At 66.2% G+C, this 57,671-nt stretch carries 47 protein-coding genes, 2 tRNA genes and 1 pseudogene (2 of these 50 running past the window's edge); 34 read left to right on the top strand and 16 right to left on the bottom strand.

Annotated features, from left to right (window positions below; translation table 11 throughout):
* Positions 1–1,189 carry the 3' portion of an alanine/glycine:cation symporter family protein gene (locus BM353_RS11580; RefSeq protein ID WP_092081017.1) on the top strand. It extends 353 nt beyond the left edge of the window, so 1,189 of the gene's 1,542 nt are visible here — the last part of the coding sequence; its start codon lies beyond the left edge, outside the window; it ends in the stop codon at positions 1,187–1,189.
* 265 nt (positions 1,190–1,454) lie between these two features.
* Positions 1,455–3,290, top strand: coding sequence for an ABC transporter ATP-binding protein (locus BM353_RS11575; RefSeq protein ID WP_092081015.1), 1,836 nt, complete (start codon positions 1,455–1,457; stop codon positions 3,288–3,290).
* A gap of 117 nt (positions 3,291–3,407) precedes the next feature.
* On the opposite strand, the gene BM353_RS11570 is transcribed toward BM353_RS11575, so the two are convergent.
* Positions 3,408–3,833, bottom strand: coding sequence for a tellurite resistance TerB family protein (locus BM353_RS11570; protein ID WP_092081014.1), 426 nt, complete (start codon positions 3,831–3,833; stop codon positions 3,408–3,410).
* Between the two features lie 116 nt (positions 3,834–3,949).
* On the opposite strand from BM353_RS11570, the gene BM353_RS11565 reads away from it, so the two are divergent.
* The 3 genes and pseudogenes from BM353_RS11565 (at position 3,950) to BM353_RS11555 (ending at position 8,201) form a co-directional block, all read left to right on the top strand.
* Complete coding sequence (locus BM353_RS11565) at positions 3,950–5,527, top strand: lysine--tRNA ligase (RefSeq protein ID WP_092081012.1); 1,578 nt, start codon at positions 3,950–3,952, stop codon at positions 5,525–5,527.
* Between the two features lie 24 nt (positions 5,528–5,551).
* Positions 5,552–5,698: pseudogene (locus BM353_RS17235) on the top strand (DUF4864 domain-containing protein); the annotation flags it as partial.
* A gap of 211 nt (positions 5,699–5,909) precedes the next feature.
* Complete coding sequence (locus tag BM353_RS11555; RefSeq protein WP_092081008.1) at positions 5,910–8,201, top strand: glycosyl hydrolase family 28-related protein; 2,292 nt, start codon at positions 5,910–5,912, stop codon at positions 8,199–8,201.
* 80 nt (positions 8,202–8,281) lie between these two features.
* Here BM353_RS11555 and BM353_RS11550 read toward each other — a convergent pair whose 3' ends face one another.
* Positions 8,282–9,160, bottom strand: a complete 879-nt coding sequence (locus BM353_RS11550) for a helix-turn-helix domain-containing protein (protein WP_092081006.1) — start codon at positions 9,158–9,160, stop codon at positions 8,282–8,284.
* Positions 9,161–9,258: 98 nt separating this feature from the next.
* On the opposite strand from BM353_RS11550, the gene pobA reads away from it, so the two are divergent.
* The 4 genes from pobA to BM353_RS16655 all read left to right on the top strand — a co-directional run bounded on the left by pobA (position 9,259) and on the right by BM353_RS16655 (position 12,134).
* Positions 9,259–10,443 (top strand): 4-hydroxybenzoate 3-monooxygenase, encoded by a 1,185-nt coding sequence (pobA, locus tag BM353_RS11545; RefSeq protein ID WP_092081004.1) that lies wholly within the window; start codon positions 9,259–9,261, stop codon positions 10,441–10,443.
* Positions 10,444–10,514: 71 nt separating this feature from the next.
* Positions 10,515–10,588: transfer RNA gene (locus BM353_RS11540), tRNA-Gly, on the top strand.
* A 464-nt stretch (positions 10,589–11,052) separates the two neighbouring features.
* Positions 11,053–11,700 (top strand): hypothetical protein, encoded by a 648-nt coding sequence (locus tag BM353_RS11535; protein ID WP_092081002.1) that lies wholly within the window; start codon positions 11,053–11,055, stop codon positions 11,698–11,700.
* Positions 11,697–12,134, top strand: a complete 438-nt coding sequence (locus BM353_RS16655; protein WP_143104154.1) for a hypothetical protein — start codon at positions 11,697–11,699, stop codon at positions 12,132–12,134. The genes BM353_RS11535 and BM353_RS16655 overlap by 4 nt, the downstream gene beginning before the upstream one ends.
* Positions 12,135–12,635: 501 nt before the next feature.
* Here BM353_RS16655 and BM353_RS11530 read toward each other — a convergent pair.
* The 5 genes from BM353_RS11530 to BM353_RS11510 all read right to left on the bottom strand — a co-directional run bounded on the left by BM353_RS11530 (position 12,636) and on the right by BM353_RS11510 (position 17,403).
* Positions 12,636–12,710, bottom strand: a tRNA-Glu gene (locus BM353_RS11530).
* Positions 12,711–12,808: 98 nt separating this feature from the next.
* On the bottom strand, positions 12,809–14,554 hold the full coding sequence (recJ, locus tag BM353_RS11525; RefSeq protein ID WP_092081000.1) for a single-stranded-DNA-specific exonuclease RecJ: 1,746 nt from the start codon (positions 14,552–14,554) through the stop codon (positions 12,809–12,811).
* Positions 14,555–14,604: 50 nt separating this feature from the next.
* Positions 14,605–15,579, bottom strand: a complete 975-nt coding sequence (gene glpX, locus BM353_RS11520) for a class II fructose-bisphosphatase (RefSeq protein ID WP_092080998.1) — start codon at positions 15,577–15,579, stop codon at positions 14,605–14,607.
* A 112-nt stretch (positions 15,580–15,691) separates the two neighbouring features.
* Complete coding sequence (locus tag BM353_RS11515; RefSeq protein WP_092080996.1) at positions 15,692–16,993, bottom strand: homoserine dehydrogenase; 1,302 nt, start codon at positions 16,991–16,993, stop codon at positions 15,692–15,694.
* Positions 16,994–17,091: 98 nt separating this feature from the next.
* Positions 17,092–17,403: a hypothetical protein gene (locus tag BM353_RS11510; protein WP_092080994.1), complete on the bottom strand. Its 312-nt coding sequence runs from the start codon at positions 17,401–17,403 to the stop codon at positions 17,092–17,094.
* Positions 17,404–17,619: 216 nt separating this feature from the next.
* Here BM353_RS11510 and BM353_RS11505 point away from each other — a divergent pair, with 216 nt between their 5' ends.
* From BM353_RS11505 to BM353_RS11495, 3 genes are all read left to right on the top strand, one after another.
* Positions 17,620–18,123 (top strand): hypothetical protein, encoded by a 504-nt coding sequence (locus tag BM353_RS11505; RefSeq protein ID WP_092080992.1) that lies wholly within the window; start codon positions 17,620–17,622, stop codon positions 18,121–18,123.
* A 146-nt stretch (positions 18,124–18,269) separates the two neighbouring features.
* Positions 18,270–19,700, top strand: a complete 1,431-nt coding sequence (locus tag BM353_RS11500; protein WP_092080990.1) for a Glu/Leu/Phe/Val family dehydrogenase — start codon at positions 18,270–18,272, stop codon at positions 19,698–19,700.
* A 240-nt stretch (positions 19,701–19,940) separates the two neighbouring features.
* Entirely contained in the window at positions 19,941–22,286 is a 2,346-nt protein-coding gene (locus BM353_RS11495; protein ID WP_092080988.1) for an ATP-dependent helicase, read from the top strand.
* A gap of 435 nt (positions 22,287–22,721) precedes the next feature.
* On the opposite strand, the gene BM353_RS11490 is transcribed toward BM353_RS11495, so the two are convergent.
* The gene (locus BM353_RS11490; protein WP_092080986.1) at positions 22,722–22,937 is read right to left on the bottom strand and encodes a YjiS-like domain-containing protein; all 216 of its coding nucleotides are present in this window, start codon (positions 22,935–22,937) and stop codon (positions 22,722–22,724) included.
* 831 nt (positions 22,938–23,768) lie between these two features.
* Here BM353_RS11490 and mraZ point away from each other — a divergent pair.
* Genes mraZ through mraY form a run of 7 tightly spaced genes read left to right on the top strand, consistent with a single transcriptional unit; the run spans position 23,769 to position 31,453 of the window.
* Positions 23,769–24,272, top strand: coding sequence for a division/cell wall cluster transcriptional repressor MraZ (mraZ, locus tag BM353_RS11485; RefSeq protein WP_092080984.1), 504 nt, complete (start codon positions 23,769–23,771; stop codon positions 24,270–24,272).
* A 3-nt stretch (positions 24,273–24,275) separates the two neighbouring features.
* On the top strand, positions 24,276–25,268 hold the full coding sequence (gene rsmH, locus BM353_RS11480; RefSeq protein WP_092080982.1) for a 16S rRNA (cytosine(1402)-N(4))-methyltransferase RsmH: 993 nt from the start codon (positions 24,276–24,278) through the stop codon (positions 25,266–25,268).
* Positions 25,269–25,270: 2 nt separating this feature from the next.
* Positions 25,271–25,621, top strand: coding sequence for a cell division protein FtsL (gene ftsL, locus BM353_RS11475; RefSeq protein WP_092080980.1), 351 nt, complete (start codon positions 25,271–25,273; stop codon positions 25,619–25,621).
* Complete coding sequence (locus BM353_RS11470; protein ID WP_092080978.1) at positions 25,618–27,405, top strand: peptidoglycan D,D-transpeptidase FtsI family protein; 1,788 nt, start codon at positions 25,618–25,620, stop codon at positions 27,403–27,405. The genes ftsL and BM353_RS11470 overlap by 4 nt, the downstream gene beginning before the upstream one ends.
* Positions 27,406–27,422: 17 nt before the next feature.
* A complete protein-coding gene (locus tag BM353_RS11465) occupies positions 27,423–28,916 on the top strand; it encodes a UDP-N-acetylmuramoyl-L-alanyl-D-glutamate--2,6-diaminopimelate ligase (RefSeq protein WP_092080976.1) in 1,494 nt (497 codons plus the stop codon).
* Complete coding sequence (locus tag BM353_RS11460) at positions 28,913–30,370, top strand: UDP-N-acetylmuramoyl-tripeptide--D-alanyl-D-alanine ligase (protein ID WP_092080974.1); 1,458 nt, start codon at positions 28,913–28,915, stop codon at positions 30,368–30,370. Before BM353_RS11465 ends, BM353_RS11460 begins: the two co-directional genes overlap by 4 nt.
* Positions 30,371–31,453: a phospho-N-acetylmuramoyl-pentapeptide-transferase gene (gene mraY, locus BM353_RS11455; RefSeq protein ID WP_092080972.1), complete on the top strand. Its 1,083-nt coding sequence runs from the start codon at positions 30,371–30,373 to the stop codon at positions 31,451–31,453.
* Between the two features lie 79 nt (positions 31,454–31,532).
* Here the strand turns inward: mraY and BM353_RS11450 are convergent, their stop codons facing one another.
* Entirely contained in the window at positions 31,533–31,745 is a 213-nt protein-coding gene (locus BM353_RS11450) for a hypothetical protein (protein ID WP_143104153.1), read from the bottom strand.
* A gap of 128 nt (positions 31,746–31,873) precedes the next feature.
* Positions 31,874–34,108: an SdrD B-like domain-containing protein gene (locus BM353_RS11445; RefSeq protein WP_177220542.1), complete on the bottom strand. Its 2,235-nt coding sequence runs from the start codon at positions 34,106–34,108 to the stop codon at positions 31,874–31,876.
* 306 nt (positions 34,109–34,414) lie between these two features.
* Between BM353_RS11445 and murD the strand changes: the two genes are divergently transcribed.
* The gene (gene murD, locus BM353_RS11440) at positions 34,415–35,818 is read left to right on the top strand and encodes a UDP-N-acetylmuramoyl-L-alanine--D-glutamate ligase (protein WP_092080966.1); all 1,404 of its coding nucleotides are present in this window, start codon (positions 34,415–34,417) and stop codon (positions 35,816–35,818) included.
* Here the strand turns inward: murD and BM353_RS11435 are convergent.
* Both BM353_RS11435 and BM353_RS11430 read right to left on the bottom strand, forming a co-directional pair.
* A complete protein-coding gene (locus BM353_RS11435) occupies positions 35,815–36,459 on the bottom strand; it encodes a hypothetical protein (protein WP_092080964.1) in 645 nt (214 codons plus the stop codon). The genes murD and BM353_RS11435 overlap by 4 nt on opposite strands.
* A gap of 109 nt (positions 36,460–36,568) precedes the next feature.
* Positions 36,569–37,957 (bottom strand): diguanylate cyclase, encoded by a 1,389-nt coding sequence (locus tag BM353_RS11430; RefSeq protein WP_092080962.1) that lies wholly within the window; start codon positions 37,955–37,957, stop codon positions 36,569–36,571.
* 82 nt (positions 37,958–38,039) lie between these two features.
* Here BM353_RS11430 and BM353_RS11425 point away from each other — a divergent pair, with 82 nt between their 5' ends.
* The 4 genes from BM353_RS11425 (at position 38,040) to BM353_RS11410 (ending at position 42,807) form a co-directional block, all read left to right on the top strand.
* Entirely contained in the window at positions 38,040–38,324 is a 285-nt protein-coding gene (locus tag BM353_RS11425; RefSeq protein WP_092080960.1) for a DUF3572 domain-containing protein, read from the top strand.
* A 268-nt stretch (positions 38,325–38,592) separates the two neighbouring features.
* Positions 38,593–39,657 (top strand): recombinase RecA, encoded by a 1,065-nt coding sequence (gene recA / locus BM353_RS11420; RefSeq protein WP_092080958.1) that lies wholly within the window; start codon positions 38,593–38,595, stop codon positions 39,655–39,657.
* 181 nt (positions 39,658–39,838) lie between these two features.
* The gene (gene alaS / locus BM353_RS11415) at positions 39,839–42,517 is read left to right on the top strand and encodes an alanine--tRNA ligase (RefSeq protein ID WP_092081136.1); all 2,679 of its coding nucleotides are present in this window, start codon (positions 39,839–39,841) and stop codon (positions 42,515–42,517) included.
* A complete protein-coding gene (locus tag BM353_RS11410) occupies positions 42,514–42,807 on the top strand; it encodes a DUF1330 domain-containing protein (RefSeq protein WP_092080956.1) in 294 nt (97 codons plus the stop codon). The genes alaS and BM353_RS11410 overlap by 4 nt, the downstream gene beginning before the upstream one ends.
* 47 nt (positions 42,808–42,854) lie before the next feature.
* Here the strand turns inward: BM353_RS11410 and BM353_RS11405 are convergent, their stop codons facing one another.
* Positions 42,855–43,718: a MurR/RpiR family transcriptional regulator gene (locus BM353_RS11405; protein ID WP_092080954.1), complete on the bottom strand. Its 864-nt coding sequence runs from the start codon at positions 43,716–43,718 to the stop codon at positions 42,855–42,857.
* A 158-nt stretch (positions 43,719–43,876) separates the two neighbouring features.
* Between BM353_RS11405 and BM353_RS11400 the strand changes: the two genes are divergently transcribed.
* From BM353_RS11400 to BM353_RS11365, 8 genes are all read left to right on the top strand, one after another.
* Entirely contained in the window at positions 43,877–44,641 is a 765-nt protein-coding gene (locus BM353_RS11400) for an N-formylglutamate amidohydrolase (RefSeq protein ID WP_245759635.1), read from the top strand.
* Positions 44,638–45,159, top strand: a complete 522-nt coding sequence (locus tag BM353_RS11395) for a TRAP transporter small permease subunit (protein WP_092080952.1) — start codon at positions 44,638–44,640, stop codon at positions 45,157–45,159. The genes BM353_RS11400 and BM353_RS11395 overlap by 4 nt, the downstream gene beginning before the upstream one ends.
* The gene (locus BM353_RS11390; protein WP_092080950.1) at positions 45,159–46,484 is read left to right on the top strand and encodes a TRAP transporter large permease; all 1,326 of its coding nucleotides are present in this window, start codon (positions 45,159–45,161) and stop codon (positions 46,482–46,484) included. The genes BM353_RS11395 and BM353_RS11390 overlap by 1 nt, the downstream gene beginning before the upstream one ends.
* Positions 46,485–46,539: 55 nt before the next feature.
* Positions 46,540–47,577: a TRAP transporter substrate-binding protein gene (locus BM353_RS11385; protein ID WP_092080948.1), complete on the top strand. Its 1,038-nt coding sequence runs from the start codon at positions 46,540–46,542 to the stop codon at positions 47,575–47,577.
* 125 nt (positions 47,578–47,702) lie between these two features.
* Positions 47,703–49,067, top strand: a complete 1,365-nt coding sequence (locus tag BM353_RS11380) for a glutamine synthetase family protein (protein ID WP_092080946.1) — start codon at positions 47,703–47,705, stop codon at positions 49,065–49,067.
* 2 nt (positions 49,068–49,069) lie between these two features.
* Complete coding sequence (locus tag BM353_RS11375) at positions 49,070–50,446, top strand: aldehyde dehydrogenase family protein (protein ID WP_092080944.1); 1,377 nt, start codon at positions 49,070–49,072, stop codon at positions 50,444–50,446.
* Positions 50,447–50,448: 2 nt separating this feature from the next.
* On the top strand, positions 50,449–51,594 hold the full coding sequence (locus tag BM353_RS11370) for an iron-containing alcohol dehydrogenase (RefSeq protein ID WP_092080942.1): 1,146 nt from the start codon (positions 50,449–50,451) through the stop codon (positions 51,592–51,594).
* Between the two features lie 173 nt (positions 51,595–51,767).
* Positions 51,768–53,777, top strand: a complete 2,010-nt coding sequence (locus tag BM353_RS11365) for a TonB-dependent hemoglobin/transferrin/lactoferrin family receptor (RefSeq protein ID WP_092080940.1) — start codon at positions 51,768–51,770, stop codon at positions 53,775–53,777.
* A gap of 17 nt (positions 53,778–53,794) precedes the next feature.
* On the opposite strand, the gene BM353_RS11360 is transcribed toward BM353_RS11365, so the two are convergent.
* The 3 genes from BM353_RS11360 to BM353_RS11350 are packed head-to-tail and all read right to left on the bottom strand — an operon-like array spanning position 53,795 to position 56,564.
* Complete coding sequence (locus BM353_RS11360) at positions 53,795–54,586, bottom strand: heme ABC transporter ATP-binding protein (protein ID WP_092080938.1); 792 nt, start codon at positions 54,584–54,586, stop codon at positions 53,795–53,797.
* Positions 54,586–55,656 carry a FecCD family ABC transporter permease gene (locus BM353_RS11355; RefSeq protein WP_092080936.1) on the bottom strand — a complete coding sequence of 357 codons (1,071 nt, stop codon included), beginning with the start codon at positions 55,654–55,656 and terminating at the stop codon, positions 54,586–54,588. The genes BM353_RS11360 and BM353_RS11355 overlap by 1 nt, the downstream gene beginning before the upstream one ends.
* A gap of 23 nt (positions 55,657–55,679) precedes the next feature.
* Positions 55,680–56,564, bottom strand: coding sequence for a heme/hemin ABC transporter substrate-binding protein (locus BM353_RS11350; RefSeq protein WP_245759634.1), 885 nt, complete (start codon positions 56,562–56,564; stop codon positions 55,680–55,682).
* 354 nt (positions 56,565–56,918) lie between these two features.
* On the opposite strand from BM353_RS11350, the gene BM353_RS11345 reads away from it, so the two are divergent.
* Together BM353_RS11345 and BM353_RS11340 are read left to right on the top strand one after the other, a co-directional pair.
* The gene (locus BM353_RS11345; RefSeq protein ID WP_092080934.1) at positions 56,919–57,368 is read left to right on the top strand and encodes a hypothetical protein; all 450 of its coding nucleotides are present in this window, start codon (positions 56,919–56,921) and stop codon (positions 57,366–57,368) included.
* On the top strand, positions 57,365–57,671 hold the 5' portion of the coding sequence (locus tag BM353_RS11340; RefSeq protein WP_092080932.1) for a MotA/TolQ/ExbB proton channel family protein. 362 nt of this gene lie beyond the right edge of the window; 307 of the gene's 669 nt are visible here — the first part of the coding sequence; the start codon lies at positions 57,365–57,367; its stop codon lies beyond the right edge, outside the window. Before BM353_RS11345 ends, BM353_RS11340 begins: the two co-directional genes overlap by 4 nt.

Raw genomic sequence — 57,671 nt, 5'->3', positions numbered from 1 at the left:
CATCGCCGGCGTGGCCGTGGCCGTGGGCATCGGCGGGCCGGGGGCGACCTTCTGGATGATCCTCGCAGGCCTCATGGGGATGGCCTCGAAATTCACCGAATGTACCCTCGGGGTCAAATACCGCAACGAATACGCGGACGGGACGGTCTCTGGCGGCCCGATGTATTACATGACCAAGGCCTTCGCCGAACGGGGCATTCCCGGCGGCAAGATCCTCGCGGTCCTGTTTTCGATCTTCTGTATCCTCGGCGCGCTCGGCGGCGGCAACATGTTCCAGGCCAACCAGGCCCACGCCCAGATCGCCAACGTGGTCGGCGATTTTCCCGGCTGGATCACCGGGATCATCTTCGCGGTCATCGTCTTTGCCGTGATCGTCGGCGGGCTCAAGTCCATCGCCCGGGTGACGGAAAAGGTCGTGCCCTTCATGGGGGTCATGTATGTGCTTGTCGCGCTCGTCATCCTGATCATGAACGCCGATCAGATCGGCTGGGCCTTCGGCCAGATCTTCTCGGGCGCCTTCACCGGGCTCGGTGTTGCGGGCGGTCTTGTCGGCGCGCTGATCCAGGGCTTCAAGCGGGCGGCGTTTTCCAACGAGGCTGGCGTCGGCTCGGCGGCCATCGCCCACTCGGCGGTGCGCACCAAGGAGCCCATCACCGAAGGCTTCGTCTCGCTGCTCGAGCCCTTCATCGACACCGTCGTGATCTGCACCATGACCGCGCTCGTGATCATCATCACCGGCCAGCTCGTGAGCGATCCCAACACCGGGCTCTACCTGCTCGACGAGGGCGCAAGCACGATCCAGACCGTGGACGGCAACAAGGGCGTGGCGCTGACGTCGGCGGCCTTCTCCTCCTCCTTCGGGTGGTTCCAGTACGTGCTGGCGCTTGCCGTGATCCTCTTCGCCTTCTCGACGATGATCAGCTGGTCCTACTACGGGCTCAAGGCCTGGACCTTCCTCTTCGGCGAGGGCCGGACCAAGGAGCTGGTCTTCAAGGTGATCTTCTGCATCTTCATCGTGATCGGTGCGGCCGCCAGCCTCGGCCCGGTGATCGACTTTTCGGATGCGGCGATCTTCGCCATGGCGGTGGTCAACATCATCGCGCTCTACGTGCTGATGCCGGTGGTCAAGGCCGAGCTCGAAAGCTACCTGAGCCGTCTGAAAACCGGAGAAATCAAGAAGTTCCACTGACGCCCCCGGGCGCCGGTTTTCAAAGCCAACACCCGTCGCGGTCTCCGCGGCGGGTTTTTTTCGGCCGGCGCCGGGTGACGTGGGGTGACATTCGCGCGCGGTTCGGGTAGGAACGCCCCGACTCAAGACGCCAGACCATGACGGAGGGCAAGCATGTTTCACGGGATTGATCGACGCCCATCCTGAGGCGGCCATTCCTGTGAGGTGGCCGCAAGGGCCGCTCCGCTTGCCAAATTTTTCCTGAGTCACCTTCCGGATTTCCGTCATGTATCGCTTTTTTGAAAACCTCGTGGATCCCTTTGCCGATCGCGATGTCGAAACGCCCCCCGCCGCGCTCTGGCCCTACGTCAAGTCGCAGCTGCGCCCCTTCCGCCCTCTGCTTGCGCTCATGGCGCTCTCGGGGGTCGCGGTCGCGCTGATCGAGACCGGGCTCATCTTCTATTCGGGCCGCGTGATCGACCTGATGGAAAGCAGCGCGCCGGGCACCTTCTTTGACGAACACGGGCTGGAGCTTCTGCTGGTCGTGGTCTTCGTGCTGCTCATCCGCCCGCTCTTCATCGGCCTCAACCACCTGCTGCTCGAACAGACCCTCGCCGGCAACATGCAAGAACAGGTCCGCTGGCGCGCCCACCGCCATCTCCTTGGTCAATCGGTCGGCTTCTTTCAGAACGATTTCGCCGGGCGGCTCACCAACCGCGTGATGAAACAGGGCGAAGCGGTCGAGGACAGCACCTACATGGCCTTCGAGGGGATCTGGTACTCGATCTCCTACGTGCTCGGCGCGGCGCTCATTCTGACCGGGATCGCCCCGGTGCTTGCCTTGCCGCTGCTCGGCTGGGTGGTGGTCTACGGGCTCTACACCCGCAGCATCGCCCTGCGCGTGAGCGCAGCCTCGGAGAGCTGGTCGGACGCGCGCTCGATGGTCACCGCCCGCGTGGTCGACGCCTATTCCAACATCGAGACGATCAAGCTTTTCGCCACCACCGGCGGCGAGGAGCGCTACGTGCTCTCGGCGATGCGGCGCCTGCGCCTGCGGTTCCAGCGCTTCCTGCGGCTGATGACCGAGCTCTCCTTCGGGCTCAACGTGATCAACGGCGTGCTCATCGTCGCCATGCTCGGCCCCGCTATCTGGATGTGGTCAATCGGCCGCGTCTCGGTGGGCGAGGTGGCGGCGGTTTCGGCACTGACGCTCCGGCTCAACGGGATGAGCGGCTGGATCATGTGGGTCACCGTGCGGCTTTTCGAGCACGCCGGCACGATCCGCGAGGGGCTGCGTTCCATCGCCACGCCACTTTCAGTGACGGATCGCCCCGGCGCGCCCGCGCTCATGGTGCGCGAGGCCTCGATCCGCTTCGACGAGGTCTCGCATCACTACGGCAAGGGCCAGGGCGGGCTCGATCGGGTCTCGCTCCACATCCCCGCGGGCCAGAAGGTCGGCCTCGTCGGCCGCTCGGGCGCGGGAAAGTCGAGCCTCGTCAACCTGTTGCTGCGCTTTCGCGACGCCGAAGAGGGCCGGATCGAGATCGACGGGCAGGACGTGGCCCAGGTCACACAATCGAGCCTGCGCGCCGCCATCGGCATGGTCAGCCAGGACAGCTCGCTGCTGCACCGCTCGATCCGCGCCAACATCCTCTACGGCAAGCCCGACGCCAGCGACGCCGAGATGATCGCCGCCGCCCGCCGCGCCGAGGCGCATGAGTTCATCCAGTCGCTTTCGGATCCGAACAATCGCAGCGGCTACAACGCCCAAGTGGGCGAGCGCGGGGTGAAGCTCTCGGGCGGCCAGCGCCAGCGGATCTCGCTCGCCCGCGTGATCCTCAAGGACGCGCCGATCCTCGTGCTGGACGAGGCCACAAGCGCGCTCGATTCGGAGGTAGAGGCCGCGATTCAGGAGACACTCTTCGGCCTGATGGAGGGCAAGACGGTGATCGCCATCGCCCACCGCCTCTCCACGATCTCCCAACTCGATCGCATCCTGGTGATGGATCAGGGCCGGATCGTCGAAGACGGCTCGCACGACGGCCTGCTCGCCCACGGCGGTATCTATGCCGGGCTCTGGGCGCGCCAGTCCGGCGGCTTTTTGGGCACGGACGTGGCCTGACGAATGCCATCCGGGCGCCAGCGCGCGCCCGGATGGGCGCGCAAAACGCATCGCGTGCGCCCGAAGGGCGCTCCGCTTGATCACGTGGCAGGGCCAAGGGTGCCCCGCGCGCCGCTCTCAGGCGCTCAGGTGCCGTGCCCGGGCGCCCCGTTCGATCGCGGCGGCGTGCAGCCGGTCGATATCGAGCTCGTAGCGGATCTCTTCGAGAAGCCGCAGCTCGGTCTCGTAGAGATGTCCGTCCGCTGCCGCCACATCACAGGCCAGCGCATAGGCGGTCTCGAACAGCCGCTCCGGCAAGTTGTCGCGGATCAGCCCGAAGAGCGCGTCGAGTCCGTCTTCCTCGGCGAAGAGATCGAAGACGATCTGCGCCAGCGGTTTGAGCCGGTCCTCGTCGAAATCGGCGAAGACGGGCAGGTGCCCTACGGCGGACTGGATCTTGACCAGTTCCGAGGTCCGCATCGACTGATCGGACGCCGACATGGCGATCATCAGCGCGACGAGGCAATCCTGCGGCGAGAGCGGATGCGGGGTCTGATCGTTCATGTGGAAGCCTTTTCTCTTGGGCATTGTTGCGTTGCAGAATATTGACGTGGCGACCGCTGCACAATAGGAAGCGCCACTTGCGGCGAGGGGCGCCGCCAATCAACCGGAGTAAAGAGATGTCCGACCTGCGCGAAACCGCGATGACGTCAAAAGCCTGGCCTTTTGAAGAAGCGCGCCGGATTCTCAAACGCTACCAGAAAGCGCCGCCGGAGAAGGGCTACGTGCTCTTCGAGACGGGCTATGGCCCGAGCGGCTTGCCCCATATCGGCACCTTTGGCGAAGTGCTGCGCACCACGATGATCCGCCGCGCCTTCGAGGCGCTCTCGGACATCCCCACCAAGCTGATCTGTTTCTCCGATGATCTGGATGGCATGCGCAAGGTGCCGGGCAATGTCCCCCAGCCCGAAATGCTGGCCGAACACCTGCACCGTCCGCTGACCTCGGTGCCCGATCCCTTCGGCACCCATGAGAGTTTCGGCGCGCACAACAACGCCATGCTGCGGCGTTTCCTCGACACGTTCGGCTTCGAGTACGAGTTCTATTCCGCGCGCGAATTCTACCGCTCCGGCCAGTTCGACGAGGTGCTCAAACGCGCTGTCGACAACTACGACAAGATCATGGAAATCATGCTCAAATCGCTCCGCGAAGAACGCGCCGCGACCTATTCGATCTTCCTGCCGATCCACCCCGAGACGGGCCGGGTGCTCTATGTCCCGATGAAAAAGGTCTGCGCCGAGAGCTACACCGTGACCTTCGATGACGAGACGGGCCGCGAGTGGACCTTACCGGTCACGGGGGGCAATGTGAAGCTGCAGTGGAAGCCCGACTTCGGCGCCCGCTGGGCCGCGCTTGGCGTCGATTTCGAGATGTACGGCAAGGAGCACGCGACCAACGAAAAGATCTATGACGCGATCTGCCGGGCCCTCGGCGAGCGGCCGCCGGAGCATTTTTCCTATGAGCTTTTCCTTGATGAAAACGGCCAGAAGATCTCCAAATCCTCGGGCAACGGGGTCTCGATCGACCAGTGGCTGACCTACGCCTCGACCGAGAGCCTGAGCTATTTCATGTATCTCAAGCCCAAGACCGCCAAGCGGATGCATTTCGACATCATCCCCAAGATGGTGGACGAGTATCACCAGCAGCTGCGCGCCTATCATGGGCAGGATCTGAAGGCGCAGCTCAACAACCCGGTCTGGCATATTCACAGCGGCGATGTGCCCGAAAGCCGGATGGTCGTGCCGTTCTCGATGCTGCTCAACCTCGCCTCGGTGGCCAATGCCGAGGAGAAGTCGCAGCTCTGGGGCTTCATCCAGCGCTATGCGCCCGAGGCCTCGCCCGAGACCAATCCGGACATGGATGCCGCCGCCGGGTTCGCGCTGAAGTACTATCAAGACTTCGTGAAACCCGCGAAGCAATACCGCCTGCCGACCGATCTGGAACGCGAAGCCTTGAGCGATCTGCGCGGCCGGCTCGCCGCCTGGGATGGCGGGCTCGATGCAGAGGCGTTGCAATCGGAGGTCTTTGCCTGCGGGCGCGAGCGGTTTGATCCCCTGCGCGACTGGTTCAAGGCGCTCTACGAGGTGTTGCTCGGCGCAAGCCAGGGGCCGCGTTTCGGCGGGTTCATTGCGCTCTACGGCGTCGAGGAAACCATCGCGCTGATCGACAAGGCGCTCGCCGGAGAGCTCGCCGCCTGAGGGCAGCGCCGGCTCGCCAGCCGCGGCATCCAGCGTCGCTGCGGCTCGCCCGAACGGTTCGGCGTGATGGCCCGGTTGGGCTATCCCATGATCTGGGATCCCGGCTCCCGCCGCTATGGCGCCCTGCGCCAAGAGGGCGAGATCTTCGCTCAACGTGTTGATATAAAATAAATATCCTGCGCCAGCTACAGCCTCGATCACATTCTGGTCGAGACACCCGATGGCTGGCGCATTGACGGCGTCAATCTGTTGGCGCCGCTCTATCGGGCGGTCTGACGTGGGCGACCGTCACGGTGGTCTCAGAGCCAGTTAACCTTTCGTAGATACTTTCTCAAACCGATCCGGGGCCAAGGGTGCCCGATTGTTTGGAAAAGGACTGGCGATGAATATTGCAATCACCGACGGCGCACTCTTGATGCCCCCCGCGTTCTCCGAAGGCCTCGACGTCTGGGCCCGAGGAGACGGCACGCCGGGCTCCGACAGCTACGAGGGCCGCGCCGAAGCGGCGCTGGTCAGCAACGATGGCGATTTCGGCACCTGTCTCGAACTCACCAAGACACAAAGCACGCAAAAGCTCCGCTACATGGGCCAGACGCCGATCTATCCCGGGGTCTACCTGCGCGTTCGCGCCCGTGTGAAGGCCTTCGCCGGCAATCTGCCCTCGGTGCGCATCGCCGGTTGGGCGGGGGATGCCAATGGCGCGGCGGTGAACGGGATCACCACCTTCGGCGACGAGGTTTCTCTGGATACCCATGGCGAGGTGGTCGAGGTCAGCGCGGTGGTCGGTGTCGGCAGCCGCAGCGGGGTCTCGATGGCCTGGGGCGCGGTGCCGGTCTACGGCCATTTCGGGCTCGATCTGGTCGGCGCGAGCGGCGGTACCGTCCGGATCGATGACATCGTGATCGAAGATGTGACATCGGCCTTCCTCGGCGATACGGTGGCGCTTGTCGATGTGCGCGATCACGGTGCGGTTGGCGATGGTGTGACCGACGACAGCGCGGCCTTCGAAGCGGCCGATGCAGCTGCGGACGGGCGCACGGTCGTCGTGGGCGAGGGGACCTATCACCTTGCCGGCAGCGTGACCTTCGAAAGCGAGGTGGAGTTTCGCGGCACGGTGACCATGCCGCGCGACGCGATCCTGACGCTCAAGCAGAACTTCGATCTGCCGAGCTATATCGATGCGTTCGGTGACGACGTGGAAGCGTTCAAGCGCGCGTTCCAATCCCTGCTGAACAACTCGGGCCACGAATCGCTCGACCTTTGCGGCCGGCGCGTCGCGCTCGATGCGCCGCTCGACATGCAGGCCGCGGTCCCGAACCGCACGACCTACGCCACCCGCCGCGTCATCCGCAACGGCCAGTTCGATGCCAGCGAAAGCGCCGGCTGGGACACCGAGGTCACGACCAGCGCGGGCACCTACAATCCGAGCAATCCCTACACGCTGACCAACGTGGCCAATGCCGCCAATATCGCCGTCGGCGCGCTTGTCGAGGGCGCGGGCGTGGGCCGCGAGGTCTATGTGCAGGCGGTGAACGTGGGCACCCAATCGGTGACCCTTTCGGTCCCGCTTTATGATGCTGAAGGGACCCAGAGCTTTACCTTCCGCCGCTTCAAGTACCTGCTCGATTTCTCGGGGTTCAACAGCCTCTCGAAGATGGTGCTCGAAGACATCGAGTTCCGCTGCTCCGGCCATGCCAGCGCGGTCATGATCGCGCCCGCCGGGCTCATCTTCCATGTCAAGGACAGCTTCTTCACCTTCCCCAAGGATCGCGGCATCACCAGCATCGGCAACGGCTGTCAGGGCATGCTGGTCGACCGCTGCCAGTTCCTGTCGAACGAGAGCCCCGAGCTGGTCCAGAACCGCACGTCGATCGCACTCAATTCCAATGCCAACGACATCAAGCTGCGCAACAACCGGATCATGCATTTCCGCCACGCCGCGATCATCGCGGGCCGCGGCAGCATCATTTCCGGCAACCACTGGTTCGGCGGCGACGAGGCCAATGACGGGGTCCGCCTCGGCGGGCTGATCTTCACCCAGACCAACCCCAAGACCACCGTGACAGGCAACTACATCGACAACTATTCGATCGAATGGGGCAATGAGCATGACCCGGCGCCGGAGCACAGCAACGAGTACTCCTTTGGCGGGCTGTCGATCATCGGGAATATCTTCACCTCGATGGATGCCGCGCCCTGGTTCCGGTTCATCGTCATCCGGCCGCATGGCGCGGGGCATTTCCTCAACTCGCTCTCGGTGACGGGCAATGTCTTCCGCACCGTTTCGGGTAATATCGACCGGGTCGAGATGGTCGACACCAGCTTCGCCGAGCTCGATTTCAGCCGCAGTTTCAACGTGGTCTTCGACAACAACACCTTCAACGGCGTGGACGTCCAGACCCGCAATCCGCTGATCGTCGAACATGAGGAAGCGACGGCGGCTTCCACCTGGTCCATCGACGGCGCGCCCTACCTCCCCTTCGGCGGGCGCGCGCGGACGGTGGTCAGCGCCATGCCGGAGGGCCCGCTGACCAACGACAGCGGAGGCGTGCGCTTCGTGGCGCCCTATGCCGATGTGGAGCAGGGGCCGAACGGCGATCAGGTGCATCTCGTTTGGCCCGAGCCCGTGCGCGGAACCGTGCAGCTAACGATGCGAATGGACCGCCCGATCTAGGCGTCCTGTGGGGCCGGTCCCGAATCGGCCCCACGCGCTCACCGCTCAAAAGAGCCCGCCCGGAGACGTGCACTACCGCGTCACTGGGCGGGCTCTTTGCCATCCTGGACCCGGCCGCGAAACGCGCGCGGCGAAAGCCCGCTTTCCTGCCGGAAGACCCGCGCGAAATAGGCCGGATCGCGAAACCCCAGCCCGTAGGCGACCTGCGCGACGCCGATGTTGGTGTAGGCCAGCTCGCGCCGCGCCTCCAGCATCACCCGGTCGCGAAGCAGCCCGCTCGCCGAGCGCTGGAGCGTGGTGGTGCAGAGCCGGTTCAGGTGGCTCTTCGAGCGGCCCAGCCGTTCGGCGTAGTACCCCAGATCACGCGCTTCGCGAAAATGGGCCTCGATGAGGTCGAGAAACCGGGGGACGACCGCGTCGGTTTCCTGTCGGGTGGCGGGCTGGGCCGTGCCCGCCCGGGCCACCGATACCGCCAGAAGGCGGACCTGCGCCGCGATCATCTCCGTGCGGAAGGGCGCGCGGCGGTTATGCTCGCGGGCGAGCGCGCCGAAGACCGCCTCATGCATTGGCTCGGCCTCGGTGATGATGGGCGCGGAAAGACGCGCCAGCCCCCCTTCGCCACCCTTCATCGCATCGCTCAGGCTCGCGACCGGCAGGGTCACGACCGTGCCTTGGGTGTGGGCGTCGAAGTCGAACCCGTGAACACAGTAGCGCGGCACGAAGATCATGACGCCCGCGTCAAAGCGCCGGGTTTCGCCGTCGAACCGCGCCGTCCCGCCGCCGCGCGCGATATGCAGGAATTGTACCAGCGCGCTGTGCCGGTGCGGGGCGATGATCCAGTCCAGGGGGCGCGAGCGTTCGGCGATGCTTTCGACGTGGCACAGGTCCGGCAGCGCGTCGCGCTCGCCGTAAAGCGCGTAGGTCGGGAGGTCGATGGAGCGGGGCGTGGATCGGGGCATGCGCGATTCCTACCAGTATTGTGCGGCCGGCTCCATTCCCCAATCCGCGCGAGGCGGGCTAGATGGCCGCCACACGCGAACACCTGGGGAGGAGCGCCATGCGCACGCAAGTCTGCATCATCGGGGGAGGGCCCTCGGGCCTGCTGCTGAGCCAGATCCTGCACCGCGCCGGGATCGACACGGTCGTGCTGGAGCGCCGCTCGCGCGCGTATGTGCTTGGCCGGATCCGCGCCGGTGTGCTGGAAAGCGGCCTGACGGATATGCTGCGCGCCGCGGGTGTGGGCGACCGGCTCGACCGCGAGGGCTTTCCCCATGGCGGGACGCAGCTCGCCGCCGCCGGGCGCCGCTTCCGCATCGATTTCGAAAAACACACCGGCCGCAAGGTGACCGTCTACGGCCAGACCGAAGTTACCCGTGATCTCTATGCCGCCCGCGATGCCATGGGCGGGGTCGTGATCCACGGCGCCGAGGGCGTCGCGATCCACGGGGCCGACAGCGAAGCGCCCTTCGTCACCTGGGTCGAGAACGGCACGGAAACGCGTCTCGACTGCGACTATATCGCGGGCTGCGACGGGTTCCACGGCGTGAGCCGCCCGACCATCCCCGAAAGCGTCCGCCAGACATTCGAGCGCGTCTATCCCTTCGGCTGGCTCGGCGTGCTCTCCGAAACGCCGCCCGTCGATCACGAGTTGATCTACGCCAACCACCCGCGCGGATTCGCGCTCGCCTCGATGCGCAACGAAGGGCTCAGCCGCTACTACGTGCAGGTCCCGCTCGAGGACCGGGTGGAGGCCTGGAGCGACGACGCCTTCTGGGATGAGTTCCGCCGCCGCATGCCCCAGGACGTGGCCGAGGCGCTGGTCACCGGCCCGTCGGTCGAGAAATCCATCGCACCGCTGCGCAGCTTCATCGCCGAGCCGATGCGGTGGGGGCGGCTCTTTCTCGTCGGGGATGCCGCGCATATCGTGCCGCCCACCGGCGCCAAGGGCCTCAACCTCGCCGCCTCCGACGTGAATTACCTCTCAAACGCGCTGATCGCGCACTACGCGGGCGAGGGGCCCGAGCGGCTCGACGGCTACTCGGCCGATGCGCTCGCGCGCGTGTGGAAAGCGTCGCGGTTCTCGTGGCAGCTCACCACCCTGCTGCACCGTTTCCCCGATCAGGAGGCCTTCGGTCAGCGGATGCAGGAGGCCGAAATCGCCTATCTTGAAAGCTCCGACGCGGCGCAGGCGAGTTTTTCTGAGAACTACGTTGGCCTGCCCTACGACCGGGTGAGCGGCTGACGCTTTCCGCGCGGCCCGGATCAAAGCCCCCCTTGCGCCCGCCGCGACCCTTGGCTAAGGAGAGCGGCGCGGCGGGTATGATGTAATGGTAGCCTGTCAGCTTCCCAAGCTGAACGCGCGGGTTCGATTCCCGCTACCCGCTCCAATCCATCCAAAATCTCGACTGATCCTGCCCCCTCCGGTGGCCGGTAAATTGCGCGCTGAAGTCGCGCCACGACAGCCGCGGGCCGTTCAACTTCCGGCGCGTGCGCGGATGATAAGTCTGTCAGTGGGGACACCAGAAAGGTTCTGTCCCAGCGGATCTAGAACGCTCTGGAAGCTGATTTCTGCGTCGAAGCGCTGAACGAGGCCATCCACAAGTTCGGCCCGCCCGAGATCATAAACACGGATCAGGCAGCCCGTTCACATCCTTCGCCTTGACGGGCCGGCTCCGCCGATCAGGCGTGCGGTTGTCGATAGATAGGGAAGGCCGCTTCCTCGACAACATCTTCATCGAGAGGCTGTGGCGCGCACGGATCAAAAGCGGAACATCCTCTCACCCGCGCCAAAACTCTCTTCTTTGGGGCAGCTCACGAATTCTACGCAAAGAAGGTCGGTCTGGTTTCCGCTATGAAAGGTGATCTCGCAAAGCAAGACCTGGTCCGGAGCGGCTCCCCGGACTTCTTCAAGCCGTTGGAAAGAGAGGCATTTGAACGCGGATTTGCCGCGGGTCAGCTGGCGGCAGAAACTCCGTCCGGCGAAGCCTTTGAGGCTGCCTTCGAAACCGCGGCCTGGCCCGACAAGGTCGATCTGGTTGCGGATGCTGCCTGGGCCCTGGTTCAGGAGGGTAAACTTGAGAACGCGATCGCCGGCCTCCACCAGACCGGCCTGCTGGAATCCTCCGAAGTGTTGGCGTCAGACAAGGCATACCTCGCGGCACTCGTGGGAGATCTGCAGTGGCTCGAAAATGGTATTCGTTCGGGCGCAATCGAGGGTTATGAAATCCAGGACATGATCGATCCTTTCAAGTGGTTCATGACTGCGGCCCGCGAACACGGGTTCGACTTGTCCGCCCAACCCGAGCAGGTCGCGGATCTCATCACCAGCACCGAAGACGAATATGCGCTCTCGACCATAACCGACGAAATCGCCCTGTCTGACAGAGATGGCTATGCCGGCGGAGGTGAGATTCTGTTCAAGGCCGCGGAACACCTCGATGGAGAGCCAAAGTCCTGGGCGATCTGGGTGGCCCACAAAGCAGCTATTGACGGACAATGATACGCCTTCTTCCGGCGGCCTTGCTGGCTCTGATTTGCAGCCCGCTATCCGTCACGGCTCAAGAGTGCACGGGCGCGTTCGGAGCGCCCATCCCTTGCCCGGACGTAGATGAGGGAAAGCTCGCGTATTTCCCACCAAGGCATCTGGAGCTTGCGGATCCAGTTCCAATCCCTGCGACGAAGCCCGGCACGACGGTCCTTCCTCGGCGCAAGCCATCGCAGGACGGTGTGCCAATCCCGACATTGAAGCCGCAACTGCCGGTGCCGATGGTGGTGACAGCGCAGGATGCGGCGGCGCTGAAGGATGACAATTTCTGGGTACTTTTCCGAAAGCACTACGCCCAACTTTTTTCGGAGGAGTTTCTGGACGGGGAAGAATTTGGTGGTCCAACACGCGTGCAGGTTTACATCAGGCTCATGCAAAGCAAAGCGTGATATCTTCTGGGGAAAGCGGTACCAACCCGTGCGGGTTGCCCCTCGGCGAAAGGAAACCTCACGGCGCTTTCATGGGAAAACCCACGCGCATGGGACGGAAGAATCCCCCACACGAGCCTCGACGGGCTCACACCGTGGGAGTATTACCAAAGGTCAGTAAAGGACCAAACCCTGAACAGAGCGAACTGAAAAACGCGGACTCCAAGGGGAGCAGGTCAAAGGTTAAACGTGCGGCCAGATCGCAGCGTGGCATCCGGAAGGCGACCGCGCATGACCTCGCCCAGTCCGGTGCAAACGTCTACGAAATTGCAGCACGCCTCTCTCATTCAGACTTCAAGTCTTCTGCGCCCTAGGTTTGGAACGTGGATCGGGGCACGGCTTGCCGAGTCTGGATTTGATCCTGCGGATACGGCTCGCAAGGAGCACGGTGTCCCACGCGCCGATAACCGTGGGACACTTGATGACTCAAGTGTCAGTAAAACAAAGATTTTCGGAGGTGAATGGCAGCCCGTAGGGGAATCGAACCCCTCTTTCCAGGTTGAAAACCTGGCGTCCTAACCGATAGACGAACGGGCCAGCAAGCTGCGTGAGGCGCGTTCTAGGCAATGGCTGGCGCGCGTGCAAGCGGAATTTTCATCCCGAGGACAGAAAAAACGAGCGGTGGAAAAGACCGCTCAACTCTCGGCGCGGGCGGCGTCTTCGAGGCGCAACTGTGGCGTGCGGCGCCCGTTCCACACATTGACTTCGAGCCGGCCTGCGAGGTGGAAGCGCGCGCCGCCATGTTCGAGCAATGCGGCGCCCAGCGGGGTGTCGAAGGCGGAGAAGGCGATGGCGTCGAGCGTGGCGCCGAGCCCGTCGCCGAAGCGCAGTTTGAGGTGGCTGTCGCCGACCCGGCGGGTGCTGAGGATGCGGCAGTCGGGGAAGGCGAAACGCGGGGCGGGGGCGCCGGAGCCGAAGGGGCCCGCGCTCTCGATCCGGGCGATCATCTCGACATCCGCCGCGCCGGGCATGAGCGTGCCGTCAAGGCGCAGATCCGCCGCGCCGAGCCGGTCGGCGCCCTGTTTCGCGAGAAGTTCGGCGAGCCGGTCCATGGCCGGCTCCAGCTTGTCGCGTGCCACGGTGAGCCCCGCGGCCATGCGGTGGCCGCCGCCCTTGAGGAGCAGCCCTTCGGCCGCGAGTTTCTGGATCTGGGCGCCGAGGTCGATCCCGGAGACGGAGCGGCCCGAGCCCTTGCCCTCATCGCCGTCGAGCCCGATGACGATGGCGGGGCGGTTGGTGGCTTCCTTCAGGCGGCTCGCGACGATGCCGACGACGCCCGGGTGCCAGCCGTCGCCCGCGGCCCAGACGAGCGGTGCGTCGAGCCCGCGCGCCTCGGCCTGTTCCATCGCGGCGGCGCGCACTGCCGCTTCGATCTCGCGGCGGTCCTTGTTTAGCCCGTCGAGCCGTTCGGCCAGGGCCGCAGCTTCGGCCTCGTTCGCGGTGGCGAGCAGCCGCGCGCCGAGATCGGCCGCGCCGATCCGCCCGCCCGCGTTGATCCGCGGGCCGAAGACGAAGCCGAGGTGATAGGCGGCGGGGGGCTCATCGAGCCGGGCGATGTCGGCCAGCGCCACGAGGCCGGGGCGCGCGCGCCGGGCCATCACGGCGAGCCCCTGGCGGACAAAGGCGCGGTTCACCCCGGTGAGGGGGGCGACATCGGCCACGGTGGCGAGCGCAACGAGATCGAGGAGCGCCATCAGGTCCGGGCCCTGCGCGCCGCCCGCCTTGAGCTGGCGATTGGCCTCGACCAGCATGAGGAAGACCACGCCCGCGGCGCAGAGATGGCCCAACTCGCCGTCCTCGTCCTGCCGGTTTGGGTTCACCACCGCGAGCGCCGGCGGGAGCGTCTCGCCGCCGAGGTGGTGGTCGAGCACGATCACGTCCGTAGGCGCGGCGGCGGCGATGGGCTCATGGCTCAGCGTGCCGCAATCGACGCAGACGATCAGGTCATGCGCGCGCGCGAGCGCCTCCATCGCGGGGACGTTCGGCCCGTAGCCTTCGTCGATCCGGTCGGGGACGTAGAGCGTCGCGTCGCTGCCCATGTCGCGCAGCCAGCAGATCAGCAGGGCGGCCGAGGCGCCGCCGTCCACGTCATAATCGGCGAAGATCGCGATCCGCTCGCGGGCGTGGACGGCGCGGAGGAACCGCGCGGTGGCGGGCTCCATGTCGCGCAGCCGGTGCGGATCGGGGAGGAGGGTGCGCAGCTGGGGCGCAAGAAAGCTCTCGGCCTCGGGCGCGGCGATCCCGCGCCGGGCGAGCACCAGCGCAAGCGGCAGCGGCAGCGCGGTCTCCTGCGCGAGCGCTTCGGATTGCCGCTCGATCTCGGAGCCGGGGCCGAGCCAGCAACGGCCGGTGAGGGAGGTGGTCACGCCGAGGTAGGACATGGGCCCTGTTATCCCCGGCGCGGGGGGCGCTGCAAGCTGCCTTTGCGCGGTCAGGAGGCCGCGCTGGTCGGGTTGCGGTAGACCATGCGCCGGACGGAGCCGGTCTTGGAGCGCATCAGGATCGTCTCGGTGGTGGTGTAGCCGGGTTCGCGCTTGATGCCGGGCAGGAGCGAGCCGTCGGTCACGCCGGTGGCGGCGAAGATCACGTGGTCGGTCACGAGCTCGTCGCGGGCATAGATGCGGTCCAGGTCGGTGATCCCGGCCTTGGCGGCGCGGCCCTTCTCGTCATCGTTGCGGAAGAGCAGCCGGCCGTACATCTGGCCGCCCATGCATTTGAGCGCCGCCGCGGCGAGGACGCCCTCGGGCGCGCCGCCGGAGCCCATGTACATGTCGATGCCGGTGAGCGACGGCTCGGCGCAATGCATGACGCCGGCCACGTCGCCGTCGGTGATCAGCCGGATCGCGGCGCCGGTGCCGCGCACTTCCTGGATCATCTCCTCGTGGCGGGGGCGTTCGAGAATGCAGACGGTGATGTCGGTCACGTCGCAGCCGCGGGCCGCGGCCAGCGCGCGCACCCGCTCGGCGGGGCTCATGTCCAACGTGACGACACCCTCGGCATAGCCCGGCCCGATGGCGAGCTTGTCCATGTAGACATCCGGCGCGTGCAGCATCGAGCCGCGCGGGCCCATGGCGATCACGGTCAGCGCGTTGGGCATGTCCTTGGCGGTCAGGGTCGTGCCCTCCAGCGGGTCGAGCGCGATATCCACGCCGGGACCCGAGCCGGTGCCCACTTCCTCGCCGATGTAGAGCATCGGCGCTTCGTCCCGTTCCCCTTCCCCGATGACCACCACGCCCTTGATGTCGAGCTTGTTGAGCTGCTCGCGCATGGCGTTGACCGCGGCCTGATCGGCGGCCTTTTCGTCGCCGCGCCCGACCAGTTTGGCCGAGGCGATGGCGGCGGCTTCCGACACGCGGGCGAGCCCGAGCGAGAGCATGCGATCATTGAAGTCAATGGGTTTGGTCATGGAAAATCTCCTGCGGACTGCGGTTGGAGCAAGGGTTAAGCGCCCCGCCGCCGGTTCACAAGGATGATAGCGCTAACCGGGTTAAGCCGCGGGGGGTTAGCCCCCGCCTGCTTCAGACTTCCTCGATCCGCAGCGCCACGGGCGTGTCGGTCACGACGTTGAGCGTCTCGATCGCGGCAATGGCCTCGTCGAGCGCGCCGCGGGTGGTCTTGTGGGTGATGATGAGCACCGGGGCTGCGGTATCGTCATGGCCGTACTGGCGCATCCGGTCGATGGAGACGCCCGCATCGCCGAGCCGCGCCGCGACCTTGGCGAGCGCGCCGGGCTTGTCGTGCAGCGTCATGCGCAGGTAGTAGGGCGCGGGGGTGTTGCCCGAGGCGGGCTGCGCGGTCTTGAGCGTGCTGGCCGGCTGGCCGAAGGTGCTGATCCGCAGGCCCCGCGCGATATCCATCACGTCGCCCATGACGGCCGAGGCGGTGGGCCCTTCGCCCGCGCCCGCGCCGCGCAGCACGATCTGGCCCACGTCATCGCCCTCGACGACGACCATGTTGGTCCCGCCTTCGAGCTGGCCCAGCGGGCTGGTGGCCGGAACGAGGCAGGGCGACATGCGCTGCTCGAGCCCGCGCCCGGTGAGTTGGGCCACGCCCAGCAGCTTGATCCGGTAGCCGAGATCGGCGGCCTGTTCGATGTCCTCGATCATGATCTTGCCGATGCCTTCAAGCTGGACCGCGTCGAAATCGACCTGCGTTCCGAAGGCTATGGAGGAGAGCAGCGAGAGCTTGTGGCCCGCGTCGATCCCGCCCACGTCGAGCTGGGGATCGGCCTCGAGATAGCCCAGCTTGTCGGCCTCCTGAAACACCGTCTCATAGGGCAGGCCCGCGCTCTGCATCCGCGTGAGGATGTAGTTGCAGGTCCCGTTCATGACGCCCATCACGCGGGTGATCTCGTTGGCCGCGAGCCCTTCGGTGAGGGATTTGATGATCGGGATGCCGCCGGCGACGGCCGCTTCGAACCGGATCACCCGGCCCGCCGCTTCGGCCGCTTCGGCCAGCGCCTGACCGTGGTGGGCGAGCATCGCCTTGTTGGCGGTCACCACGTCCTTGCCCGCGGCGATCGCCGCTTCGGTCGCGGCCTTGGCGGGCCCGTCGCTGCCACCCATCAACTCGACCAGCACATCCACATCGGCGCGCCGCGCCAGCGTGACCGGATTGTCTTCCCAGTCGTAGCCCTCAAGCGAGACGCCGCGATCCTTGTCGCGGTTGCGTGCCGAGACGGCGGTGATCTCGACCGGGCGGCCGGCGCGCGCCGCGATCAGCTCGGCCTTCTGGCGCACGATGCGGACAACGCCCGCGCCCACCGTGCCGAGGCCGGCAATTCCGAGGCGAAGGGGGGGGCTCTTGTGAGTCTCCGGCATCTGGGTCTCCGCGTTGCGCTGTTGTTGCTGCCGCCGCGATGTAGCCCGAACCGGGGGCGGGCGCAATCGGGCGCGCCGCGCTTGGCCCTGGTGCCGGCTCAGGGATCGTCCGGCGGGATCGGGGGGATGCCTTGCGCCATGCGCCGGCGGGTCGGCCCGTCGATCACCGGGCCGGCGAGTGCGGCGGCGCGCGCCTCCAGCCCCGCGCGGCGGGTGGAGAGATCCTCGGTGATTTCCCCGGCGTCCGACGGCGCGGTCGCCTCGCCCAAGGCCACGTCCAGCGGCAGGAGCCCAGGGTAAGCCCGCGCGGCGACATCCGGCGAGACGGCGCGGTCGAGCGCGGGAAACCGGGTGCAGCCGGGGAGCGCGCCGAGGCCGAGGATCGCAAGAAGGGTCAGGACGCGGGTCATGGAACGTTCCGGTGTTGCCGCGCCAGAGGGCGGCGCGTGGCTGGGTGCAAGGCTGTAGGAACGGCGGCGCGAGTTCAAGCGCTTGATCGGGCGCGCCCCCGCGAAATCGGCCCGGCCATCGAGGCGCGTGGCGCGGGGGCGGTTTACCGCGCGCCCGTTTCAGGATTAATGGGACACCGGCGATTGCGGGCCGGGGCAAGGAAGGCAGGGGCAAGGATGTTCGATCACGAGACCGACGGGCCAGTAATGGCCGAGGTGCCGATCACGGTGGCGCCCGGGCGGCTTCTGGTCGCGGTGGGCCTGCTCGGCGCGCTCGGGCTCATCTTCCTGCTGCTTGGCGCCACGGCGATCGGGGAGGGGCGCTTTGGCCCCGCCGCGCTGATCCCGGCGGGTGCCGTGGTGCTCTGGGCTGCGCGCGAGCTCTGGCGGTCGGGCTCTGCCGGGCTTGTCTTCGGGCCGGAGGGGCTGCGGCTCGGCGATGGCACCGTTCTCGCCGCCCGCGACGAGATGCTCTCGATCGACCGGGGCGTCTTTGCCTTCAAGCCTACCGGCGGGTTTCTGCTGACCCTGACCCCCGCGCGCCGACCCAATCTGTGGCGGCCGGGCCTTTGCTGGCGCGTCGGGCGGCGGCTCGGGGTGGGGGGTATCTTGCGCGCCCATGAGGCCAAGCTCGTGGCCGAATTGCTCGCCGCCGATATCGCGGCGCGGCGCGCGCGCTGAGGGCCGAAAGCGCGCCTCGCGGGCCGGGCGGGCCGACCTCTTGCCCCAGCGTCATGAAATTGACGTGGCCATGTGTCACCTCCACCGTTAGCCTTGGGTCAAGCCAAAGCCGCGACTCAGACGGCGGGTGACATGGAGGGACGTAGATGAGTGTGAAGAACGAGCCGAGTTTTCGCCAGAGCGTTGACATGATGTTCAACCGGGCGGTCAAGCTGATGGACCTCTCGCCGGGGCTGGAGGAGAAGATCCGCGTCTGCAATGCGACCTACAAGGTCAATTTCGGCGTGCGGATCCGGGGCGACATCCGAACCTTCACCGGCTATCGCTCGGTCCACTCCGAACACATGGAGCCGGTCAAGGGCGGGATCCGCTATGCCACCGGCGTCAATCAGGACGAGGTCGAGGCGCTCGCGGCGCTCATGACCTACAAATGCGCGCTGGTCGAGGCGCCCTTCGGCGGCTCCAAGGGCGGGCTTTGCATCGACCCGCGCGAGTATTCCGAACACGAGCTGGAACTTATCACCCGGCGCTTCACCTACGAGCTCGCCAAGCGCGACCTCATCAGCCCGGCGCAGAACGTGCCCGCCCCGGACATGGGAACGGGCGAGCGCGAGATGGCCTGGATGGCCGACCAGTACCGCCGGATGAACACGACCGACATCAACTCCAATGCCTGCGTGACAGGCAAACCGCCCCACGCGGGCGGGATCCGCGGCCGGGTCGAGGCTACGGGGCGGGGCGTGCAATACGCGCTGCGCGAATTCTTCCGCCACCCCGAAGGCGTCGCCGCAGCGGGGCTCGCTGGCAAGCTCGACGGCAAACGGGTGATCGTGCAGGGGCTCGGCAACGTGGGCTATCACGCGGCGAAGTTCCTGGCGGCCGAAGACGGCGCGATCATCACCGGCATCATCGAACGCGACGGGGCACTCGTCTCGGCGGATGGGCTCGATGTGGAAGACGTCTACCACTGGATCGGCCAGCACGGCGGCATCACCGGCTATCCCAACGCGAAACACGTGGAGGACGGCCCGAAGGTGCTCGAAGAGCCCTGCGACATCCTGATTCCGGCGGCGCTCGAAGCGGTCATCAACCTCTCCAACGCAGAGCGCGTGCAGGCGCCGCTCATCATCGAAGCCGCAAACGGGCCGGTCACCGCAGGGGCGGACGAGATCCTGCGCAAGAAAGGCTGCGTGATCATCCCCGACATGTACGCCAACGCCGGGGGCGTCACGGTCTCCTATTTTGAATGGGTGAAGAACCTCAGCCACATCCGGTTCGGCCGCATGGGCAGACGGCAGGAAGAAGCGCGCCACCAACTCATCGTGGACGAGCTGCACCGGCTGGACGAACATCTCGGCGACTCGTGGTCGATGACGCCCGACTTCAAGACCAGGTATCTGCGCGGGGCCGACGAGCTCGAACTCGTCCGCTCCGGCCTCGATGACACCATGCGCTCGGCTTATCTTTCGATGCACGAGGTCTGGCAGTCGCGCGAAGACGTGGAAGACCTGCGGGTCGCGGCCTACCTCGTCAGCATCGGCAAGGTCGCCGCCTCCTACCGCGCCAAAGGGCTCTGACGACTGGGCGGGCGCCGGAAAATGATCAATCATTTTCCGGCACGTTTTCTGATCGATCAGAAAACGGCTCCCTTGGCCGGTGGCGGCGCTCTGCGGCCTTGCGTGGCGCTGAAGGAAAGGTAGCGGTTCTCCACCGCTGGCATATGCTTCATCGGACCCTCGGAAAAATTCATTCGGGCTGCCGGAACATAAGTCGAACATCCCTTTCCCTCCTGCCCTCCACGCGCTAAACTCCTCAACATGAGCAGTTTTGACGATATTGACGCCTTCGAAGCCGGAGCCCTGTCTGCACGTGCCATGGCCGCCCGGCCGACGCCCTATCTCGATGGGTTGAACCCGGCGCAGCGCGAGGCTGTTGAGGCGATGGACGGGCCGGTTTTGATGCTTGCGGGGGCGGGCACGGGCAAGACACGGGCGCTTACCGCCCGGATAGCGCATTTGCTTACGAGGGGCCGGGCGCAACCGAACGAGATTCTTGCGGTGACCTTCACCAACAAGGCTGCGCGCGAGATGAAGAACCGTGTCTCGGGGCTTTTGCGACAGCCGGTCGAGGGCATGCCGTGGTTGGGCACGTTTCACTCCATCAGTGCAAAGCTCCTGCGCCGCCACGCCGAGCTTGTCGGGCTCAAGTCCAACTTCACCATTCTTGACACCGACGACGTCCAGCGCCTGCTCAAGCAGCTCATCATTGCCGAAAATATCGACGACAAACGCTGGCCCGCGCGCCATCTCGCGGGCATCATTGATGACTGGAAGAACCGTGCGCTCACGCCGGATAAGGTGCCGGGCGCGGATACCGATGCCTTCAACAGCCGCGGCCCCGAACTTTACGCCCAGTATCAGCGCCGCCTGAAAGATCTCAACGCGGTCGATTTTGGCGATCTGCTCCTGCACATGGTCACGATCTTCCGCACCCATGAGGACGTGCTCGCGCAATATCAGCGCTGGTTCCGCTATATTCTCGTGGATGAGTATCAGGACACCAACGTCGCGCAGTATCTCTGGCTCCGGCTGCTCGCTGGCGGGCACAAGAACATCTGCTGTGTGGGTGATGACGACCAGTCTATCTATGGCTGGCGCGGGGCCGAGGTCGGCAATATCCTGCGGTTCGAAAAGGATTTTCCCGGGGCCAAGGTCGTCCGGCTGGAACAGAATTACCGCTCCACGCCGCATATCCTCGCCGCCGCCTCCAGCGTGATTCGCGGCAATCAGGGACGGCTCGGCAAGGAGCTCTGGACCGATGCGGAAGAGGGCGAAAAGCTGCGACTCATTGGCCATTGGGATGGTGAGGAAGAGGCGCGCTGGGTTGGTGAGGAGATTGAGGCGATGCAGGGCGGCGCGCGTGGCATGCGCCCGGTTTCGCTCAACGAGATGGCGATTCTCGTCCGTGCCTCCCACCAGATGCGCGCTTTCGAGGACCGGTTCCTGACCATCGGCTTGCCTTATCGCGTGATCGGCGGGCCGCGCTTTTACGAGCGGATGGAGATCCGCGATGCGATGGCCTATTTCCGCGTTGTGGTCAGCCCCGATGATGATCTTGCCTTCGAGCGGATCGTCAACACGCCCAAGCGCGGGCTTGGCGACAAGGCGCAGCAGACAATTCAGCGCGCGGCGCGGGCCAACGGGGTCTCCTTGCTCGAAGGCGCGCGGATCGCGGTGGCTTCGGGCGAGATCAAGGGCAAAGGCGGCGCGGCGCTGCGCGAGTTGGTTGAAAATATCGATCGTTGGGGCCGACTGACCGGGGACCGGAGCCTGTCACACGTGGAACTCGCCGAGATGATCCTCGACGAATCGGGCTACACCGGGATGTGGCAGAACGACAAGACGCCCGAAGCGCCGGGGCGGCTGGAGAACCTCAAGGAGCTCGTCAGCCATCTTGAGGAATTCGAGAATCTCACCGGGTTCCTCGAACATGTCAGCCTCGTGATGGACAACGAATCCGACGATGACAGCCCCAAGGTCTCGATCATGACGCTGCACGCGGCCAAGGGACTGGAGTTTCCCGCCGTGTTCCTGCCCGGCTGGGAAGACGGGCTGTTTCCCTCGCAACGGTCGATGGATGAAAGCGGGCTGAAGGGGCTCGAGGAAGAGCGGCGGCTGGCCTATGTGGGCATCACTCGCGCCGAGGAGCTTTGCACGATCTCGTTTGCGGCGAATCGCCGGATCTTTGGCCAGTGGCAATCGGCGCTGCCATCGCGATTCATCGATGAATTGCCTGAAGCGCATGTGGATGTGCTGACCCCTCCGGGGCTTTATGGTGGCGGGTATGGCGCTGCCGGGATGGGGGGCTCGCGGCTTGAAGACGCGGCGTCCTCGGCCAATGTCTACAACTCGCCCGGATGGCGGCGCATGCAATCGCGCGGGAACGACCGGCCCGTCAGTCAGCCGCGGGAAAGCCGGGCGCCGGTCATCGATCTGGAAGCCACCTCGCGGTTTACCGTCGGGGACCGAGTCTTCCATCAGAAATTCGGCTATGGCGAGATCTGCGGGATTGAGGGCGACAAGCTTGCGGTGGCCTTTGACAAGGCCGGCGACAAGAACGTGGTCGCGAAGTTCATCAGCCCGGCGGACGAAATCCCCTTCTGACTCGAGGGCGTACCCGCCCTTGGATGCGTGCGCGGAACTGCTGAGCCGGAGCGCTGCAGCATGGCTCGGCCTATTTGCCGTCGCTGATTGGGAACTCCTCCGTCCGGGACGCGCTCGGATCAAGCCGACCTGTCTCAACAGCAATTGCGCAAGCCCAAATAAAAAAGGCGGCGCCCGGGAGGAGGTAGGCGCCGCCTTTCTATCTCTGGTGCCGCTAGGGAGGAGGAGAGCGACATCCAGAACAGGTCGTGTGAAACATCAGGGAGGAGGAGATGCTTCACACTATGTATCGGATCCCGATTTGGGAGGAGAGGGATCCGAATGTCTGGGGCGCTTGGCCCCGTTATAATGTGCGACGGTGTCCAGGGAGGAGGAGGGACACCGTCGCGAGTTCACGATTGACCTGGGAGGAGGAGTGGCCAACCGATTCCTTGTTTAGTTGCCGTAGGCGGCCTCGAGGGCGACCTGGCGAATTTGGCTGCGCGACATGCCGAGATCGAGAAGATCACGGTCGTCGAGGTGCGAGAGCTCGGCCAGCGTTTCCTGGTAGACGCGGTAGCGCGCCCAACGGTCGGCAAGGTTCTTGCGGAACTCTGCGAACCGGTCTGCAAAGCCGAGGGTCTGTGTCGTTGCGTTCAGTGCCTGTGCCATATCGTGTATCCGTATCCAGTGTGCGTCCGGCGACTGCGCCGTCGTGTTGAGACTGAAAATAAGCAAATGCTGCGCTTGCACAACAGACGATGCTGCAATGCAGCTTTGCGGCAGTTGCATAAGTAATTTGTTAAGGTTTGACATGGGCTTAGTCTGCGGCCTTAACGCGTGACGCAAGGTCACGAAAATACGATGCAACCGCTTTGATACTTGTGCGTTGGGTGCGTTACCCGCGGCGCATGAGATCGTTTACATCCATGGGATGATCTGCCCGATCCGCTGTGCAATCCACGCGGGTCCGGGCGGCGCTTCGATTCTGTAGCCGCTCCACGGCAGGCTCCGCCGGTTGGCGTCCAGCAGAGACAAAATCGACACATTTGGAAAAAACTTGGATTTTATGGGAAATTGATCCCCTCGGCCGATTACTACCATATGTTGAATGAATGAAGGGTAAACTCTACAATTTGTGGTGCTGGAGAGCGCTCGTGGAGCGCGGTTTTGACCCCTGATTTGCCCATTTGCGACGTGTTCGGCCAAATAATGAGTTGATTTCCATGATTTCCCATGCCATCCCTTTCTACACGATGAGACGGCAAATAAAGAGGCGCAAAGACCTCAACTCGGCGAAAGTCAGGTTTCATACAGGCAGCCGCTCATCAAAGACTTGCCCGGCGCGCGCATGAGCAAACATCCCCCCAGGATAGCGCGAGCCGGGCACCCGCAAGACGGGACGAGGGCGGCGAGTAGGGCAGTGGCAGCAGCTCTTCTCGCCGTTTCCCGTCAAGGGGCCGGGATTTGCCGGCGACGTGATGTGAGCGGACAGGCAGGGCAGTGGCACGCAGGTTCAGAGGTGAAAGCCACCACAAGGTGGACAGCAAGGGGCGGGTCTCGATCCCGGCCGGCTATCGCCGCGTGCTCGAACAATGCGATCCCGACTGGACCAAGGGCCTCAACCCCGAATTCGTGATTGTCTATGGCGACGAGCGCCGCAACTGGCTCGATTGCTATACTATGCAGGCCATCGACGAGCTCGATGAGCAGATCTCCGCGCTGCCGCGGGCCTCGAAGGAGCGCAAGCTGCTCGAGCGGCTCATTCAGGGCCAATCGCTGACCTCTTCAGTGGACGAGACCGGGCGGATCGTGCTGCCGGCGAAGCTTCGCAAGAAGATCGGGCTGGAGTCCGAGGCCTTTTTCATCTCCGCCGGCGATTATTTCCAGATCTGGAACCCCGAAACCTACGACACGCAGGAGCGCGCCAAGCAGGAAGCCTGGCTCGACGAGCTTGGCCCGGATTTCGACCCGCTCATCCTGCTCGACCAGGCGCGGGAGACCTGACCGGTGGGGGCCGCGCGCGCCACATCGGGCAGCGCCCCGCATATCCCGGTCCTGCTGCAGCCCTTGCTGGCGGCCATTGCCCCGGTGCGCGGGGTCTGGCTCGACGGCACCTTCGGCGCGGGCGGCTACACGCGCGGGCTGCTTGAGGCGGGGGCCGAGAAGGTCATCGCGGTGGATCGCGATCCGCTGGCCTTCGAGATGGCCGAGGGTTGGGCCGGGGCCTATGGCGACAAGATCGAGATGGTCGAGGGCACGTTTTCGGAAATGCGCGACTACGCCGAGGGGATTGACGGCGTGGTGCTCGATCTTGGGGTCTCGTCGATGCAGCTTGATCAGGCCGAGCGCGGGTTCTCCTTCATGTCCGACGGGCCGCTCGACATGCGCATGAGCCAATCGGGGCCGTCTGCTGCGGATCTGGTCAACGAGGCCAGCGAGACGGAACTGGCAGACATTCTCTATACATATGGCGAGGAGCGGGCGAGCCGGCGGATCGCGCGGGCGATCGTCAAGACGCGCGAGGCGGAGCCGTTCACCCGGACGTTGCAGCTTGCCAAGGTCATCGAAGGGTGTTTGCCACGCCCCAAACCGGGCCAGTCGCACCCCGCGACGCGCAGTTTTCAGGCGATCCGAATTGCGGTCAATGACGAGTACGGCGAGTTGGCCGAGGGGCTCGAAGCGGCTGAGGCGATCCTCAAGCCCGGCGGCAGGCTGGCCGTGGTGACGTTTCATTCGATCGAGGACCGCATGGTCAAACGGTTCTTCCAGAAACACGGCGGGCTCGAAGGGCAGGGCAGCCGCCACGCGCCCGCGCGCGCGCAAGAGGCCCCGCCGCTGACCATCCTGACCCGCAAGGCCGTGCAGGCCGACGACGATGAGCTTGCCGTCAACCCGCGAGCGCGCAGCGCCCGGTTGAGGGTGGCCGAGCGGACAGAGGCGCCGGCGGCCTCGGTGGATCGCGCGGCGATCGGGATGCCCCGACTGGCAGGAGAGAGATAGCGATGCGAGGGTTTCTCTACGTGCTGGCCGCGCTGGTGGTCATGGGGCTGGCCTTCTGGGTGTATCACGAGAATTACGAGACCAAGCGTGCCCTCGAACAGGCCCAGCGGCTGCAACGCGAGATCGGCCAGACGCGCGAGCGGCTCGGTATCCTGCGCGCCGAATGGGCCTATCTCAACCGGCCGGACCGGCTCCGGGCGCTGACCGAGATCAACTTTGACCGTCTGGGCCTCTTGCCGCTGCGCCCCGACCAATTCGGGCGGATCGACGAGGTGGCCTTCCCCGGAAACCCCGAGATCCAGATCGGATTCGACCCCGAAACCGCGACAGAGGATGAGGAGGCCCGCCCATGATCCGCACCCCGCTGCGCCCGCTCGCGCGTATCCTCGAGGCCCGCGAACTGGGCGAGAGCACCGATGCAATCGAGCGCGAGAACACACGGCTCCGCCACGAACACATGCGCGATGAGGCTCGCCGGCGGGCCGAGGGGCGGCTTCTGGTCCTCGGGCTGACCTTCTTTTGCGCCTTTTGCGTGATCGGCCTGCGGATGGGCGTGCTGGCGGCGAGCGAGCCAGCCGAGCCCCGCGCCGCGGCCTCCGGCGCGAGCATCATCGCGCAGCGCGCCGACATCACCGATCGCAACGGCCGCATTCTCGCGACCAATATCGAAACCCATTCGCTCTATGCCCAGCCGCCCCAGCTCATCGAGCCGGAACGCGCCGCGCGCGAGCTGGTCAAGATTTTCCCCGATCTCGATGAGGCGCGGCTGATCAAGGATTTCACCGGCGCGCGTAAATTCGTCTGGGTGCGCAAGAAGATTTCCCCCGAGCAAAAACAGGCGGTGCATGACATCGGCGAGCCGGGGCTGCACTTCGGGCCGCGCGAGATGCGGCTCTATCCAAATGGCAAGCTGGCCTCCCACATTCTCGGCGGCGCAAGTTTCGGGCGCGAGGGCGTCCACGCGGCGGAGGTCGTGGGCACGGCAGGGGTGGAGAAGACCTTCGACGCCTGGCTGCGCGATCCGGCCAATGGCGGCGCGCCGCTGGAATTGTCGCTCGACCTGACGGTTCAGGCGGCGGCGGAGCGGGTGCTTTACGGCGGCATGAAGCTCATGAACGCCAAGGGCGCGGCCTCGGTTCTGATGGATGTGCACACCGGCGAGATCCTCTCGATGGTCAGCCTGCCCGATTTCGATCCCAATGAGCGCCCGCGCCCGCCGGTGCAGGGGCAGGCGGCCGACAGCCCGCTCTTCAACCGCGCGGTTCAGGGGCTCTACGAGCTCGGCTCGACCTTCAAGATCTTCACCACCGCCCAGGCGATGGAGCTCGGCCTCGCCAACCCCAACACGATGATCGACACCAAGGGCCCGCTCCGCTGGGGCCGCCACAGCATCCGTGATTTCCGCAACTACGGCAATGAGCTCTCGCTGACGAAGATCATCGTGAAATCCTCCAACATCGGGACCGCGCGCCTCGCGATGGAAATCGGCGCCGAGCGGCAAAGGGCGTTCCTCGGGCAACTCGGCCTGCTCGACCCCACGCCTGTCGAGCTCATCGAGGCCTCCACAAGCCGCCCGCTTTTGCCGTCCAACTGGTCGGAGATCAGCACCATGACGATCTCCTACGGTCACGGGATCAGCAGCTCGCCGCTGCATCTCGCCTCCGCCTACGCCTCGCTGCTCAACGGCGGGCGCAAGGTTGCGCCGACGCTCCTGAAATCCACCGGCCCCGCCAAGGGCGAGCGGATCGTGAGCGAGGAAGTCTCGGCCCAATCGCGGATGATGCTGCGCAAGGTGGTGACTGAGGGGACGGCGAGCTTCGGCGAGGTGCCCGGCTACCGCGTCGGCGGCAAGACCGGCACGGCCGACAAGCCCAAGGAGACCGGCGGCGGCTATCACGAGGACCGCGTGATCGCGACATTCGCCAGCGTTTTCCCCGCCGACCGGCCGCGCTATGTGCTCGTGGTTTCGCTCGATGAGCCGGTCGAGACCTCGGGCGATGAGCCGCGCCGCACGGCGGGCTGGACGGCCGTGCCCGTGGCCGCCGAAATGATCACGCGCATCGCGCCGCTGCTTGGCCTGCGGCCCGAGATTGAACAGGTTCCGCTGGACGGTGTAACACTGACCCAGAACAATTGACGGGGTCGGGAGCAGGCATGCCGGACGAGACGGACAAGACCAGATCTTTGCTGGATCTGGGGCTCCACGCGCGCGGCGGACAAGAGGCGCGGATCAAGGGAATAACGGCGGACAGCCGGGCCGTGCGCGAGGGGTATCTCTTTGCGGCGCTGCCCGGGGTCGAGACCCACGGCGCGCGTTTCGCCGCCAAGGCGCTGACGTCGGGCGCTGCGGCGATTCTGACCGATAGCGCGGGCGCGGAGATCGCAAGCCGGGCCGCCGCCGCCGCCGGGGCCGCGCTGATCGTGGCCGAGAACCCGCGCCAGGCGCTGGCCTACACCGCCGCTTTGTGGTTCGGGGCCCAGCCCCAGACCGCCGTCGCCGTCACCGGCACCAACGGCAAGACCTCCGTCGCCACCTTCTGCCGCCAGATCTGGATGGAGATGGACCACGCCGCGATCAACCTCGGAACGACAGGGGTCGAGGGGGTCTGGACCGCGCCGCTCGCCCACACCACGCCCGATCCCGTGACACTGCACCGTGTTCTGGCCGAGGCCGCGCAGCAGGGCGTGACCCATGCGGCGATGGAGGCCTCCTCCCACGGGCTGGCGCAGAACCGGCTCGACGGGGTGCAGCTTGAGGCCGCGGGCTTCACCAATTTCACCCAGGACCACCTCGACTATCACCAGAGCTTCGAGGCCTATTTCCATGCCAAGGCGGGGCTATTCGCGCGCGTTCTCGGCGACGAGGGCGTGGCCGTGATCAACATCGACGACGCGCGCGGCGCCGACATGACCGATATCGCCGCCGCCCGGGGCCTTGGCATCCTCACCGTGGGCCGCAGCGCCGGCGCCGACCTTCAGCTTCAGGCCCAGAGGTTCGACGCGACCGGCCAGCAGATCCGCTTCACCTTCGAGGACAAGGCCTATCTCGCGCGGCTGCCGCTCATCGGCGGGTTCCAGGCCGAGAACGTTTTGCTCGCCGCGGGGCTCGTCATCGCCTGCGGGGCCGAGCCGCCCCGCGTTTTCGAGACGCTCGACCACCTGCGGACCGTGCGCGGCCGGATGCAGCTTGCGGCAACGCGCGAGAATGGCGCGGCGGTTTTCGTCGACTACGCCCATACCCCCGATGCGGTCGCCACCGCGCTCAAGGCCATGCGTCCGCATGTCATGGGCCGGCTCATCGCGATCGTCGGCGCGGGCGGGGATCGCGACCGCACCAAACGCCCCCTCATGGGGCAGGCGGCGGCCGAGAACGCCGATCTGGTGATCATCACCGATGACAACCCGCGCAGCGAGGATCCGGCGGTCATTCGGCAGGCGGTCATGCTCGGCGCGCCCGATGCGCTGGAGGTGGGCGACCGGGCCGAAGCCATCCTGCGCGGGGTCGATGCGCTCGGGCCCGGGGACGCGCTGCTCATCGCGGGCAAGGGCCACGAGACGGGTCAGACGGTGGGCGACGCGATCTTGCCATTTGACGATGCCGAACAGGCGAGCGTCGCCGTCGCGGCGCTGGACGGGAGGCTCGCATGATGCTCTGGACATCACAGGAGGCCGTGGCCGCAACCGGCGGGACCTGCGCGACGGACTGGACCGCCACCGGCGTCAGCATCGACACGCGCACGCTCCAGCCGGGCGATCTCTTCATCGCGCTCAAGGCCGCGCGCGACGGTCATGACTTCGTCGCCGCCGCGCTGGAGAAAGGCGCCGCCGCCGCGCTGGTCTCGCATATTCCCGATGATGTCGCCCCCGATGCGCCGCTGCTGGTGGTCAAGGACGTGTTCGCCGGGCTGGAGGATCTGGGCCGCGCCGCGCGGGCCCGGACCGGGGCGCAGGTGATCGCCGTGACCGGATCGGCCGGCAAGACCTCGACCAAGGAGATGCTGCGCCGCGTGCTCGCGGGGCGAGGGCGGACGCATTGCGCCGAGGCGAGCTACAACAACCACTGGGGCGTGCCGCTGACGCTGGCGCGGATGCCCGCGGCCACGGAGTTCGCGGTGATCGAGATCGGGATGAACCACCCCGGGGAGATCGCCCCGCTCTCGCGCATCGCCCGCCCGCATATTGGCATCGTAACGACCGTCGCCCCCGCCCATATCGAGGCCTTCAACGATCTCGCCGGCATCGCGCGCGAGAAATCCGCGATTTTTGACGGGCTGGAGCCCGGCGGGACGGCGATCTTCAACGGGGATCTCGGCGTGAGCGACATCCTGCGCGCAGGCGCCGAGGCGCGGGCCGAGACGGTTCTGGATTTCGGGAACGGCGAGAGCGCCGCCTACCGCGCGAGGGAGATCACGCTCGGCCCGGACGGCACAGAGGTCACGGCGCAAACGCCCACGGGCGCGGCGCGCTACGGGATCGGCGCGCCGGGGCGGCACTTTGCGCTGAACGCGCTGGCGGTGCTGGCCACCATCGACACGCTCGGCCTCGACCGGGCGCAAGCCGTCGCCGACCTCGGCCACTGGCGGCCCTACAAGGGGCGCGGGACCCGTGAGCGGATCGTGCTGCACAAGGGCGCGGGCGCGGGGAGCGCCCCGGCGGCGATCGACCTTTTCGATGACAGCTACAACGCCAACCCCGCCTCGCTCGGCGCGGCGCTCGCGGTTCTGGCGCAGGCCCATGGCGCCGATCACATGGGCCGAATCGACCGGGGCCGGCGCATCGCCATCCTTGGCGACATGAAGGAGCTCGGCATCCGGGCGACCGGGCTCCACGAAGAGATCGCACAGCTCGACGCGATCGCCTCGGTCGATCTTGTCCACACCGTCGGCCCGCTCATGCGCCACCTGCACGACGCGCTCCCGGCGCAGAAACGCGGTCTTGCGGTCGATACCGCGAGCGAAATGGCGCGCATGATCCCCGCCGTGCTCGATGCGGGCGATGTCGTGCTGATCAAGGGCTCGCTCTCGATGGGGCTGGCCGAGGTTGTTGACGCGGTCCGAAAACTCGGCCATCCCGCATCGCATTCGAAATCCGAGGACGCGTAGATGTTATACTGGCTCACCAGCCTCTCCGACGGCGGCGACGTCTTCAACCTGTTCCGCTACATTACCTTCCGCGCCGGCGGCGCTTTCATGACCGCGCTGATCTTCGGCTTCCTCTTCGGGTTGCCGCTGATCAACGTGCTGCGCCGGACGCAGGGAAAGGGCCAGCCGATCCGCGATGACGGGCCGGAAGGGCATTTCGTCAAGGCCGGCACGCCGACCATGGGCGGGCTGCTGATCGTCGGCGCGCTACTGACCTCGACGCTCCTCTGGGCGCGGCTGGACAACCCCTATGTCTGGATGGTGCTGCTGGTGACGATGTCCTTCGCCGCCATCGGGTTTGCCGATGACTACGCCAAGGTCTCCAAACAATCGAGCGACGGGGTCTCGGGCAAGATCCGGCTCGGGCTGGGCTTCCTGATCGCCGGGCTCGCCGGGGCCTGGGCGGCGCAGCATCACCCGGATGCGCTCGCCAACCAGCTCGCCTTTCCGATCTTCAAGGACACGCTGCTCAACCTCGGGCTGCTCTTCGTGCCCTTCGCGATGATCGTGATCGTGGGCGCGGCCAATGCGGTCAACCTAACCGACGGGCTGGACGGGCTCGCGATCATGCCGGTGATGATCGCCGGCGGCGCGCTCGGGATCATCGCTTATGCGGTAGGGCGCTCGGATTTTACCGAATATCTCGACGTCCACTACGTGCCCGGCACGGGCGAAATCCTGATCTTCTGCGCCGCGCTCATCGGCGGCGGGCTTGGCTTCCTGTGGTACAACGCGCCCCCTGCGGCGGTCTTCATGGGCGATACCGGCTCACTGGCCCTCGGCGGCGCACTGGGCGCGATTGCCGTGGCCACCAAACACGAGATCGTGCTGGCCATCGTCGGCGGGCTCTTCGTGGTCGAGGCGCTCTCGGTGATCATCCAGGTGCTCTACTACAAACGCACCGGCCGCCGGGTATTCCTCATGGCGCCGATCCACCACCACTATGAGAAGAAGGGCTGGGCGGAACCCCAGATCGTGATCCGGTTCTGGATCATCGCCCTGATCCTCGCGATGATCGGGCTGGCGACACTCAAGGTCCGCTGAGCCCCCGCCAAGCGCTGTGACAAACGGAAACAGGCCCGCGTCGTGAAACGCGGGCCTGTTTTGCTATTGAGTGCAGGGATCAGGCCGCGCGACGGCGACGCTCCCATGCCAGCAGCACAATCGCGGCCAGAGCAGCGAGTGCTGCCGTGCCTTCGAGAGCGCTGATTTCCGGAACCGGAGGGCAAAGAACGGGCTTCCCGGAAGCAGGATCGGTGCAGACGGTTTGAGCGAGGCTCGCGTTTGCTACGAGCATCGTGGAGGCAGCCGTCACACCAGCAAGGATCTTTTTCATCAAAGACTCCATCGTGTGGCTCTCGCAAAGGCGCGTCCTTGCGAGAAAAAACTTTCCGATCACGCGCGACCATCTTGTGAATGACGCCAAGGTCCGGATGCGGAACATCCGAGTTTTGGCGTCATGAATTAGCAAAGGCAGTCGATGTCGTTGTACAGGACGCCGAACACGAAAGGCTGTTCGAAGCCGCTGTCATCAGGATCGACAACCAAGGCGACGATGTCGTTCTTGCCGGGCATGAACTCTGCGCCGAGAGCGTCGAAGGCCAGCGCCTCATCGAGGATTTCTTTCGCGTCCTCGGCTTCACCCGCACCGTTCTGGATGAAGATCCCGTCTGCGAGGCCGAGGTCTTCGAGGGCTTCGCCATCCGTCAGGGCCCAGATTGCCGACTGGATTTCTCCATCCGAATAGCCCTGTCCGCCGAAGTCCTGATTCAGGATCCAGTTGATCAGGTCCAGGTTCTCGGCCGCAGTCGCGCCATTGATCCCGACAGTCTGCAACGCGCCCGCCGGAATATCGCTTTCGAGCGAGCAGAACAGGTCCCCGTCGTAGACCGGCGCGAGGTTGATATCAGAGCCCGCGGCGCCGAGGTCGGTGGATTCGAAGGCCGACAGGCAATAGGCTTCGGTGTAGATGCCATCGACCCGCCCACCGGTTCCAGAAATCTGGAGGGTGTAGGCTTCGTCGGACGAGCCCAGCGGGACGTTTTCGTTGATGACCTGAATGCTCGCCGTATCCGGCAGAGTCTCGCACAGCGACATCAGCGTGTTCGCGTCACCGCAGAAGGTGATGTCGATGGTCGATGTGGCGGTGCCGCCCATGCCGTCATCGACGGTATAGGTGAACTGCTCGGATGCCTGTTCGCCGATATCCAGTGCGCTGTAGGCCGTTTCGCCGTCGAAGATGAACTGGTCCCCGTCTAGCGTCACGGAAACGGCGCCTTCACCTGTGCCGCCGATCAGGATCGTCTCGCCATCGGCGATGGCCTGACCGTTGATGGCCGTGATGGTGACCGTGTCGCCGTCAGCATCGCTGATGTTGTCGGAGAGATCGACGATGATCTCCTTGTCGGCACAGCCCATCCCGGAATCGGCCGTCGCGTCGGGGTCCTCGTTGGGGATGATGATCCCGCTGTCGACGGTGAGGTTGGTCTCGCCTTCGGCCAGCGTGATGATGCCGGTGAGACCGGTCGTCACGTCCGCGTCGGAATCGGCGGCGTCATCGCTGCCTGCGTCCTGTTCGGTGAAGGCGAAGCGGCCTGCGGGCAGGACGAACTGAACCTGATAGTCGCCTGCGGGCAGCTCGTCGAAGAGGTAGTTGCCGTTGATGTCGGTCGTTGCGGTGGCGATCACCGCGCCCGCTTGCAGCAGGTTGACCGTCACACCCTCGACGCCATCTTCGTCATCGTCCTGCACGCCGTCCTTGTCGACGTCGAACCAGACCAGATCGCCAAGTGCGCCGAGCAGCGGCTCGTCATCCTTGCAGATCTCGAGCTTGTCGATGCGGACGTATTCGCCGCCATCCCCGAGGCCCCAGATCTCGATCTTGTCGCCCTTGCTGAGCTCGACATTCTCAACCACGTATTCCGAGAAGACACCGGGCTCCGAGCCATCGCCGCCGTTGTCGGCATCGAGCACGAAATCGGCAACCTTTTCGCCGTTGACGAAGATCTTGATCTTGCCCTGGCCGTCATCCTCGTCGAGGTAGGTCAGCTTGAGGTCATAGGTGCCCTCGGAGCCTTCGAAGTAGGTCTTGGCCGAGGACCAGTAGCAGGTGCTGCCCTTGATGACCTGGCCGCCGGAGGCGCCGTCAAAGCAGTTCGACTTGAAGCCGCAGAGGTACATGTCCTCGGCTTCGATGGTGATGCAATCGCCTTCGATCTCGCATTCCTGCAAGCTCGCGTCCACGTTCCAGAGGTCTTGCCCCTTGGAGATCGTGATCGTGTCAGTGGCGCCGTCGGCGTTCGCATCCGAATCCTCGCCATAGGAGCCCACGTCCTTCTCGGCGTAGGTGTAGCCGGCGACTTCGGGGAAGACGACCTTGTAGCTGCCCTCGCGAAGCTCGTCGAACTTGTAGGTGCCGGATTCGTCGGTGGTCGTGGTGGCGACCACATTGCCGTATTTGTCGGTCAGTGTGACGATCTGGCCCGCGAGCCCTTCGTCATAGCCGCCACCGGCCGCGTTTTCGGTGTTGTCGCAGTCCACGTCCAGCGTCAGGCGCCCGCCGATGGACCCCTTGTCTTCGTTCTTGTCGTGGCATTTGCTGTCGTAATAAGTTGTTTTGCTGTAGCTGCCATAGCTTTTGCTGCCGTGGCTGTATCCGTAGCTACCCCAGCTGTAGCTTCCGTAATTATAATATGTCATGCCTTCCCTCGCACGATTGCTCGGGTGACCCATCAATATTTGATAGACACTAAATTACACCTCAATCGAAATAGTAACCAGTCACCCTGTCCAACTCCATTTCGGGTAGCCCGGCGTTAAGAATTTATCAAGGATTTTTCACCCGACGTAAGGCGGATTCGCCCGATTTCTACGAGAGGTTGCGCAAATTCAGGCACTCCTGAGCCTTTGCCTGTTGGCTGGCCAGAGCTGTTAACCATATGATACGCCAATATTATCAAAACGCGTCGGCGGCTTGGGGATATCTTTGCCCGGCGAGGAGGGGTCATGATTTCAGTGCGCGGGATGGTTGGGGCGCGGGTTGGTGTCCTCGGGCTTGGCAGATCGGGCCTCACGGCGGCGCGGGCGCTGCGCGATGGCGGGGCAAAACCGGTGTGCTGGGACGACAATTCCAGCGCGCGCGAGGCGGCCGAAGCGGAGGGGTTCGAGGTCGCCGATCTCGCTGCCGGGGCCATCATGGAGACATTGGCGCGGCTCGTGGTCTCGCCCGGGATCCCGCACCTTTACCCCCGCCCGAACCCGGTGGTTCTCGCGGCGCTGCGCGCGGGCGTGACGCTGGACAATGACGTGGGGCTTTTCTTCCAGAGCTTCGGGCATGGCGCGTGGAACGCCTTCGACACGCCGCCCAAGGTCGTCGCCGTGACCGGCTCCAACGGTAAATCGACCACCTCGGCGCTGATCCATCACATCTTGCGCGAAAGCGGCCGCCCGACGCAGCTTGCGGGCAATATCGGGCGCGGGGTGCTCGATATCGACCTGCCGCGCGACGGGGAGGTCATCGTTCTGGAGCTCAGCTCCTACCAGACCGATCTCGCCCGGGCGCTGACCCCGGACATCGCGGTCTTTACCAATCTTTCGCCCGATCACCTTGACCGCCACGCCGGGCTCGGCGGGTATTTCGCCGCCAAGCGGCGCCTCTTTGCCGAAGGCGGGCCGGACCGGGCGGTCATCGGGATCGACGAGGTGGAGGGGCTCTACCTCGCCAATCAGCTGGCCGAATCGGCTTCCGATGATCGGGTGATCCGCGTTTCCTCCGGCGGGCAGCCCGGCCCGGGCTGGAGCGTCACGGCGCGCAAGGGGTTCCTCGCCGAACGCCGCAAGGGGCGCCAGGTGGACAGCATCGATCTGCGCGACATCGCCTCCCTGCCGGGCGCGCATAACCACCAGAACGCCTGCGCGGCCTATGCGGTCTGCCGCGCTCTGGGCCAGGCGCCCAAGTCGATCGCCGCCGGGCTGCGCAGCTATGGCGGGCTGCCGCACCGGAGCCAGTATCTCGGCGCTCGCGGCGGGGTCGGCTTCGTCAATGACAGCAAGGCCACCAACGTCGACAGCGCGCTTCAGGCGCTCCTGGCCTTCCCGCGCATCCGGTGGATTTGCGGCGGGCTGATGAAGGAGGGCGGGTTGGAGGCGCTTGCGCCGGGGCTCGGGCATGTGGCCAAGGCCTATGTGATCGGGCGGGAGGCGCCGGGCTTCGCACTGCACCTCACGGGCATCGAGACGGAAATCTGCGGCGACATGGCCACCGCCGTGCGGCGGGCCGCCGAGGACGCGGAGGAGGGCGAGACCGTCCTGCTCGCCCCGGCGGCGGCGAGCTTTGACCAGTACGACAATTTCGAACGGCGCGGCGAGGATTTCGCGGCGCAGGTGGCGCAGGTCTTGCAGGAAAGCTAGAGCCCGTGCTCGGCGGCATAGGCCCGCGAGCGCGCCCGCACTGTCGCGAAAGCACCGCTGTCAAAGGCCTGTTTATGTACCACGCCGAGCTGCACCGGGATCATGTCGAACTTCAGGATCTGGGCGATTGCCATCCGGTGGTTGCCGATCATCCCGAAAATCGGCTCGCCAGAGCGGGTGAGGTGGACGAAGACGCCACCCTTCTCACGCGTCACCCCAAGCCGCCGCTTTGCGAAAGATCGGAACCGACCCTCGGCGCGGATCGCATCGTAGAGCGCGTCGATCTCCTGATAGCGGCGCTCGACATCCTCGGGCGTGCGGCAGGAATCGAAGCTGCCCCGGCGCTCGATCATCCGCCGCATCATGTCGTAAACGCCCGTCTCCTCCCAGCTCAGCCCCTTGCGGAAGTGCTTCCGGCAGGCGCGGATCTTGGGGCTCTTCTTTAACTTGCGCGTGGCAAGGTCCCAGTCGCCATCGAGGATCAACCCGCTGTGGCGGCGCGAGAGTTTGGGCACGCCGGGCTTGTGCTTGGCATAGCTCCGCTTGATCTGGCGCGGATCGACAAACAGCCGCTCATAGCTTTGGGGGGCGGCCTCGCCATAGCGCGCCAGGTAGTGAAGATCGCGCAGGTGTCGCAGCACTGGTCTCGGCCGTCCGGATGCAGGGGGCCGGGCGGGGCCGGCACGTGTCAGTTTTCTGACACTGCAATCTGGTCCTGCGGTCCGGGGTTTTCAAGGCCGCGCGTCGCGGTCAGGCGGCTTGCGGGCTCAGCGTGTACTGGTTGCGGCCCTGGCTCTTGGAGCCATAGAGCGCGTCATCGGCCTCGGCCATGAGGCGCGCGATGGTGGGCGAGCCGCCGCTGAGGCCGGGCGACGCGATCGAGACCCCGATCGAGACCGAGACCCCGATTTCTTCCCCGAGCCCCTCGACCCGCACCGGCGCGGCATTGACCACACCGCAGAGCCGGGCCGCGGCTTTTTCGGCCTGGCCCCGGTCAGTGTCGGGCAGGACGACGAGGAATTCCTCTCCGCCGATCCGGGCAATGAGATCCTTGGCGCGCAGGTTGTCGCGCAGCCGGCTGGCGACTTCGACGAGCACGCTGTCGCCGGCGGGGTGGCCGAAGCGATCATTGACGGATTTGAAGTGATCGAGGTCGATCAGCATGACCGCGAAATCACGCCCGTTGCGCAGCGCCGCCTCGCGCACGCGCGACAGATGCGGCAGCGCGTAGCGCCGGTTGTAGAGACCCGTGAGCGGATCGGTTACCGCCGCGCGCAGCCCGTCGCGCACATCGGCGCGGAGCGCATCGGCGAGCCGTTTGCGCCGGACCTGCGTCTTGATCCGCTGGACCAGCTCGCGCGGATCTGCGCCGGGGCGGAGCAGGTCGCTTGCGCCGAGATCGAAGGCACGGGCCGCGATGCTGCTCTCCACCTGCGCCTCGGTGAGGATAACCGGGCAGTGACGCGTGGCGCCGCGCGAGCGCAGCTCCGTCATGAGCTCCAGCCCGTCGTCCTTGGACATGAGCCCGGCGGGGATGACGAAGACATCCGGCTGCGGGCTGTCATCCTTGCGGCCGAGCGTTTCATCGCGGCTCAGGATCATGACCTCATCTTCACACAGCGTGGAGACGGAGCGCCGCAGGCGCATCCCTTCGGCCGGATCGGCCACAACGAAGGCGATGAGGGCCGGGTCCATGATCGGTTGATTGGCCTCGGCAAACCCGAGCGCGGCATGGGTTCCATCGCGCAGATGCAGCTCCTGCTCGGTTTCCCGCGCGCGCAGCAGGTTGCGCACACGTGCCAGCAAAAGCGATTCTTCCGGCGGTTTGTCGAGAATGTCATCGGCCCCGGCGGCGAGCGCCTTGAGCCGCAATTCGGGGTCATCATCGGCGGTAAGCAGCAGGACGGGGATGTGCATCGTGCTTGGATCGGCCTTGATCGTGCGGCAGAGCGTGAGCCCATGGGTGCCTCCGAGCCGGGCATCCGCGATGACCATATCCAGCCCGCCCCGGCGCATGGCCTTGCGCGCCGCCGCGGCTGTCTCGGCAAGCTGCACATCATAATAGGCCGAAGACAGTTTGACCTTCAGCACGATCCGGTTGGTAGCTACCTCGTCCGCGACTAGGATCCGTCCACCCATACCCTGACCTTCTAGCTTGCTCTTGTCCGATGCTGCACTTAACGGGACAAGTGGTTAAGAAACCCTTTCAGGAGTTCTCGAGTTGGAAACGGTTCGGCGAAATTCGGCGCAATTGGCCGAGCAGGTTCTCGACTGGCTGATCGCGACGCCGGATCTTCTGGGCGTCTTCATGGGCGCGACCGGGGCCGATGCGGAGGACCTTCGCGCGCCGGAGCCGGCGCCGGAACTTCTGGCCTCGGTGCTCGACTTCCTGATGCTCGATGATGCCTGGGTCCTGCGATTCTGCGGGGAGGCCGGGGTCGAGCCGACCCGGATCGCCGAGGCGCGCGCCGGATTGCCGGGCGGCGACAGACCGCACTGGACCTGAGCCGCCCGCTCTGCAGCTTTTTCCCGCCGAAACGGGCCGCATCCGCCACGACCCTTCCGAGATTCAGAAATTCTTAAACCTCGCTGTTTCAGGCTCCCTCCAAACAGGGACGTCCCGCCATGCTCCCCGCCCGTGGGCGGAGCAACAATGTGGATAATTTTGTTGTAATGTTCTCCATTTGATCTCATATAGGGCGGAACATGAGGCGAACATCAGCAGAAATTGCCGCGCCCTCTCGGGTGTGTGATAAGGATGGAAAGAAACCGACATGGCAGATCTATTGAAAATGGACGACAGGAAATCCGCTGACCGCCAGAAGGCGCTCGACAGCGCGCTCGCTCAGATCGAACGGCAGTTCGGCAAGGGCTCCATCATGAAGCTCGGGGCCGACAATCCGGCCCAGGAAATCGAGGCGACGTCCACCGGCTCGCTCGGGCTCGATATCGCGCTCGGGATCGGCGGTCTGCCCAAGGGGCGCATCGTCGAGATCTATGGCCCCGAAAGCTCGGGCAAGACCACGCTGACGCTGCATTGCGTGGCCGAGGAGCAGAAGAAGGGCGGGGTGTGCGCCTTTGTCGATGCCGAGCACGCGCTTGATCCGCAATATGCCAAGAAGCTCGGTGTTAACCTCGATGAGCTTTTGATCTCCCAGCCCGACACCGGTGAGCAGGCGCTCGAGATCACCGACACGCTCGTCCGCTCCGGCGCGGTCAGCATGGTGGTGGTCGATTCGGTGGCGGCGCTGACGCCGAAATCCGAGCTGGAAGGCGACATGGGCGATTCCAACGTCGGCGTTCAGGCGCGGCTCATGAGCCAGGCGATGCGCAAGCTGACCGGGTCGATCTCGCGCTCCAAATGCACCGTCATCTTCATCAACCAGATCCGCATGAAAATCGGCGTCATGTTCGGCAGCCCCGAGACCACGACGGGAGGCAACGCGCTCAAGTTCTACTCCTCGGTCCGGCTCGACATCCGCCGCATTGGCGCGATCAAGGACCGCGACGAGGTCGTGGGCAACCAGACCCGCGTGAAGGTGGTGAAGAACAAGGTCGCGCCGCCCTTCAAGCAGGTCGAGTTCGACATCATGTATGGCGAGGGGATCTCCAAGACGGGCGAGCTTCTCGATCTCGGCGTCAAGGCCGGCGTGGTTGAGAAATCCGGCGCCTGGTACAGCTACGGCGATGAGCGGATCGGGCAGGGGCGCGAAAACGCCAAGACCTTCCTGCGCGAAAACGGCGAGATCGCCTGGAGCATCGAGGACAAGATCCGCGCGGCGCACGGGCTCGAGTTCGACGCGCCCGGCGGCGGGTCGGATGACATTCTCGAAGCCTGAGGCCAGACGGGCCTGAACGTGAACAAAAAGGCGCCCCGATGGGGCGTCTTTGTCGTTTGGCAAGGCTCCTGGCGCGGCCCAATAGCCCGCGCGCAGGTGCGGGGCGCCGGCAAGCGGTGGACAGCCTGAGGCGCAGCGGCTATGCCGAGCCGATCAACTGACCTTGCCGGACGACCTGCTCATGCCGACGCTGAACGACATTCGCTCCACTTTCCTGAATTATTTCGCCGACCAGGGGCACGAGATCGTCCCCTCCAGCCCGCTTGTGCCGCGCAACGACCCGACGCTGATGTTCACCAACTCGGGGATGGTGCAGTTCAAGAACCTCTTCACCGGGGTCGAACACCGCGACTACAAGCGCGCGACCACGGCGCAGAAATGCGTGCGCGCGGGCGGCAAGCACAACGACCTCGACAACGTCGGCTACACCGCGCGCCACCACACATTTTTCGAGATGCTCGGCAACTTCTCCTTCGGCGATTACTTCAAGGAGCAGGCAATTCCGTTTGCCTGGGAGCTGATCACCAAGGAGCTCGAGATCCCCAAGGATCGCCTGCTGGTGACCGTCTATCATACCGATGATCAGGCGGCCGATATCTGGAAGAAGATCGGCGTGCCCGAGGACCGGATCATCCGCATCGCCACGAGCGACAACTTCTGGATGATGGGCCCGACTGGCCCCTGCGGCCCCTGCACCGAGATCTTCTTCGACCACGGCGACAAATACTGGGGCGGCCCTCCGGGAACGCCCGAGGAAGACGGGGACCGCTTTGTCGAAATCTGGAACCTCGTGTTCATGCAATACGAGCAGTTCGAGGACGGCACGCGGCGCGAGCTCGCGGCGCAATCCATCGACACCGGCATGGGCATCGAACGCGTCGCGGCGCTGCTGCAGGGCACCAATGACAACTACGGCACGGATCTGATGCGCGCGCTCATCGAGGCCAGCGCGCATGCCTCCAGCACCGATCCCGACGGGCCGGGCAAGACCCATCACCGCGTGATCGCCGACCATTTGCGCTCGACCTCCTTCCTCATTGCCGACGGGGTGATGCCATCGAACGACGGGCGCGGCTATGTCCTGCGCCGGATCATGCGCCGTGCGATGCGTCATGCCCACCTTCTGGGCTCAAAGGATCCGATGATGCACCGTCTGGTGCCCTCGCTCGTGCAACAGATGGGCAGCGCCTATCCCGAGCTGGGCCGGGCGCAGGCGCTCATCGAAGAGACGCTGAAGCTGGAGGAAACCCGCTTCAAACAGACGCTCGATCGGGGGCTGAAGCTGCTCGACGAGGAGCTCACCGCGCTGGACGATGCGGCTCCGCTGCCCGGCGAGACCGCGTTCAAGCTCTATGACACCTATGGCTTCCCGCTTGATCTGACGCAGGATGCGCTGCGCGAGAAGGGCCGGTCGGTCGATACCGAGGGCTTCGATTCCGCGATGGAGGCCCAAAAGGCCAAGGCGCGTGCGGCCTGGGCCGGGTCCGGCGAGGCGGCGGATGCGGGCATCTGGTTCGACCTCGTGGAGACCCACGGCGCGACTGAATTCCTCGGCTATGACACCGAGGAAGCCGAGGGCCAGATCCTCGCGCTGGTGCGCGATGGCGCGGCGGTCGACAGTCTGGCCGAGGGCGAGTCCGGCTGGCTCGTGACCAACCAGACCCCGTTCTATGGCGAAGCCGGGGGGCAGGTCGGCGACAGCGGGACGGTCCGTCATCTCGAACAGGCCGGCGACACGGCGCGGGTCACCGATACAAAACGCATGGCCGGTGGCCGGCTGTTTGCGCATCAGGTGACGGTCGAGTCCGGCAGTTTCGCCAGCGGCGTGGCGGTGCATCTCGAGGTGGATCACGGCCGCCGGTCGGCCATTCGCGCCAACCATTCGGCGACGCACCTCTTGCACGAGGCCCTGCGGCGCGCGCTCGGCGATCACGTGGCGCAACGCGGCTCGCTCAACGCGGCGGACCGGCTGCGCTTCGACTTCAGCCATGGCAAGGCGCTGAGCGCCGGGGAGCTCCGGCAGGTGGAGGAAGATGTGAACGCCTACATCCGCCAGAACACACCGGTCGAGACCCGGATCATGACCCCGGATGACGCGCGCGGCATCGGGGCGCAGGCGCTTTTCGGCGAGAAATACGGCGATGAGGTGCGCGTGGTCTCGATGGGCTTCGAGCGCGGCAGCGGCAAGGGCGGCGATGGCGCGACCTATTCCATCGAGCTCTGCGGCGGCACGCATGTGCGACAGACGGGCGACATCGGGCTTTGCGTGGTCTTGGGCGATTCTGCGTCGAGCGCCGGGGTGCGGCGGGTCGAGGCGCTGACCGGCAAGGCGGCGATCGACCATCTCGCGGCGCAATCGGCGCGGCTGGGGGAGATCGCATCGGAGCTCAAGGCGAGCGAGGCGGAGGTGCCCGCACGGGTGCGCGCGCTGCTCGATGAGCGCAAGGCCCTGACCAATGAGGTGGCCCAACTGCGGCGCGAGTTGGCGATGGCGGGGGGCAGCGGCTCTCCGGCTGCAGAAGCCCGCGAAATCAACGGGATCTCTTTCGTGGCGCAGGTGCTCTCGGGCGTGACCGGCAAGGATCTTCCGGCGCTGATCGACGAGCACAAGTCCCGCCTGGGGTCCGGCGCGGTCTTGCTGATCGCGGATGCGGGCGGCAAGGCGGCGGTAGCTGCGGGCGTGACGGCGGATGCGACCGACACGGTCTCGGCGGTCGATCTGGTCAAGGCGGCGGTGGCCGAACTTGGCGGCAAGGGCGGCGGCGGCCGGCCCGACATGGCCCAGGGCGGGGGCCGCGATACCGCCAATGCAGAACAGGCCATCAAGGCCGCGGAAGCCATTCTGGAGGGTAAGGCATGAGCGCACTTTGGATCGCACATGTTCATGTAACGGACGAAGACTCCTACAAGAAATACGCCGCGCTTGCGACGGGAGCGATTGCCGATCATGGCGGCGTCTTCCTCGCGCGGGGCGGCCGCTACGAGCAGCTTGAGGGGAACGACCGGCCCCGCAATGTGGTTGCGCGCTTTCCCAGTCTTGAGGCCGCGCATGACTGCTATTACTCCGCGGCCTACCAGGCGGCGCTGGACCATGCGCGCAATGCGTCGGAGCGCGATCTGGTGATCGTCGAGGAGACGCCGCCGGCCTGATCGCTCGGGGGGCGCGGCGCCGTGCGCGCCGACCCACCTGGCGCGGGCTACACCGGTTTGCGGAAAATCCGGGCGCTCTGGAACAGGGCTTCGAGCCGTTCGATCCGGTCGCGCGCGTCGGGCCAGATCAGCGCCTGAACCTCGGCCACCAGCGCTTCGATCACCAGATTGAGCGCCAGGGTGGAATCCCAGCTCGACGGCACCTCGACCGACGCGTTGACCACGTGATCGGCGCTTTCGGCAATCGGCGAGCCCCATTGATCGGTAAACAGCACCAGCGTCGCGCCCTCGGATTTGGCGGCGCTGGCGAGCCGGGCGAGCTCGGTCTCGTAGCGGCGGATGTCGAAGAGCACGACGACCGATGTCGGGCCGATATCGAGCAGGTACTGCGGCCAGACGTTGGTCGAGGGCGGCAGCAGCGCGACCTTGGGCCGAATGATCTGGAGATGGTTGAAGAAGTAATCCGCGTTGGAGCGGGTGATGCGCCCGCCGCAGAGGGTCAGGGCGCGGGCCGGGTCCGCCAACAGCGCGGCGATGGCGGAAAATTCGACCGGGTCGAGCCGGGCGACGGTCTCGTCGAGATTGTCGAAGACGGCCTCGGCGAACCGGTGCAGCGGATGGGTCGCGCCGGCGCTCTCGGGCCAGGCCTCGCGCTTGACGATGGGCGTGCGCATCCGCGCCGAGACCTCCTCGCGCAGCGCGACCTGTAGCTCGGTGAACCCATCAAAGCCGAGCTTGCGGGCGAGCCGGATGACCGTCGGGGTGGAAACCTTCCCGGCTTCGGCGATCCGGGTGACCGATTGCAGCCCGGCGGCGGGATAATCGCGCAGCAGCACATCGGCGAGCTGGCGCTCGGCTGGGGTCAGGTTCGGCGCCTGCGCACGGATGAGTTCCTTGACGATGCGGGCCATCTGTCCTCCGGGCTGATCGCGGCATCTCGGCCCCGGGCGGGGCGTGCGCCGCTCTCTCGATCAGACGTGAAGCATTTTGTTCAGAGTAGGAGCGCTCTGTATCAAAGTCTACGAAATTTTCTTGACAGCCTCTCGACCCGCCGCGCTAATGCGGTCCCGTGACCCATGCCGATCCGATACCCCTTGCGTCCGCGCCGGACGCGCCCGTCGCGCTGCTGCGGGGCGCCGGTGCGGGGCCTGTGTGCCTTGTGTGCGAGCACGCGAGCGCGGCGATTCCACCGGCGTTGGGCGATCTTGGGCTCGCGGCGGCGGACCGGCTGGCCCATGCGGTCTGGGATCCGGGGGCCGAGGCGCTGACGCGGGCGCTGTCCGAGCGGCTCGACGCGCCGGCCCTGCTCTCGACGGTCTCGCGGCTGGTCCATGATTGCAACAGACCCGCGGGCGATCCGACGGCCTGCCCCGCGCAGGTGGAGCGGATCGCTGTGCCGGGCAACGCAGGGCTTTCCGAGGCGGACCGGCTGGCGCGCGCCGAGGCGGTCCACGCGCCGTTTCACGATGCCGTTTCGGCGCTGCTTGAGGGGCGCGAGGGGGCGACTCTGATGACGGTTCATTCCTTTACCCCGGCGTGGAACGGGGTCGCGCGCGACGTGGAGCTTGGCCTGTTACACGATGCGGATGCGCGCTTGGCGGAGGCGATGCTGGCGCGGGCGCCGACGGAGATCGCCACCGCACTCAACGAGCCCTATGCCGCGCGCGACGGGGTGACCTACACGCTGGCGCGCCATGCGGTGCCGCGGGGCATTCCGAACGTGATGATCGAGGTGCGCAATGACCTTCTGGCCGATGCGTGGGGCGTCTCGCGCATGGCCGATCACCTCGCCGCGATGCTGAGCGCGGCGCTGGCCGAGGGGGCGTTGGCATGACCGGAGCGCTCAAGCGGTTTGTCGCGGTGGTCGACCGGATGAACCACCGGATCGGCCGCATCGCGATGTACGGGATCTTCGTTCTGATGGCGATCCTGCTGTGGTCGAGCGTGTCGAAGACCTTCTTCACCCCCGCGCTCTGGACGCTGGAGACCGCGCAGTTCGCCATGGTCGCCTACTACATGCTCGGCGGGCCCTATTCGATCCAGATGGGCGCGAACGTGCGCATGGATCTGCTCTATGGCAGCTGGTCGCTCCGGCGCAAATCGGCGATGGACGCGATCACCGTGCTCTTTCTCATCTTCTATCTTTGCGTGCTGCTCTGGGGCGGCTGGGACAGTCTGATGTATTCGTTCAAATACGGCGGCGAGCGGAGTTCGAGCGTCTGGCGCCCCTATATGTGGCCGGTGAAGCTGATCATGGTGACCGGCATCGCGCTGATGCTGCTGCAGGCGTTGTCGGAGCTGTGCAAGGACCTGCTGCGCCTCATGGGCCATGACATGGGGGAGAAGGTCTGATGGGCTATGAGACCATCGCGATCCTGATGTTTTCCTCCATGATGGTGATGCTGCTGACGGGCCAGAGGGTCTTTGGCGCGATCGGCTTCGTGGCGGTGATCGCGGCGCTGGCGCTCTGGGGCGACCGGGGCGGGTATGACCTCGCCTTCGCCTCGGCGATCAAGCTGATGAAATGGTATCCGCTGCTGACCCTGCCGATGTTCATCTTCATGGGCTATGTGCTGTCGGAAAGCCGGATTGCCGACGATCTTTACAAGATGTTCCACGTCTGGATGGGCGGCTTGCCCGGCGGGCTCGCGGTGGGGACGATCGGGCTCATGGTGCTGATTTCGGCGATGAACGGGCTGTCAGTCGCGGGCATGGCCATCGGGGCGACGATCGCGCTGCCGGAGCTGTTGAAGCGGGGCTACAACACGCGGATGGTCACCGGGGTCATTCAGGCGGGTTCGTCGCTCGGGATCCTCGTGCCGCCTTCGGTTGTCCTCGTGCTATATGCGATGATCGCGCGCCAGCCGGTGGGCCAGCTCTGGCTCGCAGGCGTGGTCCCGGGGCTGCTCATGGCCACGGCCTTCATCGTCTATATCGTCATCCGCTGCCGGCTGAACCCCGAACTCGGGCCGGTGCTGCCCAAGGAAGACCGGGACATGCCGATGGGCGAAAAGCTGCGCCTGCTGCAGGCGGGGCTGCTCCCTCTGGGGATTTTCGCGGTGATGATGGTGCCCTTCGTCAACGGCTGGACCTCGCTGGTCGAGAGCTCCGCCATCGGCGCCATCGCGGCCTTCCTCGCCGCTGTGCTCAAGGGGCGCATGACGCGGCAGGTGTTCGAAACAACGGTCCGCAACACGCTGGGCATTTCCTGCATGTTCATGTGGATCATCCTCGCGGCGCTCGCCTTCGGCGCGGTCTTCGACGGGCTCGGCGCGGTCAAGGCGATCGAGTCGCTCTTCACCGAACGGCTCGGCCTCTCGCCCTGGGTCATCCTCATCCTGATGCAGCTGAGCTTCATCCTGATGGGCACCTTCCTCGACGACACCGCCATGCTCGTCATCGTCGCCCCGCTTTACGTCCCGCTGGTGGGCGCGCTCGGCTTCGACCTCATCTGGTACGGCGTGCTCTACACGATCACCTGCCAGATCGCCTACATGACGCCGCCCTTCGGCTACAACCTGTTCCTGATGCGCGCGATGGCGCCACCGGAAATCGGAATGCGTGATATCTATACCTCCATCGTGCCCTTCGTCGGCGTCATGGTGGTGGTGCTGGCGATCATCATGATCTTCCCCGAGATCGCCCTCTGGCTGCCCGGGGTCGTCTACGGAAACTAACATAACAAGACCCCGATGAACGGGGTGGACCTTTAACCTTCAGGAGAGAAAAGACATGACCCTGACACGACGCAAGATCCTCCGCGGTGCGGCGCTGGCGCCCGCCGCCGCCCTCGCGGCCCCCTCCATCGCCCGCGCGCAGGAGCCCATCCGCTGGCGCTTCCAGACCTATGCCGGCGCGGCGCTCGGCGAGCACGTGACCAAGCCGATCATCGACTACATCAACGCGGCGTCCGGCGGTGAGCTGGAGATCGAGCTGTTCTACGCCGACCAGATCGTCCCCACCGGCGAGCTCTTCCAGGCGCTCCAGCGCGGCACGCTGGACGGCGTCCATTCCGATGACGACTCGATGGCCTCGCCCACGCCCACGCGCATGTTCGGCGGGTATTTCCCCTTTGCGACCAAACACATCCTCGATGTTCCGGTGCTCTTCAACCAGTACGGGCTCGCCGATATCTGGCGGGCGGAATACGAGAAAGTGGGCGTCACCTGGCTCTCGGCCGCGGGGCAGGATCCGTGCAACTTCAACACCAAGAAAGAGATCACCTCGCTTTCGGATCTCGACGGGCTGAAGCTCTACACCTTCCCGACCGCCGGGCGCTTCCTGTCGCAATTCGGCGTGGTTCCGGTCAATATCCCCTACGAGGACGCGGAAGTCGCGGTGCAGACCGGCGAGCTGGACGGCATGGCCTGGTCGGGGATCACCGAGGATTACACCGTCGGCTGGGCGGATGTGACCGATTACTTCCTGACCAACAACATCTCGGGTGCCTGGATCGGCTCCTTCTTCGTGAATCAGGAACGCTGGGCCGAACTGCCCGACCACCTCAAGGAACTGGTCATGGCCGCGATCGAGGCCGGGCACACCTACCGCAACCAGTGGTACTGGGGCGGCGAGGCGAGCCTGCGCGCCAGGGGCGACAAGCTCGAGCTGCGCTCTGTGCCGGCCGAAGAATGGGCCGAGGTCGAGGCCGCGGCGATCAAGTTCTGGGACGAGGTCGCCGAAGAGGGCGAGGTCCACGCCAAGGTGGTCTCCGTCTTCCGCGAGTACAACGACGTGATCAACCAGGCCGGACCGCCCTACACGTTCTGAGCCCCGCGCCACTGACCACCCCGTCCGGGCCCCCGCAGAGATGCGCGGGGCCCGGCGATCCGACATGACATCGGCCCCCGCCGCCGCGACCGGGGCCAGACGACCCGCCCGGAGGAGATGCCCCGATGATTGGCCTGATGACACTCGACGAGCTCAACGATGCCGCCGTGAATGACGAGATCGACACCGTTCTGGTCTGTCTGATCGACATGCAGGGGCGGCTCATGGGCAAGCGCTTCCATGTCTCGAATTTCCTCGACTCGGCCCACGAGGAGACCCATTGCTGCAACTACCTGCTGGCCACCGATCTGGAGATGGCGACGCCGGAGGGCTATGTGGCGTCGAGCTGGGAGAAGGGCTACGGCGATTACGTCATGAAGCCGGACCTGTTCACGCTGCGCCGCGTGCCCTGGCTGGAGGGGACGGCGCTGGTGCTGTGCGACATGGTCGACCACCACAACCACGAACCCGTGCCCCATTCCCCGCGCCAGATCCTCAAGGCCCAGATCGCCCGCGCCGAAGCCATGGGCTTCACGCCGATGATGGCGACCGAGCTGGAATTCTTTCTCTTCGAGAAGAGCTTTGACGAGATTCGCCGGGGCGGCTTTCGCGATCTCACGCCGATTTCGGGCTACAACGAGGATTACAACATCCTTCAGACCACCCGCGAAGAACACGTGATGCGCCCCATCCGCAACCTGCTGGTGAAGGCCGGGGTGCCGGTCGAGAACACCAAGGGCGAGGCCGAGACCGGGCAGGAGGAGCTCAACATCCGCTATGCAGACGCGCTCGCCTGCGCCGATCACCACACGCTGGCGAAACAGGCGGTCAAGGAGATTGCCGACCAACAGGGCCACGCGGCGAGCTTCCTGCCCAAATGGCATCACAAGAAGGTCGGCAGCGCGGCGCATATTCACCAGTCGCTCTTCAAGGATGGTGCGAATGCGTTTCACGACGGCGCGGCCGATCTGGCCATGTCGGAGACGCTCAAATCCTACATCGCGGGGCTCTTGAAATACTCCGCCGACGTGACCTTTTTCCTCGCGCCCTACATCAATAGCTACAAGCGCTTCCTGCCCGGAACCTTCGCGCCGACCAAGATCGCCTGGTCGGTCGACAACCGCACCGCGGGCTACCGTCTCGTGGGCGACGGGACCAAGGGCGTGCGGATCGAGTGCCGGATTCCGGGCTCGGACATCAACCCCTATCTCGCCTGCGCGGCCCAGCTCGCAGCGGGGCTCTGCGGCATCGAGGAGGGGCTGGAGCTTGAGCCCCCGGTCAATGGCGATGTCTATGCGATGGACGAGATCGACGAGATCCCCCATAGCTTGCCCGCGGCGACCAATGCCCTGCGCGCCTCCGCGATGTTGCGCGCGCAGTTCGGCACCGAGGTCGTTGATCATTACACCCGCTGCGCCGAGGTCGAGCAGGAGGCGTTCGACGCCGTCGTGACCGACTGGGAAATCAAGCGCGGCTTCGAGAGGGCCTGAACATGGCACAGACTGTTGAACTCATCTCGCCGGTCGACGGATCGGTCTATCTCACCCGCGACGTGCTCTCCAAGGAGGAGGGCTTCGCCGCTGCCGCACGCGCGAAAGCGGCGCAGCCGGCCTGGGACGCGCGGCCGCTTGAGGAGCGCATCGCGCTGGTGATGCGCGCGGCGGAAATCGTCGGCGAGACGACCGACCGCATGGCGCTGGAACTGGCCCACCAGATGGGCCGCCCGGTCCGCTACGGCGGCGAATTCGGCGGGTTCAAGGAGCGCGTCGATTACATGGCGAAGATCGCAAGCGAGAGCCTCGCGCCGACGATGGTCGAGGACAGCGGCGCGTTCCGCCGCATGATCAAGCGCGTGCCCTGGGGCACGGTTCTGGTCATCGCGCCCTGGAACTATCCCTACATGACCGCGATCAACACCATCGCGCCCGCGCTCATCGCCGGCAACACCGTCATCCTAAAACACGCGGCTCAAACGCTGCAGGTCGGCGAGCGGCTGGCCGAGGCGTTCCACGCGGCGGGCGTGCCCGAGGACGTGATGCAGAACCTCGTGCTCGATCACGACACCACCGGCGCGCTGATCGCCGAGCGCGCGGTCGATTTCGTCAATTTCACCGGCTCCGTCGGTGGTGGCCGCGCGATGGAGCAGGCCGCGGCGGGGACCTTCTTGCCGGTGACGACGGAGCTCGGCGGCAAGGATCCGGGCTATGTCCGGGCGGACGCCGATCTGGATGCGGCGGTGGACGGGCTGATGGACGGCGCGTTTTTCAACGCCGGGCAATGCTGCTGCGGGATGGAGCGGATCTACGTGCACGAGAGCCTTTTCGACGCCTTCGTCGAGAAGGCCGTGGCCTGGGTCAAGGCGCAGGTGCTCGGCAATCCGCTGGACACGGAGACCACGATCGGGCCGATGGCGAACGTGCGCTTTGCGCGGGAAGTCCGGGCCCAGATCTCCGAGGCGCTGGAGGCCGGGGCCAAGGCCCATATCGAGACCATGGCGGCCGATGACGGCGGGGCGTACCTGACGCCGCAGATCTTCACGGACGTCACCCACGACATGCGCGTCATGCGCGACGAGAGCTTCGGCCCGGTGGTCGGCATCATGCCGGTCAAGGATGACGAGGCGGCCATCGCGCTGATGAACGATTGCCAGTTCGGCCTGACGGCGGCGATCTACACCAAGGACGCCGAGGCCGCCGAGCGGCTCGGGGATCGGCTGGAGACCGGGACCGTCTTCCTCAACCGCTGCGACTATCTCGACCCGGCGCTCTGCTGGACGGGCTGCAAGGACACCGGCCGCGGGGCGGGGCTGTCGGAGCTGGGCTATCAGGCGCTGACCCGACCGAAATCCTACCACTTGAAGAAGGCATGACCATGCAGCTTGTCGGCAACTGGAGCTATCCCACCACCATCCGTTTCGGCGCGGGCCGGATCGCCGAGATCGGCGCGGCCCTCAAGGCGGCGGGGATCACCAGACCGCTCCTCGTGACGGACCGCGGCCTTGCGTCGATGGAGATCACCACCCGCACGCTCGATCTGGTCGAGGCGGCGGGCTTTGGCCGCGCGATCTTCTCGGAGGTTGATGCCAACCCCAGCGATCTCAACGTCGAGGCCGGGCTCAAGGTCTACCGCGAGGGCGGCTATGACGGGGTCATCGCCTTTGGCGGCGGCTCGGGGCTGGACCTTGCCAAGACGCTCGCCTTCATGGCGGGACAGGCGCGCCCCCTGTGGGATTTCGAGGATGTCGGCGACTGGTGGACCCGCGCGGACCCGGACGGGATTCACCCGATCGTCGCCGTGCCGACCACCGCCGGGACCGGCTCGGAAGTGGGCCGCGCCTCGGTGATCAGCAATTCCGCGACCCATGAGAAGAAGATCATCTTCCACCCCAAGATGCTGCCCCTGCAGGTTATCTGCGACGCCGAGCTGACCCGGGGCATGCCGCCCTTCATCACCGCGGGCACCGGGCTCGATGCCTTTGCCCATTGCGTCGAGGCCTATTCCTCGCCGCATTATCACCCGATGAGCCAGGGCATGGCGCTGGAGGGGATGCGCATCGTCAAGGAGTTCCTGCCGCGCGCCTATGCGGACGGGGCCGATCTTGAGGCGCGGGCCCAGATGATGAGCGCCGCCGCCATGGGGGCGACCGCCTTCCAGAAGGGGCTCGGCGCGATCCACGCGATCTCGCACCCCATCGGTGCGATCTACAACACCCACCACGGGACGACGAATGCCGTCTGCATGCCGCAGGTGCTGAAGTTCAACGCCGCGGCGATCCGCGACCGGTTCGACGCGGCGGCGGGGTATCTGGGGATCGACGGCGGGTTCGACGGGTTCTGCGCCTTCGTCGGTGAGTTCAACGCGGGGTTCAAGATCCCCAAGACCCTCACCGCGCTCGGCGTGACCGATCCCGACATCGACGCGCTCACCGCCGCCGCGCTGCGCGATCCGAGCACCGGCGGCAACCCGGTGGAGATGACCGCCGAGAACACCCGCGCCCTGATCGAAGCGCTGCTCTGATCCACCGTTCGGCCGCCGCCTGTCGAGGGGGCGGCCGCTAGGCGCGCGTGAGGGGCCTCCCCGACCCCGCAAGCTAATCTTGACAGTTTAAGTAATAAATTCTAAGCGAGACCCATCGCGACCCACCCTCCCGGCAGGCCAGCGTTTTCGGACCAATAGCCTCGGGGGGCTCCATGATTTCGCGCATTCTCACACTCACCACCGCTCTGGCGGGCACCGCTTCGGCCCTGGCCGCGCAGGACGCCGCCATCACCCTCGATCCGGTGGAGATCAGCAGCGCGCTGCGCGACGATCGGGCGGTGCTGGAGACACCCGTGGCGGTCTCGGCGCGCGAGGCCGAAGATCTGGAGGCCAAGCTGGCGGGCTCCTTCGCCGCGCTGATCAACGACATTCCGGGCCTGACCATCGGCGGCGGCCCGCGCCCTTTCGCGCAGGAACCCAACATCCGCGGCTTCAACGGCGAGCGCGTCTTGCTGCGCCTCGACGGCGGGCGCTTCAACTTCAACCAGGGCCACCGCGGCCGGTTCTTCGTCGATCCGGCGCTGATCAAACGCGTCGAGGTGGTGCGCGGCGGCGGCTCGACGCTCTATGGCTCGGGCGCGCTCGGGGGCGTGATCTCGATCGAGACCTACGATCCGGCGGACCTTCTGGCCCCGGGCGAGGCCATCGGCGCGCGGCTCAGCCTCGGTTACGGCTCCAACGGCGACCAGCGCAGCGCCGCCGGCACGGTCTTTGCGGACTGGGGCACGGTCGATGCGCTGCTCAGCCTGAGCACGCGCGAAGCGGGCGAGGATCTTGAGGCCGGCGGGGGCGAGACCATACCCTACAGCGCCTTCGAACAGTCCGGCGGGATGCTCAAGCTCGGGATCGAGCCCACGGCAGACAGCCGGTTCGAGCTCAGCTACGGGCTCTATGAGGATGACGAGCTGACCGCCTCGGCGCCGGACCAGTTCGTCGCCTCCGACCGCCCGTTGGTGGCGCGGGACGCGCGCGACGAGCGGGTGCGCCTGAGCTGGGACTATGTGCCCGAGGGGTCCGACATGCTGGACCTGTCGGTGCTGCTCTACAGCGAAACCCTTGAGATCACCGAGGATCGGGTCGAGGCGCCGCGGCTGGACGAGACCCGTTACGAGACGCTCGGCCTTGAGATCATCAACCGCGCCCATGCGGACATCGGCGTGCCGGTCGATATTGTCTACGGGATCGAGATGGCGCGGGACAGTCAGGAGGCCACCCGCGACGGGGCCGAGCGGGCGAGTTTCCCCTCCTCCGAGGCCACGACGATGGCCGGGTTCGCCGAGGCGACCTTCGGCGTCAGCGAGGCGCTCGATGTGATCGCCGGGCTGCGCTATGATCATTATGCGCGTGATCCGGGCAACAGCGCGCTGGAGGAGACGAGCGACGGGTTCTGGTCGCCGCGCCTCGGGCTGAGCTACCGTCCGACCGAGACGCTCCAGCTCTACGGCAACGTCGCCCGCGCCTTCCGCGCGCCGTCGATGACCGAGATGTACAACGAGGGCGAGCATTTCTCCTTCAGCATCCCGCGCGGGCCCTTCCTGCCGCCGCTCACCATCACCAACCTCTTCATCCCGAACCCGGACCTCAAGCCCGAGGAGTCGACCCAGATCGAGCTCGGGTTGCGGTTCGAGGATCAGGGGATCTGGCGCCCCGAGGACCGGCTCAGTTTTGCGATCAGCGCCTATCATGCGGATGTGAAGAACTTCGTCGAGCAGACGGTAGGGGCCACCGAGACGACCACCGTCAATGTCGATGGCGAGCTCTACGGGCTGGAGGCCGAGCTGAGCTATGATGCGGGCGCGTGGTTCGCCGGGGCGGGCCTCTCGCTGGCGCGGGGGGAGAGCGACAACGACTACATCGCCTCGCTGCCGCAGGACCGTCTGACGATCAGCGCGGGGCTGCGCCCGAGCGCCGAGTGGGAGCTTGGCGCGCTGGCCACCTTCGCCGCCGAGCACCGGTTCATCAACGCCGATGTCGAGGCCGAAGGCGAGGCCTATCGCACGGTCGATCTCTATGCTGCCTACACCCCGCTCTCCGGCCCGCTGGAGGGCAGCACGGTCCGGCTCGGCGTCGCCAACGCCTTTGACGAGAGCTATCACATCTACCCGATCGAGATGCCGATGCCGGGGCGCAGCGTGGATCTCAGCGTGAGCCTCGCGTTCTGAGCCTCAGGCGACAGCCCTCAGACGGCGCGCGGCGGGCGCGCGCCGTGGGGCAGAAGGAAGGGCCGGTCGCCGCCTTCGGGGACCGCGCCCACCGGCAGGTGGCAGCCATAGGCGCGGCTGAGCCGCTCGGTGGTCAGGACCTCTGAGGCGCTGCCCTGCGCGGTGATCCGCCCGGCTTCGACCAGCGCGACGGAGCGGGCGAACATCGCCGTGAGGTTCAGATCGTGCATGACCGCGACCACCCCGCCGCCGCGCGCGGCATAGTCTTCGGCAATGCGCATCACGGCAAGTTGGTGGCCGATGTCGAGCGCGGCGACGGGCTCATCGAGAAAGAGCCAGCGCGGGCGTCCGGCCACCACCGGCTCCCAGCCTTGCACCAGCACGCGGGCAAGCTGGCAGCGCTGTTGCTCCCCGCCCGAGAGCGCGTGGTAGAACCGCCCTTCGAACCCCGCGAGCCCGACCGCGGCGAGGGCGGCGGCGGGCAGGGCCTCGTCGGGCTCCGGTGACGCGAGAAGCCCCAGACGGACCACTTCCAGCACGGTGAAGGGAAAGGCGATGCGCGCCGCTTGCGGCAGCACGGCGCGGCGGGTGGCGAGATCGGTGGGGGAGAGCCGGTCGAGCGGTTGGCCGTCGAGCCGGATCTCGCCCTCCGCCTTGATCTCCCCGGTGAGCGCGCGCAGCAGCGTCGTCTTGCCCGACCCGTTGGGCCCGACAATGCAGGTCACCTCGCCGGCCCGGGCGATGATGTCGGCGCCGCGCAGGATCTCGCGCCGGGCGAGGGTCACGCGGAGGTCGCGGGCTTCGATCATCAGCTCCCCTCCAGCAATGTTCGGTTGCGCAGCAGGAGCCACAGGAAGAACGGCCCGCCGAGGATCGCGGTGACGATCCCGATGGGTAGTTCGGCCGGGGCGACGATCACCCGCGCGATCATGTCCGCGCCGAGCAGGAGGGACGCGCCGAAAAGCGCGGCGGCGGGCAGCAGGAAGCGGTGATCGGGGCCCATCGCGAGGCGCAGCAGGTGGGGCACGACGATGCCGATGAAGCCGATTCCGCCCGAGACCGCCACCGCCGCGCCCACCGCCGCCGCCACGGAGACGACGGCCATGGATTTCATCCGCTGGACCCGGATGCCCAGATGCGCTGCCGCCGCCTCGCCGAGCGCCAGCGCGTTGAGCGCGCGCGCGAGCATGGGCGCGGCGAGGAGCCCGGCGAGGATGAGCGGCGCCGCGGCGAAGACCTTGGCCCATGTGGCGCCCGAGAGTGAACCCAGTTGCCAGAAGGTCAGATCGCGCAGCTGGGCGTCATTGGCCATGAAGATGAGGATGCCGGAGAGCGCGGCGGCGAGGGCGGCCAGCGCGATGCCGGCCAGCAGCATGACCGCGATGGAGGTCTGGCCCCCGCGGGTCGAGAGGCGATAGAGCAGGACCGTCGCGCCGAGCCCGCCGGCAAAGGCCGCGAGCGGCACGAGCCAGGCCCCGGCCACGGCAAAGAGCGCGGGCGGCAGCAGCCCGCCCAGAACGATCGCGGAAATGGCCCCGAGCGCGGCGCCCGCGCTGATCCCGATCAGCCCGGGATCGGCCAGTGGATTGCGAAAGAGCCCTTGCAGCACCGCGCCGGAGACCGCCAGCGCGGCGCCCACCAGCATCCCCATCACAGTGCGCGGCGCGCGAATATCCCACAGGATGAGCGCCTCGGCGGGGCTCGGCGCCGCGCCGCGGAGCCAGCCGAGCAGCGCCGAGGAGAGGGATGTCCCGGTGGCCCCGATGGCGAGGCTCGCCGTCGCGACCGCGAGCAGCAGGACCACCAACGCAGCGATGAGCCGCCGGGCGCGGGCGCGCCGGTCGCCGGGAGCGCGCCGCTCGGGTTGGGGCTGATCCATTGTCCTGTCTGCCGCCGTTTGCCTCAGCCGATCCCGGCAAGCGCGCTGCGAAGGGTCCGGACGGCCTGCGGCGTGCGCGGGCCGAAACCGGTGGCGAGCAACCCGTCCATGCGCAGAATGGCCCCGGACCGCCCGGCGGGCGTGCTGGCGAGCGCGGGCAGGGCGAGCAGTGCGGCGTCATCGAGCCCGTGCTGCGGCCCCGTCTCCATCAGCAGAATGAGGTCCGGCGCGGCGGCGATCACCGCCTCGTCGCTCACTGGCTTGTAGCCCTCCAGCCCGGCGAAGACGTTGGTCCCGCCCGCGAGTGCGATGAGCCCGTCCGCGCCGGTGTCGGCGCCCGCGACCATCAGCCGCCCGCCCTGGGCCGAGAGGATGAACATCACGCGGCGCGCCGGGGCCGGGGCCTCACCAAGCGCCGCGAACCCGGCCGCAACCTCGGCCATGAGCGCCTCCGCCGCGTCGGGCCGGCCAAGAGCCGCGCCGATCACCGCGATCTTTTCGGCGATCGCGTCGGGGGTGTAGCCCTCGGGCACGGAGACGAAGCCGGTCTCGGCGGCGCGGAGCACGTCGATCGTCTCGACCGGCCCGGCGCCGTCGGTGGCGAGGATGAGATCGGGCGCGACGGAGAGCACGCCTTCGGGCGAGAGGCGGCGCAGGTAGCCCACGTCGGGCAACGCGCGCGCCTCGGGCGGGAAGGTCGAGGTGGTGTCGCGCGCGACCAGCCGGTCTCCTGCGCCGAGCGCATGGACGATTTCCGTCACCGTGCCGCCGAGCGCGACGATTCGTGCGGGCTCGGCGGTGGCGCCGCGCGGGGCGAGCGCGCCCCAGCCGAGCAAGAGAAGGAGCAACAAGGCGCCCGCGATTCGGCGGTGGGCGGAAGCGGCGAGGAACGGTCTTTGCATGGTCATTGGCTTTCGAGCAGGCGCGGGGGGCTTGCTGGATCCGGCACAGGGCGGGCCGCGCGGCGCGCCAAGGCGGCGCGGCAGCGGGCGGTCGGATCGGAGCTGGCCAAGGCGCGGAGGATTCCGCGAACCCGGTGGAAGATTTATCTTGACGATTTCTATCAGATTAAATAGCCGCATCAACCTGTAACAGGTCGCAACCGCGTGAAGCGGCCCGGGAGCGGGCCGGCAAGGCGGCGCGGCGATCCATCGCGAGACCGGCGGACGGGGGCGCATGGGCCCGAAACCTACCCCGCGCCGGGGACCGACGGAGGGCGATACCGCCACCCGACCGTCCGATACGCAAGAAGAGGAGAGACGATGACCTTTCACCAACGGCTTTGCGGCGCGCTCGTCGCGATCACGGCCCTGGCCCAGGCGGCCCAGGCGCAGGATGACGCGGCCTCGGGCGCGGCGGCCCCCTCGGCCCTCGCCATCGAGTTCAACTCTCTCAACCAGCTCGACGGCGCCTGCCGGCTGACCTTCCTTGCGACCAACGCAACGGGCAGCGATATCGACGGCGTCTCGCTCGAGGCGGTGCTCTTTACCACGCAAGGCGCGGTCGAGCGGCTGACCATCTTCGACCTCGGCGCGCTGCCCCAGGGGCGGCCGCGTGTGCGCCAGTTCGACGTGCCGGGCCTGAGCTGCGACGCGGTCGGGCAGGTGCTCGTCAACGGGTTGGCCTCTTGCGAAGGGGCCTCGCTTACGCCTGCGAGCTGTTTGAAATCATTGACCCTTTCCAGCCGGACCAGCGCGGAGCTTCTGGGATGATCTATCTTGAAATGATCACCGAACGCCTCGCCGCGATCATGGAGCTTGGAGGGCCGGTGGTGATGCTGCTGCTCGGGCTCTCTGTGGTCTCGCTCGCGGTGGTGCTGTGGAAATTCTGGCAGCTCGCCTATCTCGGGGTCGGCCGCCACCGCCAGATCGCCCACGCGCTCGATCTGTGGGACCTCGGCGACCGGGCCGGCGCGCGCGCCGCTCTTCAGATGAGCCGCAGCCGTCTCGCCCCGGTGCTCTCGCGCGCCGCGTCCGGCAGCGGCAGCCATGGCCGCGCCGTCGCCGAAGCGGGCG

It is taken from the genome of Poseidonocella sedimentorum (assembly GCF_900116005.1).
GTDB classification, from domain to species: Bacteria; Pseudomonadota; Alphaproteobacteria; order Rhodobacterales; family Rhodobacteraceae; genus Poseidonocella; species Poseidonocella sedimentorum.
Note: the sequence above shows the minus strand (reverse complement) of the source record. Positions and strands in the feature narration are given on the sequence as shown.

Bases quoted from the DNA above. Each gene is read 5' to 3' on its own strand.
- BM353_RS11575 (WP_092081015.1), top strand. From the start codon at position 1,455: ATGTATCGCTTTTTTGAAAACCTCGTGGATCCCTTTGCCGATCGCGAT.
- BM353_RS11570 (WP_092081014.1), bottom strand. From the start codon at position 3,833: ATGAACGATCAGACCCCGCATCCGCTCTCGCCGCAGGATTGCCTCGTC.
- BM353_RS11565 (WP_092081012.1), top strand. From the start codon at position 3,950: ATGTCCGACCTGCGCGAAACCGCGATGACGTCAAAAGCCTGGCCTTTT.
- BM353_RS11555 (WP_092081008.1), top strand. From the start codon at position 5,910: ATGAATATTGCAATCACCGACGGCGCACTCTTGATGCCCCCCGCGTTC.
- BM353_RS11550 (WP_092081006.1), bottom strand. From the start codon at position 9,160: ATGCCCCGATCCACGCCCCGCTCCATCGACCTCCCGACCTACGCGCTT.
- pobA (WP_092081004.1), top strand. From the start codon at position 9,259: ATGCGCACGCAAGTCTGCATCATCGGGGGAGGGCCCTCGGGCCTGCTG.
- BM353_RS11535 (WP_092081002.1), top strand. From the start codon at position 11,053: ATGAAAGGTGATCTCGCAAAGCAAGACCTGGTCCGGAGCGGCTCCCCG.
- BM353_RS16655 (WP_143104154.1), top strand. From the start codon at position 11,697: ATGATACGCCTTCTTCCGGCGGCCTTGCTGGCTCTGATTTGCAGCCCG.
- recJ (WP_092081000.1), bottom strand. From the start codon at position 14,554: ATGTCCTACCTCGGCGTGACCACCTCCCTCACCGGCCGTTGCTGGCTC.
- glpX (WP_092080998.1), bottom strand. From the start codon at position 15,579: ATGACCAAACCCATTGACTTCAATGATCGCATGCTCTCGCTCGGGCTC.
- BM353_RS11515 (WP_092080996.1), bottom strand. From the start codon at position 16,993: ATGCCGGAGACTCACAAGAGCCCCCCCCTTCGCCTCGGAATTGCCGGC.
- BM353_RS11510 (WP_092080994.1), bottom strand. From the start codon at position 17,403: ATGACCCGCGTCCTGACCCTTCTTGCGATCCTCGGCCTCGGCGCGCTC.
- BM353_RS11505 (WP_092080992.1), top strand. From the start codon at position 17,620: ATGTTCGATCACGAGACCGACGGGCCAGTAATGGCCGAGGTGCCGATC.
- BM353_RS11500 (WP_092080990.1), top strand. From the start codon at position 18,270: ATGAGTGTGAAGAACGAGCCGAGTTTTCGCCAGAGCGTTGACATGATG.
- BM353_RS11495 (WP_092080988.1), top strand. From the start codon at position 19,941: ATGAGCAGTTTTGACGATATTGACGCCTTCGAAGCCGGAGCCCTGTCT.
- BM353_RS11490 (WP_092080986.1), bottom strand. From the start codon at position 22,937: ATGGCACAGGCACTGAACGCAACGACACAGACCCTCGGCTTTGCAGAC.
- ftsL (WP_092080980.1), top strand. From the start codon at position 25,271: ATGCGAGGGTTTCTCTACGTGCTGGCCGCGCTGGTGGTCATGGGGCTG.
- BM353_RS11470 (WP_092080978.1), top strand. From the start codon at position 25,618: ATGATCCGCACCCCGCTGCGCCCGCTCGCGCGTATCCTCGAGGCCCGC.
- BM353_RS11465 (WP_092080976.1), top strand. From the start codon at position 27,423: ATGCCGGACGAGACGGACAAGACCAGATCTTTGCTGGATCTGGGGCTC.
- BM353_RS11460 (WP_092080974.1), top strand. From the start codon at position 28,913: ATGATGCTCTGGACATCACAGGAGGCCGTGGCCGCAACCGGCGGGACC.
- mraY (WP_092080972.1), top strand. From the start codon at position 30,371: ATGTTATACTGGCTCACCAGCCTCTCCGACGGCGGCGACGTCTTCAAC.
- BM353_RS11450 (WP_143104153.1), bottom strand. From the start codon at position 31,745: ATGAAAAAGATCCTTGCTGGTGTGACGGCTGCCTCCACGATGCTCGTA.
- BM353_RS11445 (WP_177220542.1), bottom strand. From the start codon at position 34,108: ATGACATATTATAATTACGGAAGCTACAGCTGGGGTAGCTACGGATAC.
- murD (WP_092080966.1), top strand. From the start codon at position 34,415: ATGATTTCAGTGCGCGGGATGGTTGGGGCGCGGGTTGGTGTCCTCGGG.
- BM353_RS11430 (WP_092080962.1), bottom strand. From the start codon at position 37,957: ATGGGTGGACGGATCCTAGTCGCGGACGAGGTAGCTACCAACCGGATC.
- recA (WP_092080958.1), top strand. From the start codon at position 38,593: ATGGCAGATCTATTGAAAATGGACGACAGGAAATCCGCTGACCGCCAG.
- alaS (WP_092081136.1), top strand. From the start codon at position 39,839: ATGCCGACGCTGAACGACATTCGCTCCACTTTCCTGAATTATTTCGCC.
- BM353_RS11410 (WP_092080956.1), top strand. From the start codon at position 42,514: ATGAGCGCACTTTGGATCGCACATGTTCATGTAACGGACGAAGACTCC.
- BM353_RS11405 (WP_092080954.1), bottom strand. From the start codon at position 43,718: ATGGCCCGCATCGTCAAGGAACTCATCCGTGCGCAGGCGCCGAACCTG.
- BM353_RS11395 (WP_092080952.1), top strand. From the start codon at position 44,638: ATGACCGGAGCGCTCAAGCGGTTTGTCGCGGTGGTCGACCGGATGAAC.
- BM353_RS11390 (WP_092080950.1), top strand. From the start codon at position 45,159: ATGGGCTATGAGACCATCGCGATCCTGATGTTTTCCTCCATGATGGTG.
- BM353_RS11385 (WP_092080948.1), top strand. From the start codon at position 46,540: ATGACCCTGACACGACGCAAGATCCTCCGCGGTGCGGCGCTGGCGCCC.
- BM353_RS11380 (WP_092080946.1), top strand. From the start codon at position 47,703: ATGATTGGCCTGATGACACTCGACGAGCTCAACGATGCCGCCGTGAAT.
- BM353_RS11375 (WP_092080944.1), top strand. From the start codon at position 49,070: ATGGCACAGACTGTTGAACTCATCTCGCCGGTCGACGGATCGGTCTAT.
- BM353_RS11370 (WP_092080942.1), top strand. From the start codon at position 50,449: ATGCAGCTTGTCGGCAACTGGAGCTATCCCACCACCATCCGTTTCGGC.
- BM353_RS11365 (WP_092080940.1), top strand. From the start codon at position 51,768: ATGATTTCGCGCATTCTCACACTCACCACCGCTCTGGCGGGCACCGCT.
- BM353_RS11360 (WP_092080938.1), bottom strand. From the start codon at position 54,586: ATGATCGAAGCCCGCGACCTCCGCGTGACCCTCGCCCGGCGCGAGATC.
- BM353_RS11355 (WP_092080936.1), bottom strand. From the start codon at position 55,656: ATGGATCAGCCCCAACCCGAGCGGCGCGCTCCCGGCGACCGGCGCGCC.
- BM353_RS11350 (WP_245759634.1), bottom strand. From the start codon at position 56,564: ATGACCATGCAAAGACCGTTCCTCGCCGCTTCCGCCCACCGCCGAATC.
- BM353_RS11345 (WP_092080934.1), top strand. From the start codon at position 56,919: ATGACCTTTCACCAACGGCTTTGCGGCGCGCTCGTCGCGATCACGGCC.